Origin of the sequence: Streptomyces abyssomicinicus, assembly GCF_008974245.1 — a bacterium.
Classification (GTDB): domain Bacteria; phylum Actinomycetota; class Actinomycetes; order Streptomycetales; family Streptomycetaceae; genus Streptomyces; species Streptomyces abyssomicinicus.
The window spans coordinates 240351-298021 of the sequence record NZ_BBZI01000009.1 but is presented as its reverse complement, the minus strand read 5'-3'; the positions used below and the strand labels follow the sequence as shown (position 1 = coordinate 298021).

47 protein-coding genes and 1 pseudogene (2 of these 48 cut by a window edge) are annotated in these 57671 nt (G+C 73.9%); 27 read left to right on the top strand and 21 right to left on the bottom strand.

Going from position 1 to position 57671, the window contains the following annotated elements; all coding sequences use genetic code 11:
- The 4 genes from metG to GBN72_RS34240 form a co-directional block, all read left to right on the top strand.
- Positions 1–1501: the 3' portion of a methionine--tRNA ligase gene (gene metG / locus GBN72_RS21705; RefSeq protein WP_151773546.1), read on the top strand. The gene continues 209 nt to the left of window position 1, outside the view; only the last 1501 of its 1710 coding nucleotides appear in the window; its start codon lies beyond the left edge, outside the window; it ends in the stop codon at positions 1499–1501.
- A gap of 116 nt (positions 1502–1617) precedes the next feature.
- The gene (locus GBN72_RS21700; RefSeq protein ID WP_151773545.1) at positions 1618–1983 is read left to right on the top strand and encodes a PH domain-containing protein; all 366 of its coding nucleotides are present in this window, start codon (positions 1618–1620) and stop codon (positions 1981–1983) included.
- 91 nt (positions 1984–2074) lie between these two features.
- Positions 2075–2542: a hypothetical protein gene (locus GBN72_RS21695; RefSeq protein ID WP_151773544.1), complete on the top strand. Its 468-nt coding sequence runs from the start codon at positions 2075–2077 to the stop codon at positions 2540–2542.
- A gap of 72 nt (positions 2543–2614) precedes the next feature.
- Positions 2615–2755: a hypothetical protein gene (locus GBN72_RS34240; RefSeq protein ID WP_164540792.1), complete on the top strand. Its 141-nt coding sequence runs from the start codon at positions 2615–2617 to the stop codon at positions 2753–2755.
- Positions 2756–2778: 23 nt separating this feature from the next.
- Here GBN72_RS34240 and GBN72_RS21690 read toward each other — a convergent pair whose 3' ends face one another.
- Both GBN72_RS21690 and GBN72_RS21685 read right to left on the bottom strand, forming a co-directional pair.
- Positions 2779–2991, bottom strand: a complete 213-nt coding sequence (locus GBN72_RS21690) for a DUF397 domain-containing protein (protein WP_151773543.1) — start codon at positions 2989–2991, stop codon at positions 2779–2781.
- The gene (locus GBN72_RS21685; protein ID WP_151773542.1) at positions 2988–3863 is read right to left on the bottom strand and encodes a helix-turn-helix domain-containing protein; all 876 of its coding nucleotides are present in this window, start codon (positions 3861–3863) and stop codon (positions 2988–2990) included. The genes GBN72_RS21690 and GBN72_RS21685 overlap by 4 nt, the downstream gene beginning before the upstream one ends.
- Before the next feature lie 161 nt (positions 3864–4024).
- Here GBN72_RS21685 and GBN72_RS21680 point away from each other — a divergent pair, with 161 nt between their 5' ends.
- The 3 genes from GBN72_RS21680 (at position 4025) to GBN72_RS21670 (ending at position 6222) form a co-directional block, all read left to right on the top strand.
- On the top strand, positions 4025–4552 hold the full coding sequence (locus GBN72_RS21680; RefSeq protein ID WP_369695898.1) for an ATP-binding protein: 528 nt from the start codon (positions 4025–4027) through the stop codon (positions 4550–4552).
- A gap of 139 nt (positions 4553–4691) precedes the next feature.
- On the top strand, positions 4692–5561 hold the full coding sequence (locus GBN72_RS21675) for a helix-turn-helix domain-containing protein (protein ID WP_151773540.1): 870 nt from the start codon (positions 4692–4694) through the stop codon (positions 5559–5561).
- 49 nt (positions 5562–5610) lie between these two features.
- Positions 5611–6222 carry a Uma2 family endonuclease gene (locus GBN72_RS21670; RefSeq protein WP_151773539.1) on the top strand — a complete coding sequence of 204 codons (612 nt, stop codon included), beginning with the start codon at positions 5611–5613 and terminating at the stop codon, positions 6220–6222.
- 59 nt (positions 6223–6281) lie between these two features.
- On the opposite strand, the gene aspS is transcribed toward GBN72_RS21670, so the two are convergent.
- Complete coding sequence (gene aspS / locus GBN72_RS21665) at positions 6282–8045, bottom strand: aspartate--tRNA ligase (RefSeq protein WP_151773538.1); 1764 nt, start codon at positions 8043–8045, stop codon at positions 6282–6284.
- 279 nt (positions 8046–8324) lie between these two features.
- On the opposite strand from aspS, the gene GBN72_RS21660 reads away from it, so the two are divergent.
- On the top strand, positions 8325–10466 hold the full coding sequence (locus GBN72_RS21660; protein ID WP_151773537.1) for a SpoIIE family protein phosphatase: 2142 nt from the start codon (positions 8325–8327) through the stop codon (positions 10464–10466).
- 64 nt (positions 10467–10530) lie between these two features.
- Here GBN72_RS21660 and GBN72_RS21655 read toward each other — a convergent pair whose 3' ends face one another.
- From GBN72_RS21655 to GBN72_RS34650, 4 genes are all read right to left on the bottom strand, one after another.
- Positions 10531–11508 (bottom strand): pirin family protein, encoded by a 978-nt coding sequence (locus tag GBN72_RS21655; RefSeq protein WP_151773780.1) that lies wholly within the window; start codon positions 11506–11508, stop codon positions 10531–10533.
- 234 nt (positions 11509–11742) lie between these two features.
- Positions 11743–12240, bottom strand: a complete 498-nt coding sequence (locus GBN72_RS21650; protein ID WP_151773536.1) for an SseB family protein — start codon at positions 12238–12240, stop codon at positions 11743–11745.
- A 10-nt stretch (positions 12241–12250) separates the two neighbouring features.
- Positions 12251–13339, bottom strand: a complete 1089-nt coding sequence (locus GBN72_RS21645) for a hypothetical protein (protein ID WP_174887175.1) — start codon at positions 13337–13339, stop codon at positions 12251–12253.
- Between the two features lie 78 nt (positions 13340–13417).
- Complete coding sequence (locus GBN72_RS34650; protein ID WP_174887174.1) at positions 13418–14155, bottom strand: hypothetical protein; 738 nt, start codon at positions 14153–14155, stop codon at positions 13418–13420.
- A gap of 257 nt (positions 14156–14412) precedes the next feature.
- On the opposite strand from GBN72_RS34650, the gene GBN72_RS21635 reads away from it, so the two are divergent.
- Both GBN72_RS21635 and GBN72_RS21630 read left to right on the top strand, forming a co-directional pair.
- Entirely contained in the window at positions 14413–15741 is a 1329-nt protein-coding gene (locus GBN72_RS21635) for a PP2C family protein-serine/threonine phosphatase (RefSeq protein WP_151773535.1), read from the top strand.
- A gap of 184 nt (positions 15742–15925) precedes the next feature.
- Positions 15926–16705, top strand: coding sequence for a mechanosensitive ion channel family protein (locus GBN72_RS21630; protein WP_151773534.1), 780 nt, complete (start codon positions 15926–15928; stop codon positions 16703–16705).
- Positions 16706–16895: 190 nt separating this feature from the next.
- Here GBN72_RS21630 and GBN72_RS21625 read toward each other — a convergent pair whose 3' ends face one another.
- On the bottom strand, positions 16896–17228 hold the full coding sequence (locus tag GBN72_RS21625) for a DUF6401 family natural product biosynthesis protein (RefSeq protein WP_151773533.1): 333 nt from the start codon (positions 17226–17228) through the stop codon (positions 16896–16898).
- A 111-nt stretch (positions 17229–17339) separates the two neighbouring features.
- Positions 17340–19010, bottom strand: a complete 1671-nt coding sequence (locus tag GBN72_RS21620) for a glycoside hydrolase family 13 protein (RefSeq protein ID WP_151773779.1) — start codon at positions 19008–19010, stop codon at positions 17340–17342.
- Positions 19011–19514: 504 nt separating this feature from the next.
- Here GBN72_RS21620 and GBN72_RS34235 point away from each other — a divergent pair.
- A complete protein-coding gene (locus tag GBN72_RS34235) occupies positions 19515–19679 on the top strand; it encodes a hypothetical protein (protein WP_164540789.1) in 165 nt (54 codons plus the stop codon).
- A gap of 40 nt (positions 19680–19719) precedes the next feature.
- On the opposite strand, the gene GBN72_RS21615 is transcribed toward GBN72_RS34235, so the two are convergent.
- The 7 genes from GBN72_RS21615 to GBN72_RS21585 form a co-directional block, all read right to left on the bottom strand.
- Positions 19720–20859, bottom strand: coding sequence for an ABC transporter ATP-binding protein (locus GBN72_RS21615; protein ID WP_151773532.1), 1140 nt, complete (start codon positions 20857–20859; stop codon positions 19720–19722).
- Between the two features lie 11 nt (positions 20860–20870).
- Positions 20871–21728: an ABC transporter permease gene (locus GBN72_RS21610; RefSeq protein ID WP_151773531.1), complete on the bottom strand. Its 858-nt coding sequence runs from the start codon at positions 21726–21728 to the stop codon at positions 20871–20873.
- A complete protein-coding gene (gene modA, locus GBN72_RS21605; RefSeq protein WP_246212781.1) occupies positions 21725–22459 on the bottom strand; it encodes a molybdate ABC transporter substrate-binding protein in 735 nt (244 codons plus the stop codon). The genes GBN72_RS21610 and modA overlap by 4 nt, the downstream gene beginning before the upstream one ends.
- A gap of 29 nt (positions 22460–22488) precedes the next feature.
- Positions 22489–22893, bottom strand: coding sequence for a TOBE domain-containing protein (locus GBN72_RS21600; protein ID WP_151773529.1), 405 nt, complete (start codon positions 22891–22893; stop codon positions 22489–22491).
- Positions 22894–23264: 371 nt separating this feature from the next.
- Positions 23265–24140, bottom strand: coding sequence for an NAD(P)H-binding protein (locus GBN72_RS21595; protein ID WP_151773528.1), 876 nt, complete (start codon positions 24138–24140; stop codon positions 23265–23267).
- Positions 24141–24270: 130 nt separating this feature from the next.
- Positions 24271–24474, bottom strand: a complete 204-nt coding sequence (locus tag GBN72_RS21590) for a cold-shock protein (protein ID WP_043247736.1) — start codon at positions 24472–24474, stop codon at positions 24271–24273.
- A 291-nt stretch (positions 24475–24765) separates the two neighbouring features.
- Positions 24766–27435 carry an FG-GAP-like repeat-containing protein gene (locus tag GBN72_RS21585; protein WP_151773527.1) on the bottom strand — a complete coding sequence of 890 codons (2670 nt, stop codon included), beginning with the start codon at positions 27433–27435 and terminating at the stop codon, positions 24766–24768.
- A gap of 576 nt (positions 27436–28011) precedes the next feature.
- Between GBN72_RS21585 and GBN72_RS21580 the strand changes: the two genes are divergently transcribed.
- A complete protein-coding gene (locus tag GBN72_RS21580; protein ID WP_151773526.1) occupies positions 28012–28641 on the top strand; it encodes a fascin domain-containing protein in 630 nt (209 codons plus the stop codon).
- Positions 28642–29082: 441 nt separating this feature from the next.
- Here GBN72_RS21580 and GBN72_RS21575 read toward each other — a convergent pair whose 3' ends face one another.
- Positions 29083–29520, bottom strand: a complete 438-nt coding sequence (locus GBN72_RS21575; RefSeq protein WP_151773778.1) for a MarR family transcriptional regulator — start codon at positions 29518–29520, stop codon at positions 29083–29085.
- A 201-nt stretch (positions 29521–29721) separates the two neighbouring features.
- On the opposite strand from GBN72_RS21575, the gene GBN72_RS21570 reads away from it, so the two are divergent.
- Both GBN72_RS21570 and GBN72_RS21565 read left to right on the top strand, forming a co-directional pair.
- A complete protein-coding gene (locus GBN72_RS21570; protein WP_151773525.1) occupies positions 29722–30894 on the top strand; it encodes a PP2C family protein-serine/threonine phosphatase in 1173 nt (390 codons plus the stop codon).
- Between the two features lie 207 nt (positions 30895–31101).
- Positions 31102–33078: a PP2C family protein-serine/threonine phosphatase gene (locus GBN72_RS21565; RefSeq protein WP_246212742.1), complete on the top strand. Its 1977-nt coding sequence runs from the start codon at positions 31102–31104 to the stop codon at positions 33076–33078.
- A gap of 69 nt (positions 33079–33147) precedes the next feature.
- On the opposite strand, the pseudogene GBN72_RS36195 reads toward GBN72_RS21565, so the two are convergent.
- From GBN72_RS36195 to GBN72_RS21545, 4 genes and pseudogenes are all read right to left on the bottom strand, one after another.
- Positions 33148–33339: pseudogene (locus tag GBN72_RS36195) on the bottom strand (MarR family transcriptional regulator); the annotation flags it as partial.
- A 214-nt stretch (positions 33340–33553) separates the two neighbouring features.
- Positions 33554–35644 carry an ATP-binding SpoIIE family protein phosphatase gene (locus GBN72_RS21555; protein ID WP_151773523.1) on the bottom strand — a complete coding sequence of 697 codons (2091 nt, stop codon included), beginning with the start codon at positions 35642–35644 and terminating at the stop codon, positions 33554–33556.
- Positions 35645–35818: 174 nt separating this feature from the next.
- Entirely contained in the window at positions 35819–38863 is a 3045-nt protein-coding gene (locus GBN72_RS21550; protein WP_151773522.1) for an FG-GAP-like repeat-containing protein, read from the bottom strand.
- Between the two features lie 508 nt (positions 38864–39371).
- Positions 39372–40712 carry a COG1470 family protein gene (locus GBN72_RS21545; protein WP_246212740.1) on the bottom strand — a complete coding sequence of 447 codons (1341 nt, stop codon included), beginning with the start codon at positions 40710–40712 and terminating at the stop codon, positions 39372–39374.
- A 336-nt stretch (positions 40713–41048) separates the two neighbouring features.
- On the opposite strand from GBN72_RS21545, the gene GBN72_RS21540 reads away from it, so the two are divergent.
- From GBN72_RS21540 to GBN72_RS21485, 13 genes are all read left to right on the top strand, one after another.
- Positions 41049–41699 carry a helix-turn-helix transcriptional regulator gene (locus tag GBN72_RS21540; RefSeq protein ID WP_246212739.1) on the top strand — a complete coding sequence of 217 codons (651 nt, stop codon included), beginning with the start codon at positions 41049–41051 and terminating at the stop codon, positions 41697–41699.
- A 257-nt stretch (positions 41700–41956) separates the two neighbouring features.
- Positions 41957–45163: a DUF11 domain-containing protein gene (locus GBN72_RS21535; RefSeq protein ID WP_151773520.1), complete on the top strand. Its 3207-nt coding sequence runs from the start codon at positions 41957–41959 to the stop codon at positions 45161–45163.
- On the top strand, positions 45160–45867 hold the full coding sequence (locus GBN72_RS21530; protein ID WP_151773519.1) for a Pvc16 family protein: 708 nt from the start codon (positions 45160–45162) through the stop codon (positions 45865–45867). Before GBN72_RS21535 ends, GBN72_RS21530 begins: the two co-directional genes overlap by 4 nt.
- Positions 45864–48083: an AAA family ATPase gene (locus GBN72_RS21525; protein ID WP_246212738.1), complete on the top strand. Its 2220-nt coding sequence runs from the start codon at positions 45864–45866 to the stop codon at positions 48081–48083. The genes GBN72_RS21530 and GBN72_RS21525 overlap by 4 nt, the downstream gene beginning before the upstream one ends.
- A 427-nt stretch (positions 48084–48510) precedes the next feature.
- Positions 48511–50055 carry a phage tail sheath family protein gene (locus GBN72_RS21520; protein ID WP_151773518.1) on the top strand — a complete coding sequence of 515 codons (1545 nt, stop codon included), beginning with the start codon at positions 48511–48513 and terminating at the stop codon, positions 50053–50055.
- Positions 50056–50101: 46 nt separating this feature from the next.
- A complete protein-coding gene (locus GBN72_RS21515; protein ID WP_151773517.1) occupies positions 50102–50542 on the top strand; it encodes a phage tail protein in 441 nt (146 codons plus the stop codon).
- On the top strand, positions 50539–51033 hold the full coding sequence (locus GBN72_RS21510) for a hypothetical protein (RefSeq protein ID WP_151773516.1): 495 nt from the start codon (positions 50539–50541) through the stop codon (positions 51031–51033). The genes GBN72_RS21515 and GBN72_RS21510 overlap by 4 nt, the downstream gene beginning before the upstream one ends.
- A complete protein-coding gene (locus tag GBN72_RS34230; RefSeq protein ID WP_164540787.1) occupies positions 51030–51188 on the top strand; it encodes a DUF6760 family protein in 159 nt (52 codons plus the stop codon). Before GBN72_RS21510 ends, GBN72_RS34230 begins: the two co-directional genes overlap by 4 nt.
- Positions 51189–51192: 4 nt before the next feature.
- Positions 51193–54237 (top strand): hypothetical protein, encoded by a 3045-nt coding sequence (locus tag GBN72_RS34225; protein WP_164540785.1) that lies wholly within the window; start codon positions 51193–51195, stop codon positions 54235–54237.
- Between the two features lie 124 nt (positions 54238–54361).
- Positions 54362–54787, top strand: coding sequence for a phage tail protein (locus tag GBN72_RS21500; protein ID WP_151773514.1), 426 nt, complete (start codon positions 54362–54364; stop codon positions 54785–54787).
- 131 nt (positions 54788–54918) lie between these two features.
- Positions 54919–55641 (top strand): CIS tube protein, encoded by a 723-nt coding sequence (locus GBN72_RS21495; protein ID WP_151773513.1) that lies wholly within the window; start codon positions 54919–54921, stop codon positions 55639–55641.
- Positions 55638–57461 carry a VgrG-related protein gene (locus GBN72_RS21490; RefSeq protein ID WP_151773512.1) on the top strand — a complete coding sequence of 608 codons (1824 nt, stop codon included), beginning with the start codon at positions 55638–55640 and terminating at the stop codon, positions 57459–57461. Before GBN72_RS21495 ends, GBN72_RS21490 begins: the two co-directional genes overlap by 4 nt.
- 91 nt (positions 57462–57552) lie before the next feature.
- Positions 57553–57671, top strand: the start of a protein-coding gene (locus GBN72_RS21485) for a PAAR domain-containing protein (RefSeq protein ID WP_151773511.1). It continues 190 nt past the right edge of the window; the window shows 119 of its 309 coding nt (coding positions 1–119); its start codon is at positions 57553–57555; its stop codon lies beyond the right edge, outside the window.

Sequence of the window (57671 nt, the reverse complement as noted above, 5' to 3'; positions counted from 1 at the left end):
CTGCGCCCAGGCCCACGACGCGCAGAAGGCCGTCTACGACGGCTTCGAGCTCGCCTTCGACCACTTCGGCCGCAGCTCCTCGCAGGAGAACGTCGAGATCACCCAGCACTTCGCGCGGAAGCTGAACGAGAACGGCTTCATCGAGGAGCGGGCGATCCGCCAGGTCTACTCGCCGGCCGACGGCCGGTTCCTCCCGGACCGCTACGTCGAGGGCACCTGCCCGCACTGCGGCTACGACAAGGCCCGTGGCGACCAGTGCGAGAACTGCACCCGCGTCCTGGACCCGACCGACCTGCTGAACCCCCGCTCGGCGATCTCCGGCTCCACCGAGCTGGAGGTCCGCGAGACCAAGCACCTCTTCCTCCTCCAGTCCAAGCTGCAGCACGAGGTCGAGGCGTGGGTGACCGCGCACGAGGACCAGTGGCCGCAGCTGTCCTCCTCCATCGCCCGCAAGTGGCTGACCGAGGGCCTGCACGACCGCGCGATCACCCGTGACCTCGACTGGGGCGTCCCGGTCCCGGCCGACACCTGGCCGGAGCTGGCCGCCGAGGGCAAGGTCTTCTACGTCTGGTTCGACGCCCCGATCGAGTACCTGGGCTCCACCAAGGAGTGGGCCGACCAGGACCCCGCGAACCGTGACTGGAAGTCCTGGTGGTGGGAGGCCGACGACACCGTCCGCTACACGGAGTTCATGGCCAAGGACAACGTGCCGTTCCACACGGTGATGTTCCCGGCCACCCAGCTCGGTGTGCGCGAGCCGTGGAAGAAGGTCGACGTCGTCAAGGCGTTCAACTGGCTGACGTACTACGGCGGCAAGTTCTCCACCTCGCAGAAGCGCGGCGTCTTCACCGACCAGGCGCTGGAGATCCTCCCGGCCGACTACTGGCGCTACTTCCTGATCGCCAACGCCCCGGAGTCCGACGACTCGTCGTTCACCTGGGAGCACTTCACGGCGACGGTCAACAAGGACCTGGCGGACACGCTCGGCAACTTCGTCAACCGGGTGCTGTCCTTCTCGAAGAAGCGCTTCGGTGAGGAGGTCCCGGCGGGCGCCGAGGCGGGCGAGGCCGAGGCGAAGCTGGGCGAGCAGATCGCCGGGCTGCTGGCCGAGTACGAGACCCAGATGGAGGCCCTGCAGTTCCGCAAGGCCGCGGCCGCGCTGCGCGCGCTGTGGTCGGCGGGCAACTCCTACCTGGAGGAGAAGGCCCCCTGGCTGGAGATCAAGACCGACAAGGACGGCGCCGCGCTCACCCTGCGCACGGCGATGAACCTGATCCACCTGTACGCGATCGTCTCCGAGCCGTTCATCCCGGCCAGCTCCCGGGCGATGCGCCAGGCGTTCGAGCTGGCCGACGACACCGCCGCATGGGTGTCGGCCGAGGAGGCCCGCGCGCTGGCGTTCCTGCCGGTGGGCACGCCGTTCACCGTGCCGCCGGTGCTGTTCGCCAAGCTCACCGACGACGACCTGGCGGCCTACAAGGAGCGCTTCGGCGGCGAGTGACCGCCGTCACTCCCTGTTGTCGTACCCCCGTGCGAGGATCGGTGTGAAGACATCGCTGTGAAGACCGGCCGGCCGGCCGCTCTTCACAGCGATCACCACCGACCGTGGGGGGAACCATGGCTCTGTTCGGCAACGCGCACCCGATCGACCCGGCCCAGGCGGCCCAGGACTACGCCCGCCTGCTCGGCCAGGGTGAGCAGGTGCGGGCCGCCTACCTGCTGATCCGCGACACCATCATGCTCACGGACCGTCGCCTGATCCTGGTCGACAAGCAGGGCATCACCGGCAAGAAGACCGAGTACCACTCGATCCCGTACCGCTCCATCACCCACTTCGCGGTGGAGACGGCCGGCACCTTCGACCTGGACGCCGAGCTCAAGATATGGGTGTCCGGCTCCCAGCTGCCGATCCAGAAGACGTTCACCAAGGGCGTGGACATCTACGAGGTGCAGGCGATCCTCACCCAGTACGTCGCCAGCTGATGGACGCCGGGGCGGGAAAAACCGCGCGGTACCGGACGTACCGACCGCCCCGGCTTCGCAACGCGTGGCAGTGGCTCTAGGGTTGCCGCTCATGGCAATCCCCCAGGTCATCCCGATCGCCCATGAGCCGGACGGCCGTACGGCCACCATCGGCCGGTACGCCGACGGCCAGTTCCTGGCATCGGTGACATACGCCTACCCCGTCGGGTACCGCCCCGACGACGGGTGGGAGCAGCAGCGGCGGCTCTACGCCGTCCTGCACACGTTCGACGCGGACGGTGTGCACCGCGACACCGACGTCTGGTGCGGTGGCACGTGGGCCGACCAGCAGCGTGACCCGGCGGTCCTCGGCCAGGCCGAGGCCCACCTGACCAAGCTCCTGGAGACCCTCCCGTCCCGCCAGTACGGCGACATAGCCGTCCGCCCCTTCCGCCACACCGTCGACGACGTTCTCTTCGGCCTCCTCGTCGAGTCCGAGGACGAGGGCGACGAGTGGACCGAACTCCACCCCGACCGCCTCGGCTTCGGCCCCCCGTGGAACGGCGAGTACGAGGCCTGACGGCCGCCGATCGTGTGAGGCCCGGACGAGAACCGGCCGGGTCCATGACCACGGGCTCTAGGTTCGGCTCCTGTGGCGACCAGAGTGCTGGACCAGGAAGAGTTCGAGGAACTCGCTCGAACGGGCTACCGGATCAACGAGGCCCTGCGGCTGGAGTGTGTCGAGGGGCGGGTCGTGGAGCAGCCGCTGCCGGACGGCCCACCGAGCCGCTGAAGGACTGGACCCGCTGACGGCGGTCAGTTCTCGGACGCGTACGCCACGAAGTCCGCCCACGCCTCCGGCGCCAGCGCGAGGCGGGGGCCGGCGTCGCGGTACTTGGAGTCGCGGACGTGCACGGTGCCGGGAGACGTCGCGACCTCGACACAGGACTCGCCGTCGTTGCCGCCGCTGTAGCTGCTCTTAAACCACGCCAACTCGGAGTTGTCCCCGGCAGAGGCCTTGCGGATCATGTCTCTCCCAGCAGTTGCTCGATGAAGGCCAGCGACTCCCACGGCGGGAGGGCTTGCGCCCGGATGGTGCCATACCGCAGCTCCAGGATGTGCAGCTGCCTCGGGTCGGTGACCGGACGGCCGTTGAACGCCCCGTCCGAACGCGCGATGGCCGTGCCGTCCGCGAACTTCAGCAGCTCGATCCTGCCGTCCAGGCCGGAATGAACCGTCACGCGCGTTGGCATCACCTGAAGTGTGACGCTGCGCATCCGCCCCACCTCCAGCAGGCGTTCGAGCTGCTGTCGCCACACCATTGTGCCGCCCATCGGGCGTCGTAGGGGCGCCTCTTCCAGGACGAAGTGGATCGAAGGAGCCGGGTCGCGGTCGAAGACCGACTGCCGGGCCAGCCGAGCCGCCACCATGCGCTCCACGTCGTCGAGGGAGTAGGGCGGTTGCGCTGCCCTGATGACCGCCCGCGCGTGCTCAGGCGTCTGCAACAGCCCGGCGACGATGTTGCACTCGTACACCCCGATCTCGACCGCTCGCGCCTCCATGTCCGCCAAGGCCCGCACCTTCTTCGGGTACCGGACCTTCGCCACGTCGTCCTTCATCGCGGCGAGCAGCCCGCCCGCCGCCAGCACCTCGTCCGCCCTGTCCAGGTACTCCGGCCGGGGAATCCGCTTGCCGCCCTCGATCTTGTAGACCAGGTCCTCGCCGTAGCCCACGGCCTTCCCGAAGTCGCCGGCGCGCATCCCCACGGCCTCCCGCCGCAGCTTCAACTGCCGCCCCACCGTGGCGACCACGGCAAGGCCCCACTCGTCGTCCGGGTCGACCTCCCACCCCGGCTCGTCAGCCTCGGTCCTCAGTCGCCGGACCTCGCCGTCCACCGTCATGCGCGCGCCCCTCCGTCGTGCCGCCGCCTCGTACCAGCCCCGCCCTACCCGTACGCACCGCCCCGACAAGCCCGGACACCGCCGGACAAGCACCGGACAGTCACCGTACGCAGCCGCGTTGTCACTCGCCACGGTAGGCGCATCCGGCCACGCTGAGTGACGTGAACGAGAATCCCGTCCGCGACTTCAGCGTGCTGCTGTCCCCCACCCCCCGTGGCGCACGACTCGCGCGTCTGCTCGCCGCCGAGCAACTGCGCGCCTGGGGACTTCCCTTGGCCCCGGCACAGCACGTCGTGGCCGAACTGGCCAACAACGCCTCCACCCACGGACGCGTCCCGGGCCGCAACTTCCGGCTCCGCCTCGCCGCCGTCGGCGGGATCCTCCGCATCGAGGTGACGGACACACGCGGTGACCGGCTTCCGAGGATCCGCGCCACGGGCCTCACCGACGAGGCAGGCCGGGGTCTGGCCCTCGTGGCCGCCCTCGCCGACCGCTGGGGCGTGGCCCAGGACCTGCCGCCCCGCAAAACGGTCTGGGCCGAACTCGCCCTCCCGGCACGGGATGCACCGGGTCCCGGCCGCTTGGGCTCCGGTCCGGCTCGCGCTCCCTATGAACTACACACGGGGGAGAAAGCACCCCACCAAACCCCACCCTTCCCTCCCGCCGGGCAAACTCACTCCCGCGAGTGAATATGCCCGAGTGGACTGGATTTGGCACCGGTTGCCTGGCTTACGCTCAGCGCGACACAACAACAGACATGCGACGGCCCCCGCCGGGACTGGCATCCCGAGCGAGGGCCTGACCACCGAGGAAGAAAGCCGCTTCCTGATGGGTACCGAAAACCCTAGCGCGCCCTCGCGCGCCCAGTCCCGTGTCCGGGGCGAAATCCGCGCAGCCGGTGAGCCGTTCGCGGGCGTCGTCCACGACCACGCCCGCCACACCGAGAACTTCACGGTGATCGGCAACGAACTGGCCCAGCACCGGGATCTGTCGCTGCTCGCCATCGGGCTGGCCTGCTACATCCAGTCCGTGCGGCCCGGTACCGCCGTGGACATCAAGACGCTCACCGCCCGCTTCCCCGAGGGCTCCACCCGTATCGCCGCCGCCCTGCGCGAGCTCGAGACACACGGCTACCTGCGCCGCACCCGCGAGCGGACGGCCACCGGCCGGGTCGTCACGCGGACGGTCTCCTGCAACAGGCCCGGTCACCGCGCCGCCCGGGAGGCGGCCACCCGTCGGCCCGCCCGGCGCGCGGCCCCGGACGAGCCGTCGCCACGCAGGCGGCTGCCCGCCGTGCCCCAGCCCGCGTTGCCCGCACCCGCCCTCCTCCGGGCGGCCGTCGACATCCTCTCCGGGCTACGCCGCCACGACCCCCGTCTGCTCCTGTCGGCCACCGACGCCGAACACCTCGCGCCGGGCGTCGTCGCCTGGCTGGAACGCGATGTCTCCCCCAGCGCCGTACGCCACGCCCTGACCGAGAACCTGCCGCACGAGCCCCTGATCAGGCCGGCCGCCCTCCTCGCCCACCGCCTGACGGCGCAGCTCCCGCCCGTACCGCCCATCCGGCCCCCGGCCGCACCCGCGCCCGAGCCCCGGCATCCCCTCCAGTCCTGCGACCACTGCGACCGCGCCTTCCGGGCACCGTCCCCCGGCCTCTGCCGCGACTGCCGGGTCGAGCACGGCGAGGCCGCCGCCTAGCATGAGAGCGACGATCCTTGCCCGTGGGCACAGACGAGGAGCGAGCGCCATGACCATCGCCCCGGACAACGCACAGCAGGGCACCTCTCACCCGTACCGGGCCATGCGGGATTTCGTCCAATCCATGGACGACGCCCTGCCCGGGAAGTTCGAGGTCACCAAGGAAGGGATCGTGCACGACATGATGTCGCCGGGAGGACCTCACGAGGTCACGGCCGCACACATCAGCCGTCGTCTGGAGCGGATGATGCCGGACGAGTTGCTGGCCCATACCGGCACGCCTGATGTGGAGGACGAGCCCGAGGGCATCATGCGCCATCCCGACGTGATGGTGATCGCGTGGGCGGACCTGAATGTCCAGGGTTCGATCGACCCTCGCGCGCTGATCGCCGCCATCGAAGTGGTCTCCAAGTCCAACCCGGACAACGACTGGGTCACCAAGACGCGTGACTACCCCCTCATGGGCGTTCCCATCTACGGGATCTTCGACCCGCGCACCGGCACCGGTGCCGTCCTCACGGACATCCACCCCACCCCTGACGGACCCCGCTACGCCACCCGCAAAGACTTCGTCTACGGCGAGGACGTCACCATCGGTGAATGGACCATCTCCACCGACAACCTGCCGCGCTACGAGAACGGGACCGGCGGACACCGCTGAACACAAAGGCCCGGCGCCGGAGGTCAGCTCCGGTGCCGGGCCCCTGTGACCGTCGAGGACTACTTCGGCTGCGGCTTGCGCACCGAGAGGTGCAGCTCGCGCAGGCGGGCCTCGTCCAGCTCCGTCGGCGCGCCCATCATCAGGTCCTGGGCGTTGCCGTTGAGCGGGAAGGCGATGGTCTCGCGGATGTTCGGCTCGTCGGCCAGCAGCATCACGATGCGGTCCACGCCCGGGGCGATGCCACCGTGCGGCGGGGCGCCGAAGCGCAGCGCGCGCAGCATGCCGGCGAACTCGCGCTCGACCGTCTCGGCGTCGTAGCCGGCGATCTCGAACGCCTTCAGCATGATCTCCGGCTCGTGGTTCCGGATCGCGCCGGAGGACAGCTCCACGCCGTTGCAGACGATGTCGTACTGCCAGGCCAGGATGTCCAGCGGGTCCTGCTTCTCCAGCGCGTCCATGCCGCCCTGCGGCATCGAGAACGGGTTGTGGGAGAAGTCGATCCGGCCGGTCTCCTCGTCCTTCTCGTACATCGGGAAGTCGACGATCCAGCAGAACCGGAAGACGCCCTCCTCGAAGTGGCCGGCCCGCTTGGCGGCCTCGACGCGGACCGCGCCCATGATCTTCGAGACCTCGTCGAACTCGCCCGCGCCGAAGAAGACCGCGTGGCCGGCGGCCAGGCCGAGGCGCTTGGTCAGCTCGGCGACGTTGTCCTCGGTGAGGAACTTGGCGATCGGGCCGGTCAGTGAACCGTCCTCGGCGACGCGGACCCAGGCCAGGCCCTGCGCGCCCAGGTCGACGGCGAACTGGCCGAGCTGGTCGAAGAACTTCCGCGGCTGGGCGGCGACGTCCGGCACCGGCAGGGCGCGCACGTGCTTGCCGGCGAAGGCCTTGAAGTCCGAGCCCTCGAAGACGTCGGTGATGTCGACGAGCTCCAGCTGGGCGCGCAGGTCCGGCTTGTCGGAGCCGTATTTCAGCATCGACTCACGGAACGGGATCCGCGGGAACGGCGAGGTGACCTCGCGGCCCTTGCCGAACTCGGTGAAGAGCTCGGTCATCAGCTTCTCGATCGGCTGGAAGACGTCCTCCTGCTCGACGAAGCTCATCTCGACGTCGAGCTGGTAGAACTCGCCCGGCGAACGGTCGGCGCGGGCGTCCTCGTCGCGGAAGCAGGGCGCGATCTGGAAGTAGCGGTCGAAGCCGGAGATCATCAGCAGCTGCTTGAACTGCTGCGGCGCCTGCGGCAGCGCGTAGAACCGGCCCGGGTTCAGGCGCGACGGCACGACGAAGTCGCGGGCGCCCTCCGGGGAGGTGGCGGTGAGGATCGGCGTCGCCATCTCGTTGAAGCCGAGCGCGGTCATCTTGTGCCGGATGGCGGAGATGACGGCGGTGCGCAGCATGATGTTGCGGTGCATCCGCTCGCGGCGCAGGTCGAGGAAGCGGTACTCCAGACGGCGCTCCTCGTTCACCCCGTCCTCGGCGTTGATGGTGAACGGCAGCGGGGCGGACGCGCCCAGCAGCTCGACCTCGGAGACCTCGACCTCGACCTCACCGGTCGGCAGGTCGGTGTTCACGTTCTCCGCGCCGCGGGAGACCACCTTGCCGTCCACCCGGACGGTCGACTCCTTGGACATCTTGTCCAGGGCCTCGTAGGCGGCCGTGCCGGGACGGGCGACCAGCTGGGTGATGCCGTAATGGTCGCGCAGATCGATGAAGAGGATGCCGCCCAGGTCGCGCCGATTGTGCAGCCAGCCGCTCAGCCGGACGTCGGTGCCGACGTCAGAGGCGCGGAGCTCGCCGCAGGTGTGGGACCTGTACCGATGCATCGTCGTTCATCCAGTCTTCGTGGAAGCGGGGTCTCCCGGCATGGCTCGACCGGGCCATCCCAGGGTACCGGTCGCGCTGTCACGGCTTCCCCTTGGTTTCCCGCCGCCCGGAAGGACCATCGCGGTCGTCCGGAGCGCCGGTCGGGCCCTTCCTCCCGGCACGGCCGTCCCGCGCGACCGCGGACGTCCGAAGGTCCACCCTGACGGCGGACATCCATGAGGAATGAATGCCTCCACTTCCGATGGCAGGCTTACTGACCGTCTTCCTACAGTGGGGCAATGCGCCACCACGATCCCCTGCCGGCCGAGAAGGTCCCGGAGGTCCTGTCGATCCTCTCGATCGGCCTCTGGCAGTGGGACACGGCCAACGACAGGATCACCGCCGACGCCGAGGCCGCCCGCCAGTTCGATCTGCCCGCCGAGCCGGTGGAGCTGCGGGGCGCCGAGCTGCGGGCCCGGATCCACCCCGAGGACTGGAACGAGATGCTGGGCGTCGTCCAGCTGGCGGTCGCCGAGAACACCCTCGCCGAGACGCGGGTCCGGGTGATGGACGGCGGCAACCGGGTCCTGCGCACCCTGCGGTCCCGCTGCCGCCCGTCCTACAACGCGCAGAGCGACTCCTACGAGGTCGTCGGCATCATCCAGGAGGTCAGCGACCCCGTGCCGGGGGTCACCCCGCAGGGACCGGTGATCGGCGACTGGCGGCGCAACCGGGAGGCCTTCCTGCTGGACGCGGGCCGGGCGCTGGCCGAGGCGGAGTCCACCCACGAGGTCCTGCGGGTCGCCGCGGGACTGTCCATGCCGGGGTTCTCCCCGGACGGCCTGGCGGTCTTCGGCGTCGAGGGGAGCCGGCTGACGGTGGTCGGCCACCACGGGCAGCCCCAGCAGGACGCGTTCCCCTTCACCCAGATGTCGGTGGAGACGGACTACCCCGCCGCCGAGGTGATCCGCACCGGCCGGGCCGTCTACATCCGCTCGCCCGAGGAGTACCGCACCCGCTACCCGGGCGGCTGGCCGCTGGCGTCGCGCTTCCAGCGGAGGTCCTGGGCCTTCCTGCCGCTGGTGGTGGGCGGCCGGACCCTGGGAGCCTGGATGGCCGGCTTCGCCCATCCGGTGAAGTTCACGCCCGACGAACGCTCCGTGCTCACCACGGTGGCCCGGATGCTGGCGCAGGCCCTGGCCCGGGCGGGCACCGCGGAGACCGAACGCGAGCTGACCCAGGGCCTCCAGGCCTCGATGATGCCGCGCCTCGGCCCCAAGATCCCGGGCATGGAGATCAGCGGCCGCTACGTGCCCACCGGCGGCGGCCTCCAGGTGGGCGGGGACTGGTTCGACATGATCCCGCTGCCCGGCAGCACCGCGACCCCCGGCCACGGGGGCCGGTTCGCCCTGGTCATCGGTGACGTCCAGGGCCACGACGTACAGGCGGCGGGCCTGATGGGGCAGCTGCGCATCGCGCTGCGCGCGTACGCCGCCGAGGGACACCCGCCGGACGCGGTGCTCTCCCGCGCCTCCCGGTTCCTCCAGGGCATCAACGACTCCGAGGGCACGGACGACACCCGGTTCGCGACCTGCCTCTACGTCGAGGTCGACCCGGACAGCGGCGCGCTCACCATCGCCCGGGCGGGTCACCTCGACCCGGCGATCAGGCTCGCCGACGGCACCGTCCTGCTGCGGCCGACCGCGGGCGGGCTCCCGCTGGGCATCTGGCCGGACACGGACTACCCCGTCACCGAGTTCGTGCTCGACCGCGGGGAGACGCTGCTGCTGTGCACCGACGGGCTCGCCGAGACCGGGGGCCACGACCTGCTCACCGGCTGGGAACGCGTGCGCGACGTCCTGGAGGGTTCCTCCGACGCCGGCGACATGGAGGAGCTCGCCGACACCCTGGTCTCCACGGTGCTGGGACCCGCCTCGCACCACTACACCGGGCCGCTGCCGGACCGCCGTGAGGACGACATCGCGTTCGTCCTGCTCCACCGGCCCTCCGAGAGCGAGGAATCCCGCGCGGGGCGGGGCGCGGCGCGCTGGCCGGTCCGCAGGATGGTCGCGACGATCGCCCAGGACGAGGCCGACCGCATCGGTGACGCCCGGGAGGAACTGCGGCAGCTGCTGCACGACTGGCGGGACCTGGACCAGGTCGACTCCGCCGTGCTGCTGACCTCCGAGATGCTGGCGAACGTCCTGATGCACACCGACGCCGACGCGACCCTGCTCGCCCGGGTCAGCGGGGCGGAGGGGTCGCGTCGGCTCCGGGTGGAGGTCACCGACTTCGGTGAGGCGCTGCCGCACAAGCGGGACCCGGGTGAGCTGGCGTCCTCCGGACGTGGTCTGTTCCTGATCGAGCAGCTCGCCTCCGCGTGGGGCGTCGACCCGCGCGGGGCGGGCAAGACCATCTGGTTCGAGCTGGGCGAACCCTGACGGCGGCCGGGCCCCGCCGGCGGGAGGCGGGACCCGAGGGAGGACGGTGGGCGCTTCGCCGGCGTCAGGCGCCGGGGCCCTCCGCCGTCATCCCGTGCGCCGCCGGGATCCGCCCGAACCGGCCCTTCTGGAAGTCCTCGAAGGCCTGCGCCAGCTCCTCGCGGGTGTTCATCACGAACGGCCCGTACTGCTGCATCGGCTCCCGGATCGGCTCACCGCCCAGCAGCACGATCTCCAGGTCGGGGGTGTTCCCGTCCTGCCGCTCGTCGGCCCGGAAGGTCAGCGAGGAGCCCTTGCCGTACACGGCCGCCTGCCCCGTGTGGACCGGGCGCCGCTCCGCGCCCACCGTGCCGCGCCCGGCGAGCACGTAGGCGAGGGCGTTGAAGTCCTCCCGCCACGGCAGCGTGACCTCGGCGCCCGGTGCGACGGTCGCGTGGAGCATCGTGATGGGGGTGTGGGTGATGCCCGGCCCCTGGTGGCCGTCGAGCTCACCGGCGATGACGCGGACCAGCGCGCCGCCGTCGGGGGTGGTCAGCAGCTTGACCGTGCCGCCGCGGATGTCCTGGTAGCGCGGAGCCATCATCTTGTCCTTGGCCGGCAGGTTCACCCACAGCTGGAGGCCGTGGAAGAGACCGCCGGACATCACCAGCTGCTCCGGCGGCGCCTCGATGTGGAGCAGGCCGCTGCCGGCCGTCATCCACTGGGTGTCGCCGTTGGTGATCGAACCGCCGCCGCCGTGGCTGTCCTGGTGGTCGAAGGCGCCGTCGATGATGTAGGTGACGGTCTCGAAGCCGCGGTGCGGGTGCCAGGGAGTGCCTTTCGGCTCTCCGGGCGCGTACTCCACCTCGCCCATCTGGTCCATCAGGATGAACGGGTCCAGGTGCCGGTGGGCGATCCCGGCGAAGGCCCTGCGCACCGGGAACCCCTCGCCCTCGAACCCGGTGGGCGCGGTGGTGACGGTGAGCACGGGGCGGGCGACGGCCTCGGCCGGGGCGGTGACGCGCGGCAGGGCCAGGGTGTTCTCTACGGTCACGGCGGGCATGGCGGTGCGTACCTCCTGTGCGGCGGCCCCCAGGGTGGCGGCCTCCTCGGGCACCAGATTAGTTGATTGTTGAACTTTCTGCCAGGCGTGCCGGAGCCAGGCGTGCGGAAGGCCCGGGGACGGGGACGTCCTCCGGGCCTGGGTCCGAACGGCAGGGGCTGGCTGTGGGGCTGGCACGGCAGGGGCTGGCTGTGGGGCGCCGCGGGCGGCGGGGCCGGCGGCGCGCGGGACGGCTCAGGCGTACATGCGCCGCATCGCGTAGTCGACCATCTGCTCGACGGTCTGGGCGTCGAACACCATCCGGTGCTCACCCTCCATGTCGAGCACGAAGCCGTATCCCGAGGGCAGCAGGTCGAGCACCTCGGACCCGGTGATCGTGAAGTACTTGGACTCCTTGCCCGCGTACCGCCGCAGCTCCTTGAGCGAGGTGAACATGGGGATCACCGGCTGCTGGGTGTTGTGCAGGGCCAGGAAGCCGGGGTTGTCCCCGCGCGGGCAGTAGACCTTGGACGTCGCGAAGACCTGGTGGAAGTCCTCAGCGGACATGGTCCCGGTGGTGAAGGCGCGCACCGCGTCCACCAGCGAGGGGGGCGCCGCGGCGGACGGCTCGGGGTACAGCGGCTGCTGCTGACCGTACCCGCCGCTCATGCCGCCCATCGGCTGCTGCTGGTGCTGCTGCGGCGGCGGGGCGTACTGCTGCTGGGCGCCGGCGTTCGGGTCGTAGCCGTACATGCCGCAAAGACTAGTCAACGACCCGCCGCTGAAGCGACGGGTTCGCCGAGCGGGTGCCGGGCGGTGTGGGGGCGGCGGGACCGGCGGCGGCCGGTGACGTGGCCGCGGGGGTGGAGATCGCGGAGGTGGAGGCCGCGGGGGAGACGACCGCGGAGGTGGAGGCCGCGGAGGTGGAGGCCCCGCGCGAGGGCGCGGAGGTGGGCGCGGAGGCGGGTGTGCCGGGGGGCGGGGCGCCGCGCCGGGGGAGGGGGCGGGCCACCGCGCGGCGGCGGGTCAGCCAGGTGGCGGCGGCGACCAGGAGACCGAGGGCGAACAGGCCCCAGGCGACATGGCGCAGGGTGGTGGTGAGGGCGTCGTAGACGGCCGCGGCGGCGGGACGGGAGACGCCCGAGGGCAGGTCGGCGAGGATCGTCGCCCGGCCCACCAGCAGCGCGACCCCCAGCAGGGCGCCGCCGACCGCCGTGCCGAGGGCGGTTGCCGTCACCGCCCGGCGGCGGCGCACCGCCACGGCGATCCCGGCCACCGCCAGCACCCCGGCCGACACCGGCAGCCACACCCCGGCCACCTCCAGCGTGCGGAAGCCCTCGCGCAGCCGCCGCAGTTCGTCCGGCTCCAGCACGGCCAGCCGGGCGTGCCGCACCGGGATGCTCCCGGCCAGCGGTATGTTCCCGTCGGTCAGCTCGTGCCGGACCTGCGCGGTGATCGGTGCGAGGTCCACCGTGACCGGGCCGTCGTGCCGCTCCCGCAGCGCCTTCAGCACGGCCTCGTGGGAGGCCCGGTTGCCGGCGTCCCAGACCGCACGGAACGCCTCGGTCCGGGTGAACGAACGGACGGCGCTGTGCACGTAGGGCGCGGCGGACGGGGGCAGCCCCCGCCGCTCCGCCAGCTCGTGCATGATGCCCGCGCCCACCGTGTCCGCCACCGCCCCGCGCACCGCGGGGTCGGAGGAGAGCGGCGCCATGGTGGTGACGTAGCGCCCGGTGTCGGCGATCCCGTACGCCGCCCAGGCGGCCAGCGCCCCGAACGGCAGCAGGAGGCACGCCGCGGCGGTCAGGGCCGCCGACAGCACGTCACGCAGACGGCTCGTGCGGGGAGTCACCCTCCCAGGGAACGCCGCCCGTCCGGCCGGGGCGAGCGACGCGCGTCCGGCCGGGTGAGGCGGCGTGCCGAGGAGGCGTCAGTGACGGCGGCGCATCGCGCGGGCGACCTTGAACGTCCGCATGGCGAGCCGGAGGTTGCCGCCGCGCCGCCGGCCCCGGAGGGTGCCGTGCCGCACCGGCGGTTCGGGGGCGGCGGGTGCGGCGGGCTCCGCGGCCGTGACCGTGCCGCCGGCCGGACCGCCGGCGGTGCCGGGCGTGCCGGGCGCCGGGTACGCCCCGCTCGCGTAGGCCGCCGTGCGGGCGTCGTCCTCGCGTGGCGAGACCGGGTACGGAACCTCGTCCGGCCTGGGCGACCCCGGGGTCCGGCGGGTCTTCGTCCGGTAGAGGACCGAGACGAACACGCCCACCCCGAGGGCCGCGCCCATCACCAGGGAGCGGATCACGCTGGTGGCGGTGGTGCTCACCAGGTAGCCCATCGCGACGCCGGTGAAGGCTCCCCAGGCCACGGCGCGTATGCCGCGCGGCAGCCGCGGGGCGAGTGCCCGCATCCCCATCAGCGCCAGCATGAAGACCAGCGCCGTCATGAAGCCGTAGAACAGGTTCCAGCCGGTGATGGAGCCGCCGTCACGGGTGTTGGCCGCCGCCCAGTAGCCGTAGACCAGCCCGAGCGTCAGGGGCATGGCCCACATCATGATCTTGGTCCCGCGCTCGCCGAGCAGCCGCAGGTCCGCGCCGCGGCTCGCGTCCGCGCCCGGGTGCCAGGCGCCGGGAGGCCGGGACAGGGAGCCCCGTGGGGCGTGTGGCGCGTAGGTCATGGAAACGCTCCTCTCCTCCGGAAGCCGGTGCCTCGGGACCAGGGGGCGCGACGAGGACGTCGGCACCGGGGCCCCGGGACCAGGGCTTCAAGACTGGACCGGATGCGGCGGGCCCGCCGCGGCCTGTGGACACGGCCTGTGGACCAACTCCGGCTCCGGCTTCCAGCGGACACCCGTACGGGTGAACGGGCAACTCGGGAACGCACCTGTGTCCACCACCGGATGCAGCCCCCTCATCCTCGTGTTTCGCTGAAAACATGCAGTTCACGCCCCCGGCCGACGGAAGCGAAGACACCGGAGGCCCGGTCTACGACCCCGGGGCGCCGCGTTCCGTCTTCGTCCGCACGGGGCGGCTCGACCGGTTCCTGTACTGGCGGGGGTACGCCATCGGCTGGGTGTTCCCGGTGCTGATCGGGCTGGCCGGCACCGTCGTGGAGATCTCGACGCCCGACTGGTTCCGGGCGTCGTCCTGGCTGGTGCTGGTCCCCGGTGTGGCGGCCGCGCTGTGCAGTGTGCGGGCGACGGCGGTCCTGGCGGCGCTCGCGCTGGCCACCTACGGGGCGATCACGGTGTCGACCAGCCCGATGGTCAGCGTGTGGCCGGTCCTGGTGCTGCTCGTGGTCGGCAGCGTGCTGTCGATCCTCGCCTGTGCGGTACGCATCACCCACGCGGCCGAGCTGCTGCAGATGTCCGTGGTCGCCGACACCACCCGCCGGGCGGTGCTCCGCCCCTTTCCCCCCGGGCTCGGCGGCCTGGAGCACGCGGCGCTCTACATGCCGGCCAACAGCGAGGCGAGGGTCGGGGGCGACTTCTACGACATCCAGCCGAGCCCCTGGGGCACCCGGGTGCTCGTCGGCGACGTCCAGGGCAAGGGGCTGGAGGTCGTGGAGACCGCGGCCGCCCTGCTGGGCACCTTCCGTGAGGCGGCGTACCACGAGCGGTGCCTGACGACGGTGGCGTCCCGGCTGGAGATCCGGCTGAAACGGCAGGTCGCCTACCGGCTCGCCCTGGGCGCCGAGCAGGACCGGGACCGGTTCGCCACGGCCGTGATGATGTGCTTCCCGGCCGACGAGCCCAACATGGTGGAGATCGTCAACTTCGGGCACGAGCCTCCCCTGCTGATCAGCCCGTCCGGCGACACCGGCCCGCTGCCCGGCGCGCACGGCCTGCCGCTGGGCATGAGCGACGTCGCGAACCTGCCGCCGCCGATGCTGCGCGTCCCGATCCCCCTGGGGGCCACCCTGCTGCTCACCACCGACGGGGTCACCGAGGCCCGCAACGAGCACGACGAGTTCTACCCGCTCCGCGCGGAGGTGGTCCGGGCCGCCGCCCGCGACCCGGAGGCCCGCAGGCCGCGCGGCATCGTCCGGTTCGTGCGGGACGGGGTCCTGCTGCACGCCCACGGGCACCTGGAGGACGACACGACCATCTTCTCCGTCCGCCGCCCCCGCCCCGACGAGTCGCCGCCCTGGCCGTACACGGCGTGGCCGCCGGAGGAGGCCGCCGAGGCCGCCGGGGCCGGTGGGGCCGCCGGGGGCGGCGCGGAGAGCGAGGAGGGCCGCCCCGGGGAGGACGACGACGGGTGACGGTGCCGTGACGGCTCCCGGTGCCGCACCGGGGGCCTCACCCGGACGGAGGCGTGGGCCGGGCCGTGCGGCGGGTCCGCTGCTACGGATGGAGTGACGCGGGCGGACGGACGCCGGCCGGGCGGCGGCCGCTCCCCCGGCCGGGCCGCCCGGCTCGCCGGCACCCGGTGAAGGGAATCCGCTCATGGCCGCTCGACAGCTCGCCGTCGACCTCACCGCGGGCCTCGAGGACGCCTGGTCGAGGATCGCCACGTTCGTGCCCCGGCTGGCCGCCTTCCTGGTGGTGCTGGTCCTCGGCTGGCTGGTGGCCAGGACGGTCGCCAGGATCGCGGACCGGGTGATGCGGAGGCTGGGTTCCGAGCGGCTCGCCGAACGCGCGGGAGTGGACCGGATGCTGGGGGACGCGTCGCACGACACGACGGGGATCGTCAGCAGGATCGTCTTCTACGCGCTGATGCTGGTCGCGCTCCAGCTCGCGCTCGGCGTGTTCGGGGCGAACCAGGTGAGCACGATGATCAACGGCCTGGTGGCCTGGCTGCCGCGGGGCATCGTCGCGGTGCTGCTGGTCGTGGTGGCCCTGGCCATCGCCAACGGGGTGCGGAGCGTGGCCGGTTCGGCGCTCGGCCGGGCTCCCTACGGCAAGGCGGTGGCGACCGGCCTGTGGGCGGTCGTCGTGGTCCTCGGAGTGATCGCGGCGCTCGGTCAGGCCGGGATCGCCACGGGCGTCGTCCATCCGCTGCTGTACGCGGCGCTGGCCACGGTGTCCGGCATCGCCGTGGTGGGGGTCGGCGGTGGGCTGATCGGGCCGATGCGCTCGCGGTGGGAGCGGTGGCTGACGCGTGCGGAGCAGGAGGCCGCCGCGGCGCGGGGCGGGATCGCCGCGTACCGGGCCGGCCGGGAGGACACGCGCGCCGGCCGACGGCCCCGGCCGCACGACGACGCCCCGGCGACGGGTGACGGGTGACGGGTGACGGGTGACGGGGCCGGGTGACGGGGCCGGATGGCCGGTGATCGACGATCCGTGACCGGTGATCAGCGGCGGGGCCGGGTGAACGGGACCGGATGGCCGGTGACGGGGTGACGGGGCCGGAGGAGCGGTGACCGGCGACCAGGGCGGCGTGGCGGCGTGCTCGTGCCGCGCCCCGTCCGGGCGGTCAGCGCTCGCGCGGGTGGTCGGCCGCCGGTTCGAGGAGGTCGTGACGGTGCACGAGCCAGGTGATGGCGGTGAGGCGGCAGACGGCGAAGTCGTGGCCGGCCGGCTCACGCCAGTCGAGTTCCGCCAGGCCGTCGAGGAAGCCCAGGGCGTAGTCCGTGAGGTCGTCGCGGTCCGGGGCGGCGGGGGCGAGCGTGCCGCCCGGCCCGGCCGGGGACAGCCGGTCGCGCAGTTCCGCCACATGCTGGTCCACCGCCGCCGTGAAGCCCGGCTCGAACGCGAACTCGGCGAAGCGCGGCGTGTAGGCGTGGACGATCCGGGCCAGCGGGGACATGCCCTCCACGGTAGGTGGGAGAGCGGCCCCGTCAGGCCCCGGTCCGCCATGCAGTGCGTCACACGGGAAGCCGTTTCGGAGGCCGTCCCGGATTACCCCGGACCGCGTCCGTCACGCCTTGAGCCACACCGTCGTGTCCGGCGGCAGCACGGTGCCGCCGCCGTCCAGCGGCCCACTGGCCAGCAGGGTGCGCCCCGTCGGGAGGGGGACCGGCGTCGGACCGGTGTTGGCGACGACCTGCCAGCCGCCCGGCCGGGAGAAGTGGAGGACGCCGGGCGCGGCGCCGTCGAGCCAGGTCAGGGACTCGTCCGCGCTCAGCAGTCCCCGCCGGACGCGCAGCGCGGCCCGGTAGAGCTCCAGGGCGGAACCGTCCACCCCGTCCTGCGCCTCCACCGACAGCTCGGAGAACCACTCCGGCTGCGGCAGCCACGGCGTGCCGTCGGCGGACGCGAAGCCGAAGCCGAAATCCGCTCCGCCGCGCGTCCACGGCAGCGGTACCCGGCAGCCGTCCCGGCCCTTGCGCGCGTGCCCGGTCTGCTCCCAGATCGGGTCCCGCAGCACGTCGGCCGGGAGGTCGGCGACCTCCGGCAGCCCCAGCTCCTCGCCCTGGTACAGGTAGGCGCAGCCGGGCAGCGCCAGCATCAGCAGCGTGGACGCCCGCGCCCGCCGCAGTCCGAGCGCCGCGTCGACCGCCGGCTCGCGGCCGCCGGAGAGCAGCCAGGCGTCCGGGTCGGTGCCGGGCGGCAGCGCGAGGCGGGTGGCGTGGCGGATCACGTCGTGGTTGGAGAGGACCCATGTCGCCGAGGCCCCCGCCGCGCGGGCCTGCTCCAGCGCGGACGTGATCACCTCACGCAGCTCCTCGGCGTCCCAGGGCGTGCGCAGGTACTCGAAATTGAACGCCTGCCCCAGTTCGTCCGGCCGCGCGTACAGCACCCGGCGTTCCCCCGGCACCCACGCCTCGGCGACCGCCATCCGCGGCGGGGAGTAGGAGTCGAGGATCTTGCGCCAGTCCCGGTAGATCTCGTGCACCTCGTCCCGGTCGTAGAGGGGGTGCTCGCCCGGAGCCATGCCCTCCAACGCCTCGTCGCCGCCGGCCGCCAGGTCGCCGAGGTCGCGCAGCGGCTCGGTGAGGTCCTTGGTGAGGGCGTGCGCCACGTCGACGCGGAAGCCGTCGACGCCGCGGTCCGCCCAGAAGCGCAGGGTGGTGCGGAAGTCGTCGCGCACCTCCTCGTTGTCCCAGTTCAGGTCGGGCTGCTCGGGGGCGAACAGGTGCAGGTACCACTGGCCGTCCGGCACGCGTTGCCAGGCGCTGCCGCCGAACACCGAGTGCCAGTCCGACGGCGGCAGTTCGCCCCCGCGGCCGCGGCCGTCGCGGAAGACGTACCGGTCCCGGGCGGGTGAGCCAGGACCGGCCCGCAGTGCCTCCTGGAACCAAACGTGCTGGTGCGAGCTGTGGTTCGGGACGAGGTCGACGAGCACCTTCAGGCCCAGCCGGTGGGCCTCGGCCACCATCACGTCGAAGTCCTCCAGCGTGCCGAGGCGCGGGTCGACGTCACGGTAATCGGCCACGTCGTACCCGCCGTCGGCGAGTTCGGACGGGTAGAAGGGGCTCAGCCACACCGCGTCCACGCCGAGGGTGGCCAGGTGCGCCAGCCGGCGGGTGAGGCCCCGGAGGTCTCCCAGGCCGTCGCCGTCCGCGTCGGCGAAGCTGCGCGGGTAGACCTGGTAGATCACGGCCTGGCGCCACCAGTTGGGGTCCCGGGACGACAGGTCGGGGGTGATCGCGGGCTCCGTCGGCGCCGGCGCGTCCGTGCTGCCGGCGGTCGCGGGCCCGGTGGTCGCGGGCTCGGCGGGTGGGTTGTGCGAGGGTGTGGGACGAACGGTCACGAGGACTCCTGGGCGGCTCGGCTCGGGTACCTCCCTCCACTCTTCACAACGTGTGGACGACCGCGTTCATGCCGCGCGGGCGGCCCCGGAAATCCGGCCCGCGCCTCAGCCGTGCAGCGGCGGCGCGGCAGGTCGGGGCTGCCGCGCGCCCCACCGCCGGTACCGCCACCGGCCCTCCCACCGGTCCCGCCACCGACCTTCCCACCGGCCCTGCTGCGGGGCCGTGGCGGGCCTCGGATCCCGGCCGGGTCGCCGGGTTCGCCGGGTTCGTCCCCCTCGCGGCCGGTCGGTGCCGTCAACTCCCCAGGAAGCTCTTGCTGTTCGGTATGTGTGGCTCTAGGTTGAACCGCACGTTGATCGTCGTTCACACGCCGTTTTCCGAGCTTGACCGAGGTCGCCTTGATCCGACGTTCGTACGCGCGCCACCTGCGCGCCGTGGGTGCCGCGCTGGTGGCGGTGGCGGCGTTGGTCCTCGCCGCGTACCTGGGTCCCGCCGGCGCCGGTCCGACGGGCGCCGGGATCACCGGGACGGAGGCCGTCGACCAGCCCGCGGAACGGTTATGACCGTGGGGCGCCCCGCGCCCAGGAACGGAGGGACGCGTCCTCAGCGTGCCGGGTAGGCGTGTGTCTGCCCCGCCTCGACCGCGGCCCACACCTCCGCGCCCGGCGTCAGCCGCAGCTGCGCGGCGGAGACCGTCGTGAGGTCGGCCGCCATGGGCAGCTCGCCGGTGAGGTCCGCGCGGATCCGGTCACCGTGGGACTCGATCCCCGCCACCCGGCACCGCCACACGTTGCGCGCGCCGGTCCCCACCGGCCGCTCACCGTGCAGGGTCACCGCCGACGGGGGGAACGCCACGAAGACCTCGCCGGTCAGCTCCTCCGTCACCGTGACCGCCGCCTCCCGGCCGTCCACCCGCACGAGGTGGCCGGTCGCCTTCCCCCGGTAGAGGTTGAGGCCCACCAGGCGGGCGACGTAGTCGGTGCGCGGACGCCGGGCGATCAGGTCCGGGGTGCCCGTCTGGACCACCCGGCCGTCCTCCACCACCACCAGCCGGTCCGCCAGCACCATCGCGTCCAGCGGATCGTGGGTGACCAGCACCGCCACCGCCTCGAAGTCGTCCAGGTGCCCTCGGAGCGCGGACCGCATCTCCAGCCGGGTCCGCGCGTCCAGCGCCGCCAGCGGTTCGTCGAGCAGCAGCAGCCGTGGCCGGGTCGCCAAGGCCCGGGCCAGCGCCACCCGTTGGGCCTGGCCTCCGGAGAGACGGTGCGGCCGGGCGCCCGCGTGCGCGGCCAGCCCCACCCGCTCCAGCCACCGGGCGGCCTCGTCACGCGCCGCCCGTCGTGACATGTTCCGGCAGCGCAGACCGAACGCCACGTTGTCCAGCGCGGACAGGTGCGGGAAGAGCAGATAGTCCTGGAACACCACCCCCACCGGCCGCCGTTCGGCGGGCAGCGGTGCCAGCTCCGCCCCGTCGAGGCGCAGGTGGCCCTCGTCCAGCGGCGCGAGACCGGCCAGGGCGCGCAGCGCGGTCGTCTTGCCCGCGCCGTTGGGGCCGAGCAGGGCCACCACCTCGCCCGGCGCGGCGCTCAGGGCCACGTCGAGCAGGAAGTCACCGCGCCGGACGACCAGACGGGCCTCAAGACCGCCCGTCCCCTCGCCGCCGGTCCCGGTCGCGCCCGTCCCGCTCCCGCCCGTCACGGTCCGGTCCGCCCCGGGCCGGCCTGCCCCGCTCACGTCCGTCATGCTCCCGCCCCTCATCCGCCCATCCCCGCCGTCCACCGGTCCCGCATCGCGCCCAGCACCGCCACCGAGACCGCCAGCAGCACCAGGGAGAGCGCCACCGCGGCGGCCGGATCGCTCTGCAGGGCCAGGTAGACGGCGAGCGGCATGGTCTGCGTGCGGCCGGGGAAGCTGCCCGCGAAGGTGATCGTCGCGCCGAACTCGCCCAGCGCCCGGGCCCAGGCGAGGACCGCGCCCGCCGCCACGCCCGGCGCGATCAGCGGCAGCGTCACCCGCCGGAACGCGGTGAACCGGGAGGCCCCCAGGGTGGCCGCGGCCTCCTCGAACCGGGGGTCGGCGGCGCGCAGCGTGCCCTCCACGCTGATCACCAGGAACGGCATCGCCACGAACGCCTCGGCGACCACCACGCCCGCCGTGGTGAACGGCAGCGTCACCCCGAACCAGTCGTCCAGCAGCCGCCCCACCAGGCCGTCGCGGCCCAGCGCCAGCAGCAGCGCCACACCGCCGACCACCGGCGGGAGCACCAGCGGCACGGTCACCAGCGCGCGCACCAGCCGCCGGCCGGGGAAGTCGGTGCGCGCCAGCAGCCACGCCAGCGGCACGCCCAGCACCAGGCAGAGCGCGGTCGCCGTGGTCGCCGACAGCAGGGACAGCCGCAGCGCCTCCCACACCTGGGGGCTGCCGAGCTGCGCGGGCAGCTCGGCCCACGGCGCGCGCACCAGCAGCGCGACGAGCGGCAGCAGGAGGAACACCAGCCCGCCCAGGGCGGGCAGCAGCAGCGCCAGGGGCGCGCGTCCGAAGGGCCGCAGAGATCCGGCGACCCGCCCGGGGCGCCCGCTCCTCGTGGCGTCCCGGGGCCTGCCGCCGCTCACGGCGCCTCCGGTCCCGGCTCCAGGAACCCGGCCTCACGCAGCACGCGGCGGCCCTCGGCGGAGCGCACGAACGCCACGAACTCCGCGGCCCGCTCCGGCTGCGGCGCGTCGGCGAGGACGGTGATCGGGTAGCTGTTCAGGGCCGTGTCGGCCTCCGGGAACTCCACCCCGGCCACGGCGTCCCCGGCCGCTCGCACGTCCGTCGCGTAGACCAGGGCCGCATCCGCCTCCTTCAGCCGCACCTTGGTCAGCGCGCTCTTGACGTCCTGCTCGTACGAGGCGGGGCTCAGCCGGAGCCGGGCGGTGTCGAGCGCCTTGCGGGCGGCCGCGCCGCAGGGCACGGAGGCGTCGCAGAGCACGACCTTCAGTTCGGGGCGGTCCAGGTCGCCCAGGCTCCGGATGCGGTGCGGGTTGCCGGGGAGGGTGACGATCTGGAGGCGGTTGCGGGCGAACACCTTGGGCCGGCCGGACGCGCCGCCCGCCCGCGTGACGCGGGCCATGGTCGTCCCGTCGGCGGAGGCGAACACGTCGGCGGGGGCGCCGCCGGTGATCCCGGCGGCCAGCGTGTCGCTGCCGCCGAAGCTGAACTCGACCTCGGTGCCGGGGTGCCGTTCCTCGAACTCCTCGCCGAGGGCGGTGAACGACTCCTTGAGGGAGGCGGCGGCGAAGACGGTGACGGTCGGCTCCGGTTCCTGCGCTCCGCACCCGCAGAGCACCGCCGCCGCGGCCAGGACCGCGGCGGCCCACCGCGGGGCGGGCCTCACCGCTGCTCCGCGGCGCGGTCGACGTGGACGCTGGTCGCCTTGACCCGGGCGGTGGCCTCCACGCCCACCTCCAGGCCGAGTTCCTCGACGGCCTCCCTGGTCATCAGCGACACCAGCCGGTGCGGGCCCGCCTGGATCTCCACCTGGGCGGCCACGTCCCCCAGTCGCACGGCGGTCACGATCCCGGCGAACGCGTTGCGCGCGGAGGTGTAGGCGGGGCGGTCGTCGTCACCGTCCCGCGCCAGCTCCACCGCGAAGGCCGCCAGGTCGCGGCCGTCGACCACCCGGCGCCCGCCGTCGTCCCGCCGCGTGGTCAGCCGGCCGGCGTCCGCCCACCGCCGCACCGTGTCCGCGCTGACGCCGAGCAACCGGGCCGCCCGGCCTATGGAGTATTCCCGCATGTGCGCCAACATAGGTGGCGAAAGCCCGCAGACTCAAGCTCCCGAGGGGCACATCGCTCGCATCCGCGCCGCCTCCCCGCCCCGGTGCGCGCCGCGGGCCCGCGGGCCGCCCGGACCTGCGGCCACCCCGCGGGCCGCCAGGCCGCGCGTCCCGCCAGGCCGCGTTCCCGCCACCCCGCGTCCCGCCACCCCGCGTCCCGGCAGGCCGCGCTCCTGCCAGGCCGCGTTCCCGCCACCCCGCGTCCTGCCAGGTCGCCTTCCTGCCAGGCCCCGTTCCCGCCACCCCGCGTCCCGCTAGGCCGCGTTCCCGCCAGGCCGCGCTCCCGGCCGTCGGCGCGCGGCGTCGGCGCGCGGCCGTCGGCGCGCGGCCGTCAGTCGGCGTCGACCAGGCCTCGCATCGCCTCGGCGACCGACCACGGCATCGGTGTCGTCGGCCGCCCGATCAGCCGCGACAACTGACCCGTCACGCCGCCCAGCTGGCCCCGGGCGATCGACGCGTCCGCGCCCGCGATCAGCTCGGCCGCGAACCCCGGCAGCCCTGCGGCGGTGAGGGAGGCCAGGTACGCGTCGTAGGACATCGCGCGGTACGGGATCTCCCGCCCGGCCCGGCGGGAGACCTCCGCGGCGTACTCGGACAGGCTCCACGCCGTGTCGCCGCCGAGCTCGTAGGTCCGGTCCTCGTGTCCCCCGCGCTCGCCGGCGAGCACGGCCACGGCCGCGGCGGCGTAGTCCGCGCGGGAGGCGGAGGCGACCCGGCCGTCCCCGGCGGCCTGGGTGACCACGCCCAGGTGCAGCACCAGCGGAAGCCGCTCGGTGTACGCCTCGGTGCACCAGTTGGTGCGCAGCAGCGTGTACGGCACGCCGGAGGCCAGGACCAGCCCCTCCGTGCGCCGGTGGACGTCGGCCGCGCGGGCCTGCAGCGCCCCCGGCACGCTGGTGTAGGCCAGCAGCCCGGCCCCCGCGGCGGCCGCCGCGTCGACCACCGCGCGGTGCTGCGCCACCCGGTCCGCGGCCGGGTCGTCCGCCGGGATCAACAGCACGCGGTCACCGGGGCGGAACACGCCGATCAGGCTCTCGGGAACGTCGAGGTCGGCGACAGCGAGCCGTACGCCCCGCGCGGCGAGCGCCGCGCCCGCCCTGCCACTCGGCACCACCGCGAGCACGCGGTCCGCCGGGACCCGTTCCAGCAGATCCTCGATCACCCGCGTGCCCAGACTTCCGGTGGCCCCGGTCACAACCATGCGCATGGCCACAGAATCTCCCCCGTGCCCCGGAGGGTGCGCAAGTCCCGGCCGTGACACACGAAAGGCCGGGCCCGCACTCACGAGGAGTGCGGGCCCGGCCCTGTGATGCGTGGTGCGCGGTGCGCGGTACGCGTCAGGCGGGGGTGATGTTCTCCGCCTGCGGGCCCTTCTGGCCCTGCGTGACGTCGAAGTTCACGCGCTGGCCCTCCTGCAGCTCACGGAAGCCGGAGGAGTTGATGTTCGAGTAGTGGGCGAAGACGTCGGCGCCGCCGCCGTCCTGCTCGATGAAACCGAAGCCCTTTTCCGCGTTGAACCACTTAACGGTGCCGGATGCCATGTGAATCTCCCTGTGGGCAGTTTCCGGAACCACACCTCGTGGCCCCGGAGTCGCTGCTCTGGCAATTTCCGGAAATAAAAAAGAGTGCTCCCGGCGACGTAAAGGTCGTCTGAGAGCACTCAAGAAGTCTCTGGTAACCAAAACTGCAACTGCTGCCAACCGTAGCACAGGCGCCCCGCTAAGTGGCGGGTCGCCCGGGCGGAAATATCGCACCGGAAATTCATGCGACAGCAGGAATAAACGGGACGGGGCGGGGAAGCGCCGCGACGGACGCTTCCCCGCCCCGTTCGTTCACGGCTGGAGGGTCTGACCCAGGTGGCCGCCGGTGGGCGTGCCCATGACGGTGCGGCCGTAGTAGACGCCGCCCGACGTGGAGACGCCGGAGCCGCCGGAGTCCAGCTGCAGGATCGTGCCGCTGTAGGAGTCCTCGCCCTCGACGCCGATGGCGAGGTCCGCACGGCCCCATCCGGACAGGTCCTGGAGGACCACGGCCGAGCCGAACCGGTCGTTCGTCTCGGTGGCGCCGGCGATGCCCGCGGTGTCCTGGGTGTAACCGACGGCCCCGGTGCCGGTGAGGCCCGCGGAACTGCCCTTCAGCAGGAACACCATGCCCGCGTCGGCGCGGTTGCCGCTGCGGGTGATGTCCTCGCGCGGCGCGCCCGCGAGCACGTCGGCGTAACCGTCCAGGTTGTAGTCGCCCGCGGACACCGACCAGCCCATGGCGTCGCCGCTCTCGGCGGAGCCCGGGACACCGGAGGTGTCCTGGTGGACCGTCTTCATGCCCGTGGTGGTGAACCCGGTGGAGGTGCCCGGCACGACGGTGACCTGGCCGCCCGCCTTGGCGCCGGACTCCGCGGTGTACGGCTGGCCGATGACGATGTCGTCGTAGCCGTTGCCGTTCACGTCGCCCACCGCGAGGGACCGGCCGCCCTTGACGGACAGGACGCTGACCTTCGTCAGGCCGGTCGCGGAGCCCTTGAACCAGGTGACCCTGCCCACCTCGGACTGGTCACGGTAGTTGAGGGCCACGTCGGCGTAACCGTCGCGGTTGAAGTCGCCGGTCGCCGCGTCCAGGTAGCCCACCGCGCCGGTCGCGGTGGTGAGCTTGCCGGACTGGGTCCCCTTGCCGGACAGGGCGGCGCCCCAGGCCCCGCCGTTGCCGGTGCCGGCCGAGAACACGTCCGCCGTGCCGTCGGCGTCGAAGTCGCCGACCGCGACGGTCGTGCCCATCTTGGCGCCCGCCTTCGCGACGGGGTCGCGCACGGTCGCGGTACGGGTCAGCGAGGGCCCGTGGAGCACGACGAGGGCTCCCGCGTCCGTCCCCACGCCGTTGTCCTCGCCCGGTACGCCGACCACCAGGTCGGCGTAACCGTCGCCGTCCAGGTCACCCCAGGCGCTCGACGCGCCCCAGTTGTCGCCGGCCTCGGAGGCGCCGACGACGCCCTCGGAACTCTGCGTGATCACCTTGCGCAGCGTGCCGTCGGGACCGTCCGTGGAGCCGGGGACGACCACCACGCTGCCCGCGGAGCCCGACGTGCGCGGAACGCCCGCGACCAGGTCGGAGATGCCGTCACGGTTGAAGTCGGCGGTCGGGACCGCCGCGTCGGCGAGCGGGCTCGCCGCGATCCGGCGGATCTCGCCGAGCTTCGCGTACAGGGTGGCGCCGGGGCACGCGGTGGCGTAGCCGTCGCGGTGACCGGAGATCACGTTGAGGGTGGCGAGCTCGCCCTGGTCCCAGACACCGGTGTCGCCGCCGGCCTCCAGCGTGACCTTGCCCTTGGGGTCGCCGCCGTACTGGCCGAGCTTCCACGCGGCGATGCGGGCCGCCGACTCCAGCGCGGCGCGGCTGGGCCTGCCGGCCGGCTGGCCGTCGACGCCCTCGAAGTCGCCCAGGAAGGCGATGCCGGTGGAGTAGCTGTTGAAGCCGTAGGTGTGGGCGCCCATGACCGGCAGGTCGGCGCCGCCCCCGCGGCCCTCGAAGATCTGGCCGCACTTGTCGACCAGGAAGTTGTACCCGAGGTCGTTCCACCCATTGGTCTCGATGTGGTACGCCATCACGCCGCGGACCAGGGACGCGGACTGCGCGCAGCTGTAGCTGTTCGAGCCGACCGTGTGGTGGACGAAGACGGCGTCGACCTTCTCGATGTAATCGGCCGGGTCCTCCACCTTCGACTCGTCGGCACCCCACTGCGCCCGGCTGACGATCGGGGGCCGGGTGACCGTGGACGGCGGCGCGACCGGCTTGGGCGGCACCGTCTCGGTCGGCTCCGGGGCGGGCGAGGTGGTCTCCTCGGCCGGCGGAGTCGTCTCCTCGGCGGGAGGAGTCGTCTCCTCCGCCGGCGGAGTGGTCGCCTCGGCCGGCGGCGTCGCCTCGGCCGGCGGCGTCGGCTCGCCGGCCGCGGGCGCGGTGGTCTCCTCGCTCGCGGCGGCGAAGGCGGCCGGCTCCAGCTCGATGTCCGTGGACTTCGTCTCCGCGGTGGTGACGACACCCGGGTCGATCATGTTGACCTGCATGCCCTTGGGCATCGCGGAGGTGCTGCCGTCCTCGCGGACCACCTGCACCTCGACGCCGTCGGCCGGGCCGACCCAGAGCGGCTCGGACGCGCCGCGCATCTCGGCGGTCGGGTCCTCCGGCGGGGAGTTGTGGAACTCCAGGTCCTTCCAGACGGACCACTCGCCGGTCTCCGCGCTGCGGGTGCGGACCTGGGCGGTGCCGTCGAGCTCCCGCTCGGCCGCGTCCCAGGACACGCCGAGCATCGAGAACAACCGGGTCTCCGTGCGCGGCAGTTCCTTCTTGGCGCTACCGCCGGGGAGCGCCAGGTCGTAGACCCGGACCGGGCGCTTGTCCCGTGCCTGTTCGGCCGCCGGGGCGGCATCCGGCGGATCCGCCATCGCGTAAGTGGCTACCCCGCCGCCGCCGAGGAGCACGGCGCCCAGGGTGATCCAGGCTCTGCGCTTCATGCTCAGCGGGCGGTAGGCATGTGCTGTCGTACGACGTCTCAAAACTCCTACCTCACGTAGATGACGCCTTGGTGCGTCGAAAAGGCGGGAGAAAGGGCCGAAGCCGCGCGCCGCACGAGGTGCGCGGCGGCCGGGCCACCGTCAGGAGGGACGCGCGAGGCGCGCGTCCGCAGGAATTCCCCGCTCTCATGTACATGACTCCCCGATGCCGCCAAAGGTTGCACGGGACACGGAGGTTACCGCGTGAGGCATTCGACTCGCGGGGGCCGGAAGTGGCCGGGGGGAGGCCTTGGGGGGAATGCCGCGTGCCTTCCGCATGGCCGGGCGGAGAACGCATCCGGAATCGTCACGGCCGTGTCCCAGACCCCCTCTGACCAGGGAAGACAACAGTCGTCACGCTATTGGCCCTCGTACTCTGGGACCGCTCCGCCGGGACGGGGAGAGGCTGTTCGGGGGCCAGGGAAGGGTGCCCGTGCGGCCATGGGGGGTGCCGGGAGCGCGGAGCCGCCGCACGAACGCGGACCCGGACGCCCGTGGAATCCGTTTGCCGAGAGGTGAGGAAAACCTGTGCGACGCATGACTTCCGTACTTCTGTCCCTGAGCACCCTGGTGGCCGTCTCCGCGCTGGCCGCCCCGGCCGCCCAGGCGGCCCCGCAGGCCCCCGCTCCCAGCGGCTGGGAGGCCGTCTCCGCCGCGGAGCTGCAGGCGATCGCCGGGGTGACGGCCGACCCGGACGGCGTCTCGGCCGCCGAGGAGGAGCCGCTGACCCTCGCCCTGGAGTCGGTCAAGAACGCGAAGTTCGTGACCACCGAGGTGAACTACGCCGCCCCGAACACCGGTGCGCTGCGTGCCCGTTCCGCCAAGATCGGTGGCTGGGAGAACCTTTCCTTCGAGTGGGACGAGGCCACCCAGACCTACGCCGTCAGGTCCCTGGCCAACAACCGCTACGTGACCGTCGAGCAGAACTTCACCGGCGCCTCCGAGAACCTGCTGCGGGCCCGCTCCACCTCGGTCGGTGGCTGGGAGCGGTTCATCCTCTGGCACCACGAGGAACTCGACCGCTGGGCCCTCCAGTCCACCAGCAACGGGCTGTTCGTGGCCATGGAGAACGGCTACACCGGCTCGCTCCAGTACGCCCTGCGCGCCCGTTCCGCCGACATCACCGGCAGCTGGGAGGAGTTCAACCTCTACGACCTCACCATCTGACGTCCGCCGCCGTACGGCGTGAGGTGACGACGCGCCCCGGGGCCCTGCCCCGGGGCGCGTCGCGTCCGCGTCCTGCCGGGGAGGTCCACCTGTCCCCATCTGTCATGCACCTGTCATTCGGCGGCCCGGGCCGAAGGGCGGGTGGTCGGCGCGGAGACGGGGAAGGAGAAAACCCCAGGCCATCGGCCTGGGCTCGGCGCGCCGTCCCCCTTCCGTGGAGACAAGGGGAACATCTCATGACAGAAGGGGCGATCACGGGGTATCAGGGTCTGTGAAAGGGCTGTCGGCGGCATAGTTGCCGTTTGACAATAATAGCCGCCAGACAACAAAGTAGCCGTGTCGGACGTGCGCGGGGAAGGACCTGAAATGCTCCGGTGGGCGGAGACCGCTCCGCGTGATGATCGCTCGCCGAGGGGCGACGCCGGTGCCGCGAGTGGTGGGTCAGGCGGTCCGGCTGTCGGAGGAGTCCGGGGCGGCGCCGAGTATCTGCGAGGCCGCGGTGGCGCAGAACGCCTCCAGTCCTTCGAGCAGCGCGATCCGCTTGGCGGCGGGCATGTCCGCCAGCACCTCCCGCACCTCCTTCTCCCTGCGGGCCCGCAGGTCGGCGAGGAAGACGCGGCCCCGGCCGCTGAGGTGCAGGCGCACCTCGCGCCGGTCCTCCGGGCTCGTCACCCGCTCGATGAAGCCGGCGGCCTGGAGCCGGTCGCAGAGCCGGCTGGTGGAGGGCGGCGTGGACGCCAGGGACTCGGCGAGGGTGCGCAGGTTGATGCCGTCGTGGTGCTCCAGGATGTGCAGCACGCGCAGCTGGGACGCGGAGGTGGGCGCCGTCGAAGCGCGGCCCCACACGACCTCCAGCAGCTCGGCGGCCGTGGTGGTCACACGTGCGACCTCGTCGGGCTCGGGGCAGCGGCGGAAGGCAGTCACGGTCACACTCTCGCAGGGACTGGGATGCCTGTCAGCGTACTAGGCGGGCCCGCCTGCCCCGGGTGACCCGGAATGACCGACGCGACTGCCTCATGGTCTCCGTCTCATGGTGGCGGACGTACGTTCGTCCGGCGAAGGATTGGTGAAAATTACTCCATGCAGAAATTCGTGGCCGTTGAGCGTGCTCTTCGAAGATCGGCCCCCCACGCGCTGCTCGACGTCACGCGCGCCGTCCTGAAGGAGCAGTACGGCGCCGAGGACGTCGAGCTGTACATGGCGGACTACGGCGTGAGCGTGCTGCAGCCCGTGTCGGTCCTGCCGCACACCCTGGAACCGGTGTCCGTGCACAACAGCCCGGCCGGCCGCGCCTTCGGCTCGCAGCAGCCGTACCGCGAGGAGGGGCGCGACGGCGGGGCCCGCCTGCACCTGCCGGTCAGCGTGCGCGGTGACCGGCTCGGGGTGCTGACCGTGACCCTGCCCGACGGCGACGCCGTCCGCCGTTGGGAAGGGGAACTCACGGAGGTCGCCGAGGTGCTGGGGCACGAGGTGGTGGTGGCCGATCGCGACACCGACCTGTTCATGCAGGCGCGGCGCAAGGACCGGCTCACGCTGGCCGCCGAGATGCAGTGGCACCTGCTGCCGGGCCGTTCCTGCGTACGCCCGGAGTTCTCGCTGGGGGCGCAGCTGGAGCCGGCGTACGCGATCTTCGGGGACAACTTCGACTGGTCCACCACCGCCGACCGCCTCACGCTGTACGTCACCAACGGCATGGGCGAGGGCATCGAGGCGTCGCTGCTGACCAACCTGGCCATCAATGCGCTGCGCAACGCCCGGCGCGCCGACATACCCATCGCCGACCAGGCGGCCCTGGCGGACCAGGCGGTCTACGCCCACTACCGCGGGCGCTGCTACCTGTCCGTCCTGATGCTCGACCTCGACCTCGCCACCGGCCGGGCCCGGGTCGTCGACGCGGGCTCGCCGCAGTTGCTGCGGCTTCGGGACGGCTCGGTGGAGCACGTCACCTTCGACGCCCAGCTGCCGTTGGGCATGTTCGAGGAGACCGACTACATGGCCCAGCACTTCCAGGCCGAGCCCGGCGACCGTCTGGTCTTCGTCAGCGACGGGGTGCACGCGGTGGCCTCGCCGAAGGGCGAGGCGTACGGGGACACGGCTCTGTCCCGCGCGATCCACTCCACCCGGCTGCTGCCGGCCGCCGAGGTGCCGCGGGCGATCCTGCGGGAGCTGACCGGCCACCGCGGCAAGTCGGTGCCGGACGACGACGCCCTGATCGTCTGTCTGGACTGGCACGGGAGGCGGGCCGGCCGATGAGCGGCGGGGGCGGCCGGGTTGTGACGATCTCGTGACGGCATCCCGCGGGGTCTCGTCAGATCAGTTGCCATGTGGCAATAATTGCCGAGTGGTGTGTCATCGGACCGGCCCAGGCGTGTGTGCGCAGCAGGGAGGCGACGCGGATGGCGGAGCACGATCCCTCGCCCATGATCCCGTGCCGGCGGCCCTTCGATCCACCGGGTGTCCATGACAGTGCGTCCTGAGGTCTGGAAGATCACGTCGGCCGCCGACGCGGCCCGGGCCCGCGCGGGCGTCGCCGGGGCCGTCGCGGACGCCGGGGCGACGGCGACGGAACGAGCGCGGTTCCTCAGCTCGCTGAGCGCGCGGCTGCGCCACTGCCTGAGCGACGGCGGCGAGTGGGAACTGCTGCTCCGCGTCGGGCGGAGCGCCGGACACGAGACGCGGCTCGACGCGCGGCTGCGGCCGGCCGGCTCCCCGGCGTCGGCGTCCCTGTCCGCGTCCCCCTCGGCTTCGGCGTCGGCGTCGGCGGCCTCCGCGCCGGAATCCGGCCCGGACGACGGGCCCGTCCTCAGCTGCCCCCTGCCCCGCCGGCCCGCCGAGGACGAGCGGAGCGCCGTCGCGTCCCCCGGCGACGCTCCGCCGGACGGCCCGCCGCCGGGCGGTCATTCCTCCGCCGAGGACCTGCTGGCCGAGGCCCTGCTGCGCGCGGACGAGGACACCGCGGCCGTCCTGCGGCTCCTGGACGAGCAGGAGCACCTCGTACGGATGCACCGGGAGGAACTCCACCAGACCAACCAGGGCGTCGTCGCCCTGCACTCGAACCTGGCGACCGCCGCGCGCGTCCAGCGCGACCTGCTGGACGCGGAGCGGACCGCGCGCGCCGAGGCCGAGCGCGCCCGGCGCCTGCTGGCCTTCCTCGGCGACGCCAGCGCCACCATCACGGCCTCCCTGAGCCACCGGGACATCCTGAGCCGTCTGAAGGAGCTGCTGGTCCCCGAGTACGCCGACCACCTCGAGGTCTGGTTGTTCGGCGAGGAGAGCGACGACGAGGACCCCCGCGGCGTCCCCGACCACACCGAGGCCGCGGTGGTCGCCGCCCGCACCGGGCGTCCCCAGCACGCCGCCCCGTACCCCGGTGAGCTGCCCGGCGTCGACGACCTCCGGCCCTCCGAGCTGTTCCCGGAGCGGCCGGTGCTGGCGATCCCCCTCCTGGCGCGCGGCCTGGTGGGCGTCCTCACCCTCACCTCCCCGGGCCCGCGCTTCGACGCGGACACCTCGGTGATGCTGGTCGAGCTCGCCCGCCGGGTCGGTATCGCCCTGGACAACGCCCGTCGCTACGAGCAGTCCCGCGACACGGCCGAGACCCTGCAACGCGCCCAGCTCACCGAACTGCCCACGCAGGCCGGACTGCTGCTGGCCGCCCGCTACCTGCCCGCCACCCGCGGCCTCAACATCGGCGGCGACTGGTACGACGCCTTCATCCAGCCCGACGGCAGCCTGCTGGCCGTCATAGGGGACGTCACCGGCCACGGCCTGCACGCCGCCGTGGTCATGGGCCAGCTGCGCACCGCGCTGCGCGCCTACGCCGTCGAGAACGAGAGCCCGGCGGCGATCCTGACCCGGCTGCACGGCATGCTCCGTCACCTGCAGCCCGAGCTGTACGCCACCGCGATGATCGCCCGCTTCCGCCCGGGCGAACCGGAGGTCGTCTGGGCGTCGGCCGGCCACCTGCCGGCCGTCGTCCGCGGAGCTGACGGCACGGTACGGGTCCTGGACGCCAAACCGGGCGTCATGCTGGGCATCCCGGTGCCGTACGTCTACGCCAACCACCGGGCCGACCTGCCCGTCGGTTCCTCCCTGGTCCTCTACACCGACGGCCTGGTCGAACGCCGCGCTCAGGGCATCGACCCCGGCATCGCCCGCCTCGGCGACATGCTGGGCGCGCTCAGCACGCCCGAACTGGAACAGGACATCGAGGCCGTCGCCGACGGTCTGCTGGAACCGCTCCTGCACACCTCCGAACGCGACGACGACGTCTGCCTGCTGCTGTGCCACCTGCAGACGGCCGAGCGGTCACCCAGGACCGTCCCCGGTCTCCCCGGCCTCCCCGGTCCTGGCCGGCGGAAAGGCCCGCAGCCCCCGGCGCAGCGCCTCCCGCGCGACGGGATCCATGCCGGCGAGAACCTCGGCGAGCGCCTGTGACCTGCGATCGGCCACCTCACCGAGCACCTGCCGGCCGGTCCCGGTGAGGACCAGCCGCACCTCACGCCGGTCGTAGGGATGCAGCAGGCGCGTCACCAGCCCCGCCGCCTCCAGCCGGTCGCACAGCCGGCTGGCCGTCGGCGTGCCTATCCCCATGCCCTGGGCCAGCGCGGTGAGGTTGAGCTCCGGCTCGGCCTCCAGGAGCCGCAGCGCCCGCAACTGGTGCGGTGACAGGCGCAGACTCGCGTCCTGGGCGGCCACGGACCACAGCTCCGCGAGACCGTCCACGGCATGGGCGATCTCCCGCGCGACGGACCGGAGGTCGTCACCCGGTCCGTCCGTCCGGCCGTCTCCGGAGCCGCCGAGGCGAGTCACGTGCGCATCACCTTCAGTCAGGGGCCCCTCCGGGCCGGTCCATGTGGTTACCACGTACTTGCGTACGCGGTACCCGAGGAGCCCCCGGGTGACACTCCGGTCACAGTTCCGGCACCGCGTCGATGTCGAACCCTCGCGGCGGGGCGGGCGGTTCCGCCGGTCCGTCGTCGAGCCGCTGTTCGGCCCAGATGGTCTTGTCGGTGCGGTTGTGGCGGACGCCCCAGCGCCTGGTGAGCTTCATGACGATGTAGAGGCCACGGCCCCCCTCGTCGCTGTCGCGGGCGTGGCGCAGATGGGGGCTGGCGCTGTTGGCGTCGGTGACCTCGCACAGCAGCCGGTCCCGGTCGTGGATGAGCCGCAGGCGCACCGGGCCCGTGCCGTAGAGGATGGCGTTGGTGACGAGTTCGGTGGCGACGAGTTCGGTGGTGAACGCCACCTCGTCGAGGTGCCAGGCGGCGAGCTGCCGCTCGACGAGCCGGCGGGCGGTGCTCACCACGGAGACGTCGGCGGGCAGGGTCCAGTCCGCGATCTGTTCCGCCGGCAGGGCGCGGGTGCGCGCGAGCAGCAGGACCGCGTCGTCGTGGCGGGACGGCGCCATCGCGTACACGGCCGTGTCGCACAGCTCCCGCAGCGGCCGGCCGGTGGAGGAGAGGACCTGGGTGAGACGGCGGGTGGCGACGGTCCGGTCGCTCCCGCCGGCGGCGAGCAGGCCCTCCGTGCAGTGGGCGAGCAGTGTCCCCGGCGGCAGGTCCACCACGGCCGGGGCGTAGACGCGCTCACCGCCCGCCCCCAGCGGCGGCCCCTCGGGGACCTCCACCTCGATCGGGCTGCCGTCGGGGCCGATGAGCAGGGGCGCGGGGTGGCCGGCACGGACCATGACGCACTGCCGCGAGACAGGGTCGTAGACGGTGACCGCGCACCTCCCCGCGGGAGAGCCCGCGGGGACGGCGGAGACCCCCGGCAGCTGGGCGGCGACCTCGTCCAGGCGGGCCAGGAGGTCGTCCGTCTCCAGGTCCTGAAGGGCGAGCGTGCGCAGGGCGACCCGCAGCTGGCCCATGGTGGCCGCCGCCTCGACGCCCTGGCCGAAGACGTCGCCGACGGCGAGGGCGACGCGCGCTCCGGAGAGCGGGACGACGTCGAACCAGGTGCCGCCGGCGTTCTCGGGCAGGTAGACGTGGGCGGTCTCCACCGCCGACAGCTCGGGGACCTCCCCGGGCTGGAGCCGCCGCTGCAGGGCCGTCGCCACGGTGTGCTCGCGCAGGTAGCTGCGAGCGTTGTCCAGGTGCGCGGCCGCGGTGGAGGCGGCCTGCCGGGCCACGTCCAGGTCCGCCCCCTCGAAGGCGTCGGTCCGGTTCCGGTACAGGGTCAGCAGCCCCAGCACGGTGTCCCGGGCCGTCAGCGCGACGACGATCATGGAGTGCACCCGGGCCCTGAGGAGCGGCGCGAAGCCGTCCGGCGCGGTGGCCAGCCAGGGCTCGTCCGGTGACACCCTCACGAGCCGGGGCCGCAGGTCGTTGAGGACCTGGGTGAACGGCGTCGGGAAGGGGAACGGGCGGCTGTCGCCGTCGTTCCGGCTCCGTTCGGCCGTCTCCGGGGCGAAGGCGACCCGGCGCAGCGGCGCGTCGGCCGGTGAGGGAGCGGCCTGGCCGGCCGCACCGTCCCAGCCCTCGTCCAGCAGGTCGACGCTCGCCGCGTCCGCGAAGCCGGGCACCAGGGCCCGTACCAGCTCGCGGGCCGTGGCGGCGGCGTCCAGCGAGGTGCCGACACCCGCGTGCACCGTGCCGAGGACGGCGAGGCGGTCCGCGGCGGCCTGCCGCTCGGTCACGTCCTCGACGACGGCCACCACGCCCTGGGATCCGTCGCCGGGACCGGGCAGCGGGAAGAGCGACACCTCGACCGCGAGGGTGCGGTCCGGGTCGGACGGCGACGGCCCCCGTACCAGCCTGCCGCGCAAGGGGCCGCCCGTGGCGAGGAACTCGTCGATCACGGCCTGGAACTGGTCCGGCTCGAAGCCCGGGGCGAAGTCCTCCACCCGGTGACCGAGGACGGCCTCGGGGGGCAGGTTCTGGACGCCGCGTCCGGACGGGTTGTAGCGCGTGACCCTCCAGTCGGCGTCGAGCACGAACAGACCCTGGGGCGAGCCGTTGAAGAGGGCGTCCAGCACCGTGGCGTCGTCGATGGAATCCGTCACCCCGCGCTCCCTCCGTCGGCCCTCCTTCTCACCTTCTCGTATCGGCGGCGGGCGGCAACTCGGCCGGACCGGGACCGGCGCCACGGGTGGCGGCCGGCTCCCGTCCCGCGCGCGACGGCACGGGCCCGGACGCGCTACGGCGTCCGGGCCCGTGGGGCGGTGGCGGAGGCGGGCTCAGAACAGGCCCTTGTACCCCTGCCAGCCGGTGGCGATCCGGGTACGGCTGCTGAAGGACCCCTTGCCGTTGCCGTCGTTGCGCCAGACGTTGCCGGAGGAGTCGCGGGAGACGAGGTCGGCCTTGCCGTCCCCGGTGATGTCGCCCACGCCGACGACGGTGTTGTAGCTCGATCCCCAGTCGGCGAAGACCTTCACCCGGCTCTTGAACTGGCCGGCCGCGGTGCCGTCGTAGCGCCACAGCTCGTTCGACTTGTCCTGTGCCAGCAGGTCGCCGTGGCCGTCACCGTTCAGGTCGCCGACCCCGAGGATCTTCTTGTACGTCCACGCGGAGCGGATCTCGACCCTGGCCGCGAGCTTGCCGGTGCTCGTCGCCCTGTGGAGGTAGATGTCCCCGGTCGAGGCCTGGCGGGTGATCAGGTCGGGCCGCCCGTCACCGCTCAGGTCGCCCGGCGAGGTCAGCACGTCGTACTGGTTCCAGCCGGTGCCCAGCGAGGTGTACGCGGTCGACGGGGTCACCGCCGAGGCGCAGCCCGGCCGGTAGGCGCGCAGCTCACCACTGCTGAACCGCACGAGCATGTCGTTGCAGCGGTCACCGCTCAGGTCGCCGAACGGCACCGCGCGGACCGTGGTGGGCCATCCGGAACCCGACCGCTTGCCGGTGAAGACGCCGGTGCCGGTCCCGTACTGGTAGGTCAGCCCGCCCGAACTGTTCAGCGTCACCAGATCGCCGAAACCGTCCGATCCGACGAAGTCACGCCGGACGGGCGTGGCGCCGGTGACCTTGACCGTGCCCGTCCGCGTCAGCGCCGCGCCCTGCCCGTCCGCGGGGGTGACGGTCAGCTTCCAGGTGTAGGCGCCGTTGGGCGCCAGCTTGCCGGAGCCGTCCTTGCCGTCCCACGCCGGGGCCACCACACCGCGGGCCGGGCCCCCGGAGAGCGTGCGCACGGCCGTTCCCGTTCTTCCGGAGAGCACGAGCGTCCAGGAGGCCGCGGGCTTGTTCAGCCACCACTTGGGGCTCCACCGCGCGGCACCGCCCTTGACGTCCACCGAGGCGGCGACGGTGGCGTCGCGCTGGACGAGGCCGGAGACGGGGACGCCGCCGGCGGTCAGACGGATGCTGTTGTCGGAGCGGAGCTGCGCGATCACACCGGTGTACGGGTCGACGTCCCAGGCGTTCCCCTCGAACTTCCCGGCGGTGTGCGACACGGGCGTCGCGCCGCGCACGTCGATCACCTTGAGCTGCCCGTCCTCGGCGGTCGCGACGAAGCCGTCGCCGAGCTGCGCCGGCTGCCAGTCGGAGCCCGACACGAGCGTCACGTTCCGCCGGGTGACCGTGTCGTAGACGCCCTGGCCCTCCGCGTTCAGGACGCAGTTCCACAGCAGCCACCGGCCCACGGCCTGGAAGTCGTTCAACAGGCAGCCGCGCCCGAAGGACACCATCGAGCCCTGCTCACCGGTGAGCAGGTCGACGGGGATCACCGCGTCGTTGCCGGACGCCACCCAGGCGGTGGTGCCCCAGATCGCCCGCACGGTCGCGCTCGTGGTGTACACCGCCTGCCCGGTGTCGACGTCGACGACCCGCGTCTGGGCCGCACCGGCGCTGTCGTACGAGGTCAGGGCGGCGAAGCGGCCGTGCGCGGCGGCCGTTGTCCGGTAGCTGCGCGTGCTGTCGATCCGGGTGCCGGGCAGCGACTCGGAGGCCTGGAGGATGTGGGGCTGCCGCGGAGGGTCGATGCCGTGGTCGGCGACGACCGTCCGGCCGTCGCCGGTGTCGATCAGGCGCGGGCGGCCGTCGGTGTAGTTCTCCAGCGCGAAACGGCCGCGGGTGGTGCGGGTCCCGGCCGTGGGGGAGTCGGCCACGCCGGTCTCACGGGTGTGGAGGTAGGTGTAGCCACCCACGGGGTCCGTCTCCACGGTGGTCAGCCGTCCCTGGGCGAGCGTCAGGTCGGAGACGGTGTGGGCCGCCTGCCGCGGGTGGGCGTCCGCCACCCGCCGTACGCCGACGCCACCGTCCTCGGTGGCCTCGATGAGGGAGACGCCCCAGTGGTCGGTGTCGGAGCCGCCCGCGACCAGGAGCCCGCCGTCCGGCGTCGCCACGGCCTGCCGGGACGTCCGGGCCAGCAGCGTCCGCCGGGCGGATCCGTCGAGGGGGACGGCCTCGACCCGTGAGACCGCGCGTTCGGTGCCGTAGTGGCCCAGGGCGGAGTCGTACCGGGCCACGACGACGGTGTCGCCGACCAGGCCCAGCACGTCCGCGGCGTCGCCGAACGGCAGGGTCCGCGGGGCGGCGGACGGGTCCTGGCGGGAGGCGACGTGCAGGGTGCCGTCGTACAGCCACACCACGTGGGTGGGGCTGAGGGCGACCTGGGAGTACCACGAGGGCACGGTGTGCGGCAGCGCGGTGAAACGTCCCTGCTCGACGTCGAGCCATCCGGTGACGTTCTGGTCGTCCTTGCCGTACCGCACGATCTGCCCGCGCGCGTCGCCCAGCCCCGCGGCCGACCACAGGACGGCACCGGAGGGGACGCCCTCCACCGTGCGATCGGTGACGGAGCCGTCGGCGCGGGCGTCCAGCAGATGCCACACGGAGTCACGGGGGGTTCCGACCGTCGTGACGACCGTCGACCCGAGCGTGCTGAAGTACGTGTGCCCGTCGGGAAGCGCGATCGTGCCGACCTGGCCGGTTGCCATGTTCCGCAGCGTCACCGTCCTGGCGGACCTGTCGTGGTGTGCCACGACGTCCGAGCCCGCGCCGGCACTGGTGACGCCGTACACGTCCGTGCCCGAGGGGTCGACGACGGTGTCGACACCGTCGTACGTCGTCCACAGCTGGCCGCGGCCCTCCTCGTACCGGAGGAAGCCCGACGGTCCCGCGCTCATCAGGCCCGTGCGCGGAACCATGGACGTGGTGGCCGGCACGACCACCTCCCCGGTGACCGTCCTGCCGTCCGCGCTCGCTGCGCCCGCCGGGCCGAGCCCGAGCGCGAGCGTCAGGGAGACAGTGGCGGCGGTGGCACTGCGGACGAGTGCGCGTCTGCCCATGCGGGGACCTCTCCAGCGTTGTAGGCGAAGGCCGGAGAGACGTGTGCGCACGCGGCCGATCCGCGGGCCGTGGACCCGGCGGCACGCATGACGTGCGACTACCCCCCCAGGCAAGTGGCCGGATCCTAGCATTCGGGCCTGGTGGGACCTGGTGGGCCCATGGGGTGTCCGGGACGCCGGCCTGGGACTTTCTCATGGAGCGGGCGACGAGGACCGGACGCGCGCTCCTGGCCGGGAGGCGACGGTGCCCGCCGCGGCCCGAGCGTGACCGGAACGGCGCGGATCCTTCCCGCCGGCACCGCCGCACGGCTCCGACGCGCCGCCGCGGATCCTGGCGGGCCAGGATCCGCGGCGGCGTGCCGGTCGATGCGGGACCGGTTCGGTCCGGCATGTGGGACAGAGATGTAGCTTTCCGGTCCGATGGTGGTTATTTCCGGTCGGATGGAGCGTCAACTGTTGGCGATTACCAGCTAATTCGGCCGACAATGCCTCAGAGGTGGGGCTGGAGTCACTGTGTGGTGCGGCTGAGTACGCCGGTCACGTTCAGGACCTCGTGACACTCCCGCGCCTGACGGCCGGACGCCGGTGTCCCGGGCTTTCCGCAGGTCACTTCGATGGTGACGGTTTCGTTCTCGGGGATCTTGATGGGGGTGACCCAGTGGTAGTCCTGGTTGCGGAAGGTCTCCAGCGCGATCGTGGTGATCTTGCGACCGCCGAAGGTGATCGTCAACAGCCCCTCGTCGCCCTGGAAGTTGGCGACAACGATGTCCGTCACTCCGAACACGCTGCCCGCCGGTACCCGGTAGGTGCCGGTCTTGGTCTTCCCGCCGGCGGTCTGCACGTCGATGGTCTCGGAGATCTGCGGGCCACCGAGCGCGGCGCCGTTCCCGCCCGGGGCGCCCTCGCCGGAGGACGCGCCCGTCCCCTGGCCGGTGCCGGTGCCGGTGCCGGTGCCGGTGTCCGCTCCGGTGCCGGCTCCGGAGGCCTGCCCGGCCGAACCCTGCTCCCCGGCGGCCGTGGGGCTCGGCCGGACCGCCTCGGCGGCGGCCTCCTTGGCCGCGCTGCGCACCGCCGGGCGGACCAGCGTGAACCAGGCGAGCAGCAGGGCGATCAGCGCCGCGAGCACGACGAGCAGCCACCGGGGGAATATCGGGATCTGGACGAACTCGGCGTCCAGCGGCGTTTGGACGGTGGCCTCTTCGGGCCGGGGCTCCTCCTGGGCGCCGGTCTCCGCGGTGTCCACGGTGAACGGCCACACCACGGGGGCGCCGAACCACACGGGGGTGCCGGTGCGGACCCGCAGACCGATCTCCGCCGACTCGCCCGGTTCCAGCTTCCGTTCCGCCGGGCTGAAGGCGAACCCCAGCTCCTCGCCGGGCTGACCGCCGGTGAAGCCCACCTCCACGGGCGAGTTGCCCCGGTTCTGCACGGCCAGCCGGTAGCGGCCGCGCAGCCAGCCACGACGCCGGCGAGGCGCCAGCTCGGTGTGCAGCTCCCGGAACTCCTCCACGTGCACGGTGGTCTCGAGAACCTTCACCGCGTCGGGATGCTCGGTCGGCAGGACCCGAACGCCCAGGGGCATCTCGCCGGCCCGGACCTCCGGGGAACGTGGTGGGGCCAGCCGGACGGTCACCGTCTCGGAGGTGCCGGGATAGAGAGAGACCCGCGCGGGCTCCACGGTGGTCCAGGAGGCGCAGTCCCCGACGACCTCCAGGGTGTACGCCTCGACGATGTCGCTGTCGTTGCGGACGGTGAGGCTGGTCGTGGCGGTGTCACCCGGTGCCACGGTCACTTCCGGGATGTCGAGACCGGGCGTGCCGGGACGGGAAGAGGCTGCAGAAGGCGTCACGCCGCCACGCTAGGGCCGCCCCCGGGCCGTCACGACAGGCGCGGGGGCAATGCCTGGGCAGTGCCGGTGCCCCGGCGGTCACGCACGGGACGGGGCATGGGCGGGCCGTCGCCGCGGCGCGTCGCCCTGCGGGCGCCGCCTTCCGGCGCACTCCCCTCCGCGCCCGTGCCGCCGTTCGGCCCCACCCCCCTCACCTCAGACAGGTAAGTCGTCATGCCCACCACAGAGAAGGCCGTCCCGGCCCACTCCGCCACGTCCGCCACGTCCGTCACGTCCAGCACGTCCGCCACGCCCAACACGTCCGCCACGGCACATGTGCCCACTCAAACCTGGACCATGCGCAGAACTTCCCGGTCCGAACGCCCCGAGCGCGTGACCGTGGCCGTCTACGCCGCGGACCCGGTCCTGCGCCTGGGTGTCGTCCAGCAGTTGCGTCAGCGCCCCGAGATCGATCTGGTCACCGACCCCGACAACGAGCGGGCGGAGGTGTCGCTGGTGGTCGTGGACCACGTCGACGACGACGTGGCGGCGCTGCTGCACAAGCTGCGGCACAACACCCGCACCCGCACCGGCCTGGTCGTCGCGACCCTCGGTGCCGGCTCGCTGCAACGCGTCATCGAGTGCGGTGTGGCGGCGGTGCTGCGGCGCGCCGAAGCCGACCAGGACCGGCTCCTGGGCCTGGTCCTGGCCATAGCCAACGGCGAGGGCGTGCTGCCCGGCGACCTGCTCGGCAAGCTGCTCAGCCACGTGGGCAGCCTCCAGCGTTCGGCACTCGACCCGCGCGGCATGTCCCTGTCCACGCTGACCGCGCGGGAGTCGGACATGCTGCGCATGGTGTCGGAGGGCCTGGACACCGCGGAGATCGCCCGCAAGACCGCCTATTCCGAACGGACGGTCAAGAACGTGCTGCACGAGGTCATCACGCGTCTGCAACTGCGCAACCGGGCCCACGCGGTCGGCTACGCGCTGCGCAACGGGCTGATCTGACGGCCCTCCACGGGCTGATCCGACGGCGCCGGTCCGTTCCCCGGCCGTTCCCAGGCCGCTTCCCGACCGCCGCGTCCCCGGTCCGGCCCGTTTCCCCGGACCGGCCCCGCACGGCCGGGCCGGGAACGGTCACTGCCCGAAAGCGCACCGCCCGCTTCCCCCGGGTATGGCCCCGCCGCCCTGCCGGGGCGCGCGGTGGGTGCCGCACAGTGGCGGGGGCACATCCGGATGCCGCACCGACTGCTAGGGGGACCGTGATGAGAACCGCTGGCCCCGGCGGGCGGTACCGCCTGGGATGGTTCGCCGTGGTGGCGCTGCTGCTGATTCCGCTGCTCGGGGTGACCGCGGCGTCCGGTCAGGACGGCGGGGCCTCCACACCGCGGGTGGCCGCGGCCGCGGAGACGCGGGACGCCGCCGTCACCCGGGTCACCTACGCGGGCACCCGGCACCGCAGCCTCGGCGAGGTGAGGACCACCACCTCCAGCACCCCGCTGTTCGGAGCGGGCGCGGCCCACTTCGACGCACAGCCGTCCGCCCTGGGCGACCGGCTCGTGTTCGTGAGCCGCCGCGACGAGAAGAACCCGCAGGTCTACCTGCGGTCCGCCGACGGCTCCCTGCTCCGCCTCACCAAGGGCATGAACGCGGCGCATCCGCGGCTGACGCCGGACGGGTCCGTGGTCTTCGACTCGGCCGGACCCGGAGGCACGGACGGCGGGAGCCAGCGCGACCTGTGGCAGGTGAGCACCGACGGCACCGGCAGCCTGACGCAGCTGACCGACACCCCCTTCGACGAACAGTGGCCCACCGTCTCCCCGGACGGGCTGCGCCTGGCGTACTCCAGTGACGCCGACCCCGCCGCCGGGCAGCAGATCTACGTGCGGGACCTGAAGGGCGGCGACGCCGACCGGGTCACCAACCCCGTGAACGGCACGGCCACCGAGCCGGTGTGGAACCCGGCCGGCGAAGGCGAGCACCGGAACCGCATCGCCTACACCGCCACCCCCGCCGGATACGGGCAGAACGGCACCCGGCTGCGGGTGACGGACGGCACCGACGGGTCCACCGACCGGCCGTTGCTCGGCGGCGACCAGGCCGAGTGGCGGGCCCACGGGGCGACGTGGCTGCCCGGCGGGAACGAGGTCATGTTCCTCAGCCCGGAGATCACCTGCGAGTGCGAGGGGAACTGGGACCACGTGTTCCGCACGCCCGTGTACTCCGCCGCCACCCCGGGGCTGGTGCTCAACGAGAACCGCGAGGTCCTCTCGCCCACCTGGCTCGGACCGCTCGACGGCGGCCGCGCGGTCGTGGAGCGCACCACGGCGTCCGGACCGCACGAGGCGACGCTGCAGGACGTGCGGCTCGACGGGTCCGACCCCCGGGACCTGGGGCTGGTGGTCCTGTCGGAGGACCCCGAGGCGGACACGAACACCGATCGCACCAAGGACCCGCTGTTCCGGCCGAGGGCCGGATACGACCCGTGGACCGAGCGGCAGAGCTACACGCCCGACGGCCGCCGCATCGTGGTCACCGTGTTCGAAGGCCCCCGCGACCGCCGGACCGAGCGGATCAAGATCGCGGGCGCGGACGGCGCGAAGCCGGAGTACCTGGCACTCGACGAACGCGGCCCGGACGACTGGGACACCGACCCGGCGTTCTCCCCGGACGGCAAGCGGCTCGCCTTCACCCGGGTGTCGCCGGGCGGCGTCGGCGAGGCCGCGGGGACCAGCCGCATCCTCATAGCGGACGTGGCCAGCGGAAAGATCACCGGCCGGATCGTCCCGCCGGCCGACGCGCCCCAGGACCAGGACGCCCAGCCCACCTGGTCCCCCGACGGCACCACTCTGGCCTTCACCCGCAACCACGTCATCGACGGACGCGGCGGCAGCAAGCACATCTGGACCGCGCCCGTGGCCGACCCGCTCAAGCAGCACGACCTGAGCGAAGACAACTGCCCAGGCTCCTGCGAGGTCATCGACGACAGCCCCGCGTTCTCCCCGGACGGGCTGAGCATCGCCTTCAACCGGAAGAGCGGCGGCGGCCGGATCGACGAGCGCAACGGCATCCTCGTGACGTCGGTGTCGGGTGACGCGTGCCGGGTCCTGCTGCCCGCCGCCGCCCGCGGCCAGGCCGGCGCCTGCGGCCGGGACCTGCCGGACACCACCGAGACCGGCCCGCACCAGCCGCGTGACGCCGCCTGGACGGCCGACGGCGCGGGCCTGGTGTTCAGCGCCCGCGCCCGGGTCGCCGTCAACAGCCCCGAGAGCATCAAGTTCCTCGACATCGCCTCCGGCGACCTCGTCTCCCTGACCGGCGCCCTCCCGGGCCGCCAGAAGGAACCCGCAGTCCAGCAGTCCGTGGACCTCGCCGTCCGGGCGCCCGGCGCAGCCGACGAGGTCATCGTCGGCCGCACCACCACGGTCCGCGTCGACGTGGTCAACAACGGTCCCGCCGCCTCGCCCGGCACCCGGCTGACCGTCGTGCCGCCGGCCGGCGTCGAGATCACCGCCATGACCCGGCCCGGGGGCGACTGCGGCACCGTCGCCCTCCAGTGCGCCGTCGGTGTGGTGCCGCCCGGCAGGACCGTGCCGGTGGACGTCACCCTCACCGGGCTCGTCCCCGGCGACGCGCCGGTCGACTGGTCGGTCGGCGGCTCCGTCCTCGATCCGCAGCCCACCGACAACGACGGCCGGACCGTGGTGCCGGTGCGCGAGGCCACGCCGCCGCCGACCACCCCGCCGCCCACGGGCACCCCCACACCGACCACGCCGCCCACCACCCCGCCGCCGGCCACCGCGCCCCCGGAGCCGCCCGCGCCCGAGGCCGGGCCCTCGGTGCGCGTCTCCGCCCGGCCGAACCCCGGCTACGTCGGCGGGCGGGTCGTGGTGTCGTACACCGTCCGCAACGGCCGCAACGCGCTGGCGACCGGCCTGCGGCTGCGCATCGGGCTGCCCGCGGGCATCCCCAACGGCGGGCGGCCGCCCGGCTGCGACGCCTCCTGGTCGTGCGCGCTGCCGGACCTGGAGCCGGGCGCGAGCACCGTCGTGCGGGTCGTCCTCAGCCCCGACAAGGCGCTGACCGGCCAGGTCACCGGCAAGCTGACCACCACCGGGACGGACGCCGACCGCAGCGACAACACCGCACGGCAGCGGCTGCGCATCCTCCAGCCGCGCATCGTCGCGGTGCCGGACATCGGCAAGCCCGGCTTCGTCACCTCCGTCCGCGGCGAGGACTTCCCGCCGGGCGTGCCCGTGCGGTTCGCCTGGAAGCCGGGCATCACCGCGGCGGCGGCGCCGACCGTCCCGAAGCCGGACGGTACGTTCATCGGCCAGCTGCTCATCCTCGCCAAGGACCAGACCGGTCCGCGCGTCATCACCGCCCGGGGCTCCGGCTTCTCACCGGTGAAGACCGACTTCCTGGTGGTCAGCGGCAGCGTGCAGCCGCCCGACGAGGTGACCCGCCGGTGATCCACGAGGTCGACGAGGGGCTGCGCCGGCTGCTCGCCGATTCGGGCCTGGAGGCGTCGGGGATCGAGGTGGTCTTCGACGCCCCCACCCGGGACTGGGCCGCGCGGCGCAGCGCGCCGACGGTCTGCGTCTTCCTGTACGACATCCGTGAGGACGCCGCCCGGCGCGGCGCCGGCGCCGGGGAGGTGTACGACGCGGACGGGCACCTCGTGGCGCGGCGCTCCCCGCCGCGGTGGTTCGACCTGACGTACCTCGTCACGGCGTGGGCGAGCCGCCCGCAGGACGAGCACCGGCTGCTCTCCCAGGTGCTCACCTGCCTGGTGGCCACCGACACCCTGCCCGCGCGGCTGCTCACCGGCACCCTCGCCGAGCTGGGCCTGACCGTCACCCTGGACACCGCCGGGGCGGCTGCCGACGTGCCGGCCGCCGCCGACGTGTGGTCGGCGCTCGGCGGAGAGCTGAAGGCGTCCCTCGGCGTGCGGGTGCGCGCGCCGCTCGCGGGGGCGACCACGGCCACCGCCCCGCCGGTCACCGAAGGCCTCGTCGTGCGTTCCACGGCCCGGCGCGAGGGCGGGGAGCCGGAGCCCGGCCGCCGCCTGCGCTACCTGGAGACGGACGATCCGGGCCGGGAGGGCTTCGCCGGCCCGCGCGAGCGGGGGGCCGCCCCCGCCCGGCGCCGCCGCCGGGGGGACCGCCAGCCATGACATCCGCCGTTCGCCCCGGCGCGCCCGCCGCCGCGCCCGCCGCCGTGACGCGCCCCGAGCAGTCCGACACGCCGCGCCCCGAGCAGCCCGACGCGCCGTCCGCCGTACGGGCCGACGCGGTGGCCGCCGCGCAGACCGTCGCCGCGGGCACCGGTCCCGCATCCGTCCCGGCCGGCGCCGACCCCGTGTGGGCGCGGCTCCGCGCCGTCGAGGAGCGGGTACGGCACGCGGTGGCGGTCCGGCGGGCCGCCGACCCCGACCCCGACGACCCGTACCGCGGTCAGTACCTCACCCCGGAGGCGGTGGCCCGCATCCTGGACGAGCCGGGTGGGCTCGACGTCCCCGGCCACGAGCCCTGGCAGCCGCCGCCCGGCTCCGTCCTCGGAGGGCTCGCCGCGCGGTTCGGGCTGTCGCCGCTGGACCTGGACCTGCTCCTGGTCGCGGTGGCGCCCGACCTGGACGCGCGGTTCGAGCGGCTGTACGGCTACCTCAACGACGACCTGACGCGCCGCAGGCCCACGGTCGGGCTGGCCCTGGAACTGTGCGCGCTCCCCCCGGCGGGGACCGGCCGGTTCCGGCTCGCCGCCGGAGCACCACTGGTCGAGGGCGGTCTGCTGACGGTCACCGAACCGGAACGGCCGCCGCTCTCCCGTGCCCTGGCCGTCCCCGACCGGGTCACCGCGCACCTGCTGGGCGGCACCCGGCCCGACGCCCGGCTGGCGGGCGTGCTCGGCGAGGCCCACGAGGACCCGGCCGCCGACCCCGCGGAGGTCCACCGCGTGGCCGCCGCCGCGGGCACCGGCACCGGCCTCGTCCACCTGCGCGCCCGGGGCGGCGACGCGGAAGGCCTGGCCGTCGCGGCCCTGCGCGCGGCCGGACTGCGCCCGCTCGTCCTGGACGCGGCGGCGCTCGCCCGGCACCCCGGCGACGTGCCGGAACTGGCGCGGGTGGCGGCGCTGGAGGCACGCCTCACCGGTGCCGGGGTGGTCCTCGGCCCGCTGGCGTCGCTGCCCGACGAGCCGGCCGAACGGGCCCGCACCCTGCGGTCGTTGTGCGCCGCACTGCGCGGCATCCCGCTCCTGACGCACGGTTCGGGCGGCTGGGACCCGGCCTGGGCGGCCGACAGCCCCGTCGTCCTGACCGTGCCGGCGCCCTCCCCCGAGCGGCAGGCCGCGCGCTGGCTCCAGGCCCTGGACCGGGTCGCCGACGTCGCCGGCACGGGTGACGTGGACGAACTCGCCCGCGCGGTGGCCGCCCACCGGCTGGACTCCGGCCAGTTGCGGCGCGCCGCCGACGTGGCCGTCCGCAACGCCGCCCTCGCGGGCCGCCCGGTCGGCCCCGACGACCTGCGCGCCGCGGTGCGCGCCCAGAACGGCGCGGGCCTCGACCGGCTCGCCCGCCGCGTCGAACCGGGCGTCGGCTGGGACGACCTGGTCCTCCCCCCGACCACCCACCGCCGCCTGCGCGAACTCGCGCTGCGTGCCCGCCACCGCGACCAGGTGCTCGGACAGTGGGGCATGCGGCCCGGCGGCGGCCGGGGGCGCGGCGTGATCGCGCTGTTCGCGGGGGAGTCCGGCACCGGCAAGACCATGTCCGCCGAGGTCGTCGCGGCGGATCTCGGCATGGACCTCTACGTCGTCGACCTGTCCACCGTGGTCGACAAGTACATCGGTGAGACCGAGAAGAACCTGGAACGGATCTTCACCGAGGCCTCCGCGGTCAACGCCGTGCTCCTCTTCGACGAGGCCGACGCGATCTTCGGCAAGCGCTCCGAGGTGAAGGACGCCCACGACCGCCACGCCAACATCGAGTCCGCGTACCTGCTCCAGCGCATGGAGTCCTTCGACGGCATCGCCGTGCTGACCACCAACCTGCGGGCCAACCTCGACGAGGCGTTCACCCGCCGCCTGGACGTGGTCGCCGACTTCCCGGTCCCCGACCCGGGCCAGCGCCTCGCCCTCTGGGACCGCTGCCTGGGCGCCCGTCTGCCCCGCGCCGACGACCTCGACCTCGCCTTCTGCGCGGACCGCTTCGAGCTGGCCGGCGGCTCCATCCGCGCCTGCGCGGTCACCGCGGCCTACCTCGCCGCGGAGTCCGGCGAGCCGCTCACCATGCGTCAGGTGGTGACGGCGGTCGCCCAGGAGTACCGCAAGCTCGGCCGGCTGATCCTGCAGAGCGAGTTCGGACCGCACCTGGCGGCGGCCGTCGAGGTCTGAGGGACGGGACGCCCGCCCCTGGGACCCCCACCCGCCCGCGGGGCCCCCGGCTCCGGCGTCCGGTGCGTCACTGGCCCACCCGCCCACCCGCCCACCCGCCCACCGCCCGCCGGGGAGCGCCCGCCGGGGAGCGCCCGCCGGCGGCGGGCCAGGCGTTCGGGTCCTCCCCCTCCTTCCGCGGCGCGGAGGGAGGACGGCTGCCCGCGGACCGCACCACGGACCCCGCCGTCACCGCGTGGTCTGCCCGTACGGGCAGACCAGGGGCAGGTCCGGGGGGCCGTCGGGCGGTCGGCGCGGGCAGGGAAAGGCAGCGCCCCTGCCCCTGGCCAGGTCCGCACGGCCCTGTCACCTCGCGGAACCGCCCCGCAGACTCGGCCTGGACACAGGTGACAGATCCGCCAGAACCGCAGGACCCGAAGGAGCGAGCATGCCGACGTACCTCACCCCGGGCGTGTACGTGGAGGAGGTGCAGTCCGGTGCCCGGCCGATCGAGGGGGTGGGCACCGCGGTCGCCGCGTTCGTGGGGTTCGCCGAGACCGGCCCGTTCCACACGCCGACGCTGGTCGCGAGCTGGGACCAGTACACCCGGACGTTCGGCGGCTTCACCGAGGGCACCTACCTCGCCCACGCGGTCTACGGATACTTCGCCAACGGCGGCGGCACCGCGTACGTCGTGCGCATCGGCGGCTCCCAGGACGACGCCTCCGCCCCGGCGGGGCAGGGCACCACCGCGGCGCGGCCGGCCGAGCTGGGCGGCTTCCTGGTCACGGCCCGGCCGGGCGTCTCCGGCGTGTCGGTGGAGGTCGCCGACGCGGACGGCGAGAACCCGCCGGAGGACCGCTTCAAGGTCCTGGTCCGCCAGGGCGACCAGGTGGCGGAGACGTACGAGGGCTCGACCCGCAGGAACGTCAAGGGCTACCTGGTCAACCAGGTCCGCGCCTCGAAGCTGATCGAGGTCACCGAGCAGCAGGGCGCTCCCCAGAGCCGGCCCGCCAACCAGACCGTGACGCTGGCCGACGCCCCGGCCGCGCCGGCCGCTTCCGGATCCGGCGAGGTGGCCCGCCTCAGCCCGGCCGAGTACCTCGGCGACGCGGGGGCCCGCACCGGGTTCGGCGGCCTGGAGGCCATCGACGAGATCACCATGGTCGCGGTGCCGGACCTGATGAGCGCCCACCAGCGCGGTGACATCGACGCCGAGGGCGTGCGCACCGTCCAGCTCGCCGTGATCTCGCACTGCGAGCAGATGGGCGACCGGGTGGCGGTCCTGGACACCCCGCCCGGGCTGTCCGCCCAGCAGGTGCGGACCTGGCGCAACGACGAGGCGGGCTACGACTCCCGTTACGCCGCCCTCTACTACCCGTGGGTGCGGGTCTTCGACCCGGCCGCCGGGCGCAACACCGTCGTCCCGCCGAGCGGTCACATCGCCGGCGTGTGGGCGCGCAGCGACGCCGAGCGCGGTGTGCACAAGGCGCCCGCCAACGAGGTGATCCGCGGCGCGGTCGACCTGGAGCTGCGGCTCAGCAAGGGCGAGCAGGACCTGCTGAACCCGATCGGCGTGAACTGCGTCCGGGCCTTCCCGGGCCGGGGCATCCGGATCTGGGGAGCCCGCACCCTCTCCTCCGACCCGGCCTGGCGCTACCTGAACGTGCGCCGCCTGTTCAACTACCTGGAGGAGTCGATCCTCCTGGGCACCCAGTGGGTGGTCTTCGAGCCGAACGACGACCGGCTCTGGTCGAGCATCCGGCGCAACGTCACGGCGTTCCTCACCGAGGAGTGGCGCCGGGGCGCGCTGTTCGGCCGCACCGCCGAAGAGGCGTTCTACGTGAAGTGCGACCGCGACAACAACCCGCAGGAGTCGATCGACCAGGGGCGGGTCGTCTGCGAGATCGGCGTCTCGCCGGTCAAGCCCGCGGAGTTCGTGGTGTTCCGGCTGGCCCAGTTCTCCGACAGCACCAGCCTCATCGACGAGTGACCCGGGACCGTAGGAACGGCTCCGCAAGGAAAGGTGACAGACAGTCATGGCAACGGGCGATGCTCTTTCCACCCACGTCTTCGGCGTGCAGCTCGGTGGCTACCTGGTCGAGTCGATCCAGGAGATCAGCGGTCTGACCGTCCAGGAGGACGTCGTCGAGATCAAGCAGGTCAGCGCCGAGGGCAAGCAGATCATCCGCAAGCAGCCCGGTGGCCGGCAGGCGGGCGAGATCACGATCACCCGGGGACTCGACCAGAGCAGCGAGTTCACCAACTGGATCAAGGAGACCCTGAACAACGGCGCCGTGAACGCCGCGCGCCAGAACCTCACGATCGAGATCAAGGACACCGAGGGCAACACGGTCCGGCGCATTCAGCTGATGCAGGGGTGGGCCTCCAAGTGGGAGGGCCCGTCCCTGAAGGCGGGGGACGCCTCCCACGCCACCGAGACCGTCACCATCGTGTTCGAGGAGATCGTCGTCGAATGAGGCGCCGTACGGTGACGGCGGGCAACCTGGAGGAGATCCTCCAGGCGACGGCGCCCGCCCCGGCGGCCGAGCAGGCGGCGGCACCCCCCGCCGCCGCTCCGCCGCCACGGGAGGACCACGGGCTGCGCACCGAGTTCGAGTTCGAACTGCCGCGCGGCTACGTCGACGAGGCGGGCACCGTCCACCGCCACGGCTCGATGCGCCTGGCCACGGCCCGGGACGAACTGCGGCCCCAGATCGACCTGCGGGTCAAGGAGAACCCCGCGTACCTGAGCGTGGTGCTGCTGAGCCAGGTCATCACCCGGATCGGCTCCATCACCGACGTCCACGCCGGGATCGTGGAGCGGATGTACGCCACCGACGTCGCCTTCCTCCAGGACTTCTACCGTCGCGTCAACAGCGAGGGCCACACCCGTGCGGCGGTGACCTGTCCGCACTGCGAAGGCGGCTTCGAGGTCGACCTCTCGGGCGGGCGCCTGGGGGAATCGTGACGTACGCCCTTCCCCGGCTCCGGGAGGAGATCGCGTACGTCGCCTACCACTTCCACTGGCCGCGCGAGGAGATCCTCGACCTGACCCATGACGAACGCCGGCAGTGGGTGGCCGAGATCGCCCGTATCAACACCCGCGTGAACGAAGGCGGTTGAGCACATGGCATGGCGGGACAGGCTGCGCCGCCGGGCCGCCGGGCCGATCGCCGCGGACTCCTCGGAGCGCGCGGAGCGGACGGGGCGCGCGGAGCGCTCCGGGCGTTCCGTGGCCGAGGCGGGCGGTCCGCCCGGTGAGGGTCCGGACCGGACCGCGCCCGGCGCCGGGGTCCCCTCCGTGCCCGGAGACTGGGACGGCGGCTGGCGCCGCACCCCGCCTCCGGTGCTCACCGTCTCCCGCGCGCCGCTCGGGGTCAGCGACGGCCTCGCCTTCCGCTCGGACCTCGCCGCCTGGCAGAACCCGTCGTTCGACTCCGGACTGGGCCACGCCCTGCTGCCCACGGCTCCGGCCGGGCTGGTGCGGGGAGTCACCCGCCCGGCCACCCCGCAGGCCACCCGCACCGGCGGGGGTCCGCTGCTGCTCCGGTCCCTGCGGCCGGAGGGCGCCGACGGGCCGCCCGGCGGTGTGCCGGACACCGGCGCGCCGGAGGCGGCCGGTGCCCCGGGCGGCACGTCCCGTCCGTCGGCCGGCCGGGCGCCGGGGGCCGCGCGAGGGTCGGGGGCGCGGCCGTCCGGTCCTGCTTCGTCCGCTCCGGCGTCGTCCGGTTCCCCGTCGTCCGCTGCGGTGCCGTCCGGTGCGGGGCCCGTGGTGGCGCGTCCCAGCGGCGACGGCGCCGCGGGGAAGGGGCGCCCGGGTGACGCTCCGCGAAGCCGTGGTCTGACGTCCGGGGACTCTCCCGGCGTGCTGTCCTCGGCCTCCTCTTCGTCCTCCTCGGCGTCCTCCGCCGTCCAGCGGGCGGTGCAGCCGGGCACCGGCCCGGTCGTGCCGCCCGGCGACACGGGTCGGCGGCCGGTCGCGCCCGAGATCCCGCTGGTGCGGAGTGTCCCGGTGGTCCCGGGCGCCGGCGTCGGCCGGGACGTGGGCCGGCCCGCTGCCGACGGGACCGCTTCGCAGACGCGCTCCGGGCCGGACTCCGGGCGCGCGTCCCGGTCCCCGTCGGGCACCGGCGGGCGTACACCGCAGGCCCCGGACAGCCGGCGCACGGCACCCGGAACGACCGGGTCCGGCCGGGAGGGCGGGCAGCCGGGGGCGGCCCGGGCCTCCGGCGCCGACGGGTCCCACCCGTCCGTCCGGCCGCGCCCGGCGGGGCCCTCCCTGACCGTCGCCCGACGCCCGGCCGGCCCGGTGCGCTGCGTCCCCGCCCTGCGGCCCGCCACCCTCCCGGATGCCGGCGCGCCCTCCACCACGACCACCCCGGCCGGAACGGGAGCGCGCCCGGCCACCCCGGCGCAGGGGTCGCCCACCCGTGCGCCGCTCGGCGCGCCGCTGAGCGAACTGCCCGCCACGGCGGTGCCGTTGGCCAAGGACGCCGCCGCCCCGGGCGCCGTGCCCGGCGGCCGGGCTGCCGCCGGTCCGGCGCTTCCCGTCGTCCAGCGCCGCGCGGACGGCACGAGCGGCACCGAGGGCGTACACGGCGGTCCGGCGGACCGGCCCGTCCACGGCGGCACCGCGGGCGGCCCCGCCGCACCGGCCGACGCCCCGCACCGGCCTTCCACCCGCACCGGGGCACGCGCCCGCGGCGGCCTGGGCGCACCGCTGCCCGCGCTGCCGCCGAGCGCCGACCTTCCGGGAGCCGCCGCCTCCGGCCCGGCGTCGCGCGCGCAGGACCGCGGGAGGACGCCGGCCGGGCCCGCGCCCCGTGGGGCGGCGGACGGCCCGGCGGACGCGCCGCTGCTGGGGAACGCCGGCGTCCAGCGCAGCCTTGCCGCGGACTCCCCGGGGGCGCGCACCTCGCACCCCGGCGCCGCGCACCCCGGCGCCGCGCACCCCGGCTCCTCGCACCTCGGGGACGGCCCCGCCACGCCCCTGGTGACGCCGCCCGCGGCCGCCACCGCGCCCGGAAGCCCGGTGCTGCCGGCCGCCGTGGCCGCACCGGGCCCCGTGCACGAGGCGCGGCAGCGGCCCGGTTCGGCCCCCCGCGGCGGGCAGCGCTCCGACGGTGGGCGCTCCGACGGCGGGCAGGGGCACCGACCCCCGTCCGCCCCGGCCCCGCTCGTCGTCGCCCGGCGTGTCGCCGAGGGCACGTCGCTCGTCCCGGGCGGCGGGGGACGGCCCTCCGGCGTGGTCGGTACGCAGCCGCTCCCGGCGTCGCGCGCCCTCTCCCTGCTCGCTGCGCGCCCGCTCTCCCTGAACACCCGGCTCCCGGAGGGTTCGGCACCGCCCGTCGCACCGGCCGGCGGCCGGCCCGTGGTCGCGGCGCGCTGGCCCGCCACCCCGGCGGTCGCCGCGCCCACCGGGCCCGCCCGCACCGCCGACGCGTACGCCGCTCCCGCCCGGCCGTCCACCGCCCCGGCCCCGGCCGGGTCCGGTCCGGCCCGGCCGTCCGCCCCCGGCGCACCCGCCGGGCCGGGGGGCCGGCGGGCAGCGGCCGGCCGTCCCGGGCCGGTGGACGCGACGGTGCGGTCCGCCGGGCCGGCCACCGTTCAGCGCGTCCCGGTCGTCCGGCCCGCGCCGTCCCCGTCCGGGGCGTCCGGGTTCGGCGCGTCCGTGCCGACCGCCGCCGTACCGGCGCGGTCCCTGCCGGTGACCGCCCCGCAGGCCGCGCCGCTCGCGGGACACCCGCCCGTCATCCCGGGAGCCCCGGCGACGGCGGGCGAGGTCCCCGTCGTCCGTTGGAGGAGCACCGGGTCCGGCGGCGGTACCGGCGGCACCGGCACCACCGTCCAGCGCACCGGCCCGGGCCCCCGCCCCGGCACCGCGTCGGGGTCCGGCTCCGGCGCCGGTGACCGCGTACCTCCGGGCGGGGCCGCCAAGGCGGTCCCGGCGGGCGGCCGTCCGCGGTCGGCGTCCGCGCCCGCCCCGGCACCCGCCACGGCGTCCGCCTCCGCCGCCGGAAGCACGGCCCGCCGCGCCGATCCGGCACAGGACCCCGGCCTCGACCTGGACGACCTGGCGCGGCGCCTGCTCGACCCGGTCGCCCGGCTGCTCCGTGCCGAACTGCGGCGCGGCCGGGAACGCACCGGCCGCCCCCACGACGGACGCCGTTGAGGCCACGGCGGCGGGGATGCGGAAACGGACGCGGCCACGGACCGGACGCGGCCACGGAGCACACGGGGCCACGGAGCACACGGGGCCAGGGAACGGATGAGGTCAGGGAACGGATGACGGACGGATGACGGACAGCATCTTCGCGACGAGCGTGTTCTTCCGGCTCGCGATCGGCGGTGACGACCTGGGCGCCTTCCACACCTGCTCGGGCATGGGCGCCGAGGTCGAGATCGAGAGCTACGCCGAGGGCGGCAACAACGGCTTCACCTGGAACCTGCCCGGTCGCGTCACCTGGTCGAACATCACGCTCACCCGGCCGGTCACCGCCGACACGGCGAAGATCGGCCGCTGGCTCGACGAGACGCTGAAGCGGGTGGAGCCCAAGGACGGCGAGATCGTGGCCCTGCAACCGGACCTGACCCCGATCGTGAGCTGGCAGGTGTTCGGGATCGTCCCGGTGCGCTGGCAGGGGCCGTCCTTCGACCCCGCCAACCCGGCGGCGGCGGTCGAGAGCCTGGAGATCGCCCACGAGGGCCTGCGCTGGTCCTGAAGCACCACCGCCGGCCCCACCGCCACGCCGTCCCACCACCCCGCCGGTCCCACCACCGCCGGCCCCACCGCCCGCCACGTACACCCACCCGCCACGCACCACCCAGCCGCCGCACGGAAAGGAGGCGCCGGATGTCCCCAGCGATCCGCTCCAGCCGGGCCAGGGCCCAGCTGACCCTGAAGGAGCCCCCGGCCTCGGTCGGCGCGAAGCCGGGCGGCACGATCGCGCGGCTCGACCTGCAGTTCAACCCCTCCACCCTGGAACTGCGCAAGACCACCGAGTGGCGGCGCTCCCCCTCCCGGATGGCGGAGCAGTCGGCGCTGCCCGAGTTCGTCGGCAGCGGCCCGCGCGAGCTGAGCCTCCAGGTGTTCCTGGACGCCACCGCCACCCACGACAACTCCGTGGAGCAGGCGGTGGAGAAGCTGATGAAGGCGTGCGTGCCGACCCCGGCCAGCCTGGGCCGCAAGAAGCCGGCCAGCCCGTGGGTGCGGTTCGAGTGGGGCACCGCGCGGACCACCTCGTTCGACGGGGTGCTCTCCAGCCTGTCGGTCACCTACACCCTGTTCGACGTGGACGGAAAGCCGCTGCGGGCCACCTGCGCCCTGTCGATCGAGGAGGCGAGCGTCGACCCGCCGGGCCAGAACCCGACGTCCGGCGCGCGCACGGCCCGCAGCACGCACACCGTGGTGGCCGGCGACAGCCTGGCCCTGCTGGCCTGGCGGGAGTACGGGGACGCGACGGCCTGGCGGGTCATCGCGGAGGCGAACGGAATCGACGACCCGATGGCGCTGGTGCCCGGCACCGAACTGGTGGTGCCGGGCCTGCGTGACGCGGGCGGTGAGGAGGAGCGGTGAGCGCATCCGGAGCACAGGGCGGCCGGTCGTTCGCGGCGGACCCCATCATCGAGACGCCCGGGGAGCTCCCGCCCATCTGGGCCGCCCAGCTGGTGAGCTGCGTGGTGGACGAGAACGTGGGCCTGCCGGACGCGGCCCAGCTGACCTTCCGCGACCCCGACCACGAATTCCTGCGGGCCGTCGGCATCACCATCGGCACCCCGCTCAGGGTCTCGGTGGTGACCGTCTCCGGGCAGGCCCGTGAACGGCTCTTCGACGGCGAGGTGACCGCCCTGGAGGTGGACCGGGACCGCACGGGCTCGTTCACGGTGGTGCGGGCCTTCTCCAAGGCGCACCGTCTCCAGCGGGGCCGGAAGGTGGTGGCGTTCCGGAACATGACGGCCGCGGCCATCGTCCGCAAGGTGGCCGCCGGGGCCGGGCTGGCCTGCGGGACCGTGGAGGCCGCGCCGGTCACCTACCGGCAGCTCTCGCAGGCGAACGTGTCCGACTGGGACTTCCTGCAGCACCTGGCGGCCGAGAGCGGCGCGCAGGTCCGCGTCGACGAGAAGGGCCTGCTCCAGTTCACCCGGCCGCGCAAGGCCTCCGCGGCGCCCGCGCCGTCGACCTCGGCCGCCCGGAACCCGATGGTGCTGGAATACGGCCGGAATCTGCTGGCGCTGCGGGCCTCGCTGTCCGCCGCGGACGGTGCCCAGCAGGTGGAGGTGCGCGGCTGGGACGTGACCACGAAGCGGCCGCTGGTGGCCCGGCAGCCCTCGGTGGAGAGCGACACGGTGGTGCCGGGGCTGAGCCCGGCGTTCGCCGCCCGGTTCGGCAGGTCGTCGAAGCTGACCGTCACCGACACCCCGTACCGCACCCAGGCGGAGACGACGGCGGCGGCGGCCGCCACGGCCGCCCAGGTCAGCGCCGGTTTCGGTGAGCTGGAGGCGGTGGCCGAGGGCAACCCGCAGCTGCGGGCGGGCAAGCCGGTGGCCCTCGGCAACGTCGGGCAGGCGTTCACGGGCAAGTACACCGCGACGGCCGTGCAGCACGTCCTGGAGCCGCACGGCGGATACCGGACGACGGTGTGGGTGAGCGCCAGCCCCGACCGCTCCCTGACCGGCCTGGTCACCGGCGCCAACGCGCCGGGCCGCGGGCCGCGCATGCCGGGGCTCGCGATCGGCGTGGTGACGGACGTACGCGAGCCGGGCGGGGCGGAGACCGGCGCGGTGAAGCTGCGCTTCCCCTGGCTGGACGACACGTACACCACCGACTGGGTCCGCACCGTGCAGTGGGGCGGCAAGGGCGGCGGAGGCGTGGTGAGCCCCGAGGTCAACGACGAGGTGCTGGTGGGCTTCGAACAGGGCCTGCTGGACAGCCCGTACGTCATCGGAGGGCTCTACAACGGCGTCGACAAGCCGTCGCCCCACGACGTCCCGCTGATCGACGGGACCACCGGCAGGGTCAACCGCCGCTCGGTCGTGTCGCGTTCGGGACACCGGGTGGAGCTCCTCGACGCGAGGGCGCCGGGCCCGTCCGGTATCCGGCTCACCACCGGTGACGAGCGCCTCGAGGTGTTCCTGGACGACCGGCGGGACCGGATCGAGCTCACGGTCTTCGCCAAGGGCCGTCAACCGCTCACCTCCGTCCTGCTCGACCGGAAGGGCATCACCCTGGACGCGGGGCGGGGCGACGTGAGCGTGTCGGGCCGCAACGTGGACATCCAGGGCCGGGTCGGGGTGAAGGTCGGCGGCCGCTCGGTGAACGTCACCGGCAGCCAGGACGTCACCGTCGACGGCGGTCTGCTGGGCGTCCTGAAGGCGAAGCTCATCCGGATCAACTGACCCAGACCCCTGAACCCGAGACCCCTGACCCCTGACCCCAGACCCCTGATCCTCTCCGAGATCCCGAAGCCGACGTCCCGAGGAGCAACGCATGCCGGCCGCAGCCCGTACCGGTGACCCCACCGCCCACGGCGGTGTGATCGCCACGCCGCCGCCCGCCGCCGCCGCGGCCGTGGCCCGTGTGCTGATCGGCGGCCGGCCCGCCGCCGT

Excerpts from the sequence above, each read along its gene's own strand:
- GBN72_RS21700 (WP_151773545.1), top strand. The coding sequence starts at position 1,618 with ATGGCTCTGTTCGGCAACGCGCACCCGATCGACCCGGCCCAGGCGGCC.
- GBN72_RS21695 (WP_151773544.1), top strand. The coding sequence starts at position 2,075 with ATGGCAATCCCCCAGGTCATCCCGATCGCCCATGAGCCGGACGGCCGT.
- GBN72_RS21690 (WP_151773543.1), bottom strand. The coding sequence starts at position 2,991 with ATGATCCGCAAGGCCTCTGCCGGGGACAACTCCGAGTTGGCGTGGTTT.
- GBN72_RS21685 (WP_151773542.1), bottom strand. The coding sequence starts at position 3,863 with ATGACGGTGGACGGCGAGGTCCGGCGACTGAGGACCGAGGCTGACGAG.
- GBN72_RS21675 (WP_151773540.1), top strand. The coding sequence starts at position 4,692 with ATGGGTACCGAAAACCCTAGCGCGCCCTCGCGCGCCCAGTCCCGTGTC.
- GBN72_RS21670 (WP_151773539.1), top strand. The coding sequence starts at position 5,611 with ATGACCATCGCCCCGGACAACGCACAGCAGGGCACCTCTCACCCGTAC.
- aspS (WP_151773538.1), bottom strand. The coding sequence starts at position 8,045 with ATGCATCGGTACAGGTCCCACACCTGCGGCGAGCTCCGCGCCTCTGAC.
- GBN72_RS21660 (WP_151773537.1), top strand. The coding sequence starts at position 8,325 with ATGCGCCACCACGATCCCCTGCCGGCCGAGAAGGTCCCGGAGGTCCTG.
- GBN72_RS21655 (WP_151773780.1), bottom strand. The coding sequence starts at position 11,508 with ATGCCCGCCGTGACCGTAGAGAACACCCTGGCCCTGCCGCGCGTCACC.
- GBN72_RS21650 (WP_151773536.1), bottom strand. The coding sequence starts at position 12,240 with ATGTACGGCTACGACCCGAACGCCGGCGCCCAGCAGCAGTACGCCCCG.
- GBN72_RS34650 (WP_174887174.1), bottom strand. The coding sequence starts at position 14,155 with ATGACCTACGCGCCACACGCCCCACGGGGCTCCCTGTCCCGGCCTCCC.
- GBN72_RS21635 (WP_151773535.1), top strand. The coding sequence starts at position 14,413 with ATGCAGTTCACGCCCCCGGCCGACGGAAGCGAAGACACCGGAGGCCCG.
- GBN72_RS21630 (WP_151773534.1), top strand. The coding sequence starts at position 15,926 with ATGGCCGCTCGACAGCTCGCCGTCGACCTCACCGCGGGCCTCGAGGAC.
- GBN72_RS21625 (WP_151773533.1), bottom strand. The coding sequence starts at position 17,228 with ATGTCCCCGCTGGCCCGGATCGTCCACGCCTACACGCCGCGCTTCGCC.
- GBN72_RS21615 (WP_151773532.1), bottom strand. The coding sequence starts at position 20,859 with ATGACGGACGTGAGCGGGGCAGGCCGGCCCGGGGCGGACCGGACCGTG.
- GBN72_RS21600 (WP_151773529.1), bottom strand. The coding sequence starts at position 22,893 with ATGCGGGAATACTCCATAGGCCGGGCGGCCCGGTTGCTCGGCGTCAGC.
- GBN72_RS21595 (WP_151773528.1), bottom strand. The coding sequence starts at position 24,140 with ATGCGCATGGTTGTGACCGGGGCCACCGGAAGTCTGGGCACGCGGGTG.
- GBN72_RS21590 (WP_043247736.1), bottom strand. The coding sequence starts at position 24,474 with ATGGCATCCGGCACCGTTAAGTGGTTCAACGCGGAAAAGGGCTTCGGT.
- GBN72_RS21585 (WP_151773527.1), bottom strand. The coding sequence starts at position 27,435 with ATGAAGCGCAGAGCCTGGATCACCCTGGGCGCCGTGCTCCTCGGCGGC.
- GBN72_RS21580 (WP_151773526.1), top strand. The coding sequence starts at position 28,012 with ATGACTTCCGTACTTCTGTCCCTGAGCACCCTGGTGGCCGTCTCCGCG.
- GBN72_RS21570 (WP_151773525.1), top strand. The coding sequence starts at position 29,722 with ATGCAGAAATTCGTGGCCGTTGAGCGTGCTCTTCGAAGATCGGCCCCC.
- GBN72_RS21565 (WP_246212742.1), top strand. The coding sequence starts at position 31,102 with ATGACAGTGCGTCCTGAGGTCTGGAAGATCACGTCGGCCGCCGACGCG.
- GBN72_RS21550 (WP_151773522.1), bottom strand. The coding sequence starts at position 38,863 with ATGGGCAGACGCGCACTCGTCCGCAGTGCCACCGCCGCCACTGTCTCC.
- GBN72_RS21540 (WP_246212739.1), top strand. The coding sequence starts at position 41,049 with ATGCGCAGAACTTCCCGGTCCGAACGCCCCGAGCGCGTGACCGTGGCC.
- GBN72_RS21535 (WP_151773520.1), top strand. The coding sequence starts at position 41,957 with ATGAGAACCGCTGGCCCCGGCGGGCGGTACCGCCTGGGATGGTTCGCC.
- GBN72_RS21525 (WP_246212738.1), top strand. The coding sequence starts at position 45,864 with ATGACATCCGCCGTTCGCCCCGGCGCGCCCGCCGCCGCGCCCGCCGCC.
- GBN72_RS21520 (WP_151773518.1), top strand. The coding sequence starts at position 48,511 with ATGCCGACGTACCTCACCCCGGGCGTGTACGTGGAGGAGGTGCAGTCC.
- GBN72_RS21515 (WP_151773517.1), top strand. The coding sequence starts at position 50,102 with ATGGCAACGGGCGATGCTCTTTCCACCCACGTCTTCGGCGTGCAGCTC.
- GBN72_RS21510 (WP_151773516.1), top strand. The coding sequence starts at position 50,539 with ATGAGGCGCCGTACGGTGACGGCGGGCAACCTGGAGGAGATCCTCCAG.
- GBN72_RS34225 (WP_164540785.1), top strand. The coding sequence starts at position 51,193 with ATGGCATGGCGGGACAGGCTGCGCCGCCGGGCCGCCGGGCCGATCGCC.
- GBN72_RS21500 (WP_151773514.1), top strand. The coding sequence starts at position 54,362 with ATGACGGACAGCATCTTCGCGACGAGCGTGTTCTTCCGGCTCGCGATC.
- GBN72_RS21495 (WP_151773513.1), top strand. The coding sequence starts at position 54,919 with ATGTCCCCAGCGATCCGCTCCAGCCGGGCCAGGGCCCAGCTGACCCTG.